Source organism: Shewanella sp. 10N.286.52.C2, from assembly GCF_002874545.1.
In the GTDB taxonomy this organism is placed as follows: domain Bacteria; phylum Pseudomonadota; class Gammaproteobacteria; order Enterobacterales; family Shewanellaceae; genus Shewanella.
The window spans coordinates 73,387-131,057 of record NZ_MCTV01000057.1 but is presented as its reverse complement, the minus strand read 5'-3'; the positions used below and the strand labels follow the sequence as shown (position 1 = coordinate 131,057).

Here is a 57,671-nt window from a genome sequence, read left to right as displayed (position 1 = left end):
CCTGACATATAAAAACCCTGATGCTTAAAGTCTTGGGCAATTTCATGCCACTCTACTTGGCTGCGATCAGTAATTTCACCCAGCCAGTGCCATAAGGTGTTTTCAATACCAATGACAGTTGGGCTAAAACTGAGGTTATCGGCATTTTCCTCTTTTATGTAGCTGGCGATGTCACGCTTTAAAAAATCTTCTGCTAAAGCAAGCTCCTCGGCATCGGCGGCTGACTTTAATTGCAAATAATCTTTACACTGGGTCACAGAAGCAAAAAGGCTCTTTGCCGTCAATGAGTTATCTTCATCATATTGTTTCTTAACTTGCTCAAAAAGCGTCTTATATAGTGCTAATAACGCTGAACTTCGTCCACTCATAGTAAATACTCCTTCATCTGAACCTTTTTAATGCATCACTTCTAGTTTATTCTATGCAGATCTTACTCGCGCTTTTTAGCGCTAGATCAAACAATGGGCGGCATTGGCCGGAATAGAGTGATGCAAGAGCAATATAATCCCTCAGAAATTGAAGCCTTGGTGCAAAAGCACTGGGAAGACAAAAAAACCTTCGAAGTAACTGAAGATGCAAACAAAGAGAAATTTTACTGTCTCTCTATGTTCCCTTATCCATCAGGCCGACTTCACATGGGACACGTGCGTAACTACACCATAGGTGATGTTGTTGCTCGTTACCAACGTTTGCAAGGTAAAAATGTGTTACAACCTATCGGTTGGGACTCATTTGGTCTACCTGCAGAGAATGCCGCAATCAATAATAAGACTGCGCCTGCGCCATGGACTTATGAAAATATCGACTACATGAAGAACCAACTTAAGCTATTAGGCTTTGGTTATGATTGGAGTCGTGAAATCGCGACTTGCACCCCTGAGTATTACCAGTGGGAACAATGGTTCTTCACCCAGTTATTTGAAAAAGGCTTAGTCTACAAAAAGACCGCCTCAGTTAACTGGTGTCCAAACGATGAAACAGTACTGGCTAACGAGCAAGTACAAGACGGTTGCTGTTGGCGTTGTGACACTGAGGTGGTTCAAAAAGAAATCCCTCAGTGGTTCATTAAAATCACCGATTACGCTGAAGAGCTATTAAACGATATCGATAAGTTAGATGAATGGCCTGAGCAAGTTAAGGCGATGCAACGTAACTGGATTGGCCGCAGTGAAGGGATTGAAATGACTTTCGGAGTTGCTGGCAGTGACGATAGCTTTGATATCTATACCACTCGTCCTGATACCGTGATGGGCGTAACCTATGTTGCAATTGCCAGTGGTCACCCTCTTGCTGAAGCTGCAGCAAAGAATAACCCTGAGCTTGCTGCATTCATTGAAGAATGTAAAAACGTTGATACTACCGAAGCGGCTATGGCTGCAATGGAAAAGAAAGGCGTTGCGACCGGTCTTAATGCAATCCACCCATTAACCGGCAAAGAAGTGCCTATTTGGGTCGGTAACTTTGTATTAATGAACTACGGTACTGGCGCAGTAATGTCAGTTCCAGCCCATGACCAACGTGATTATGAGTTTGCTAAAAAATACGGTTTAACCATTGAAGCTGTGATCAAGCCTGCTGATAGCGATGTGGATATCAGTGAAGCTGCCTTTACTGATAAAGGCGTGCTATTTAATTCAGGTGAGTTTGACGGTTTAGAGTTCCAAGCTGCATTCGATGCTATTGATGCCAAACTGACTGCTGAAGGTAAAGGTAAGCGTCAAGTGAACTTCCGTCTGCGTGACTGGGGGGTATCTCGTCAACGCTACTGGGGCGCTCCTATCCCTATGGTTACGCTTGAAGATGGCACCGTAATGCCAACACCAGCTGAGCAACTGCCGGTTGTATTACCTGAAGATGTGGTAATGGATGGTATTCAAAGCCCGATAAAAGCTGACAAAGAGTGGGCTAAAACCACGGTAAATGGCCAGCCAGCACTGCGTGAAACTGATACCTTTGATACCTTTATGGAATCATCTTGGTATTACGCCCGTTACTGTAGCCCCCATGCAGATCAAATGCTTGATCCTGCTAAAGCAAACTACTGGTTACCAGTGGATCAATATATTGGCGGTATCGAGCATGCTTGTATGCATTTGCTATACTTCCGCTTCTTCCACAAGTTGCTACGTGATATTGGTTTAGTTGACTCTGATGAGCCAGCCAAACGCTTACTGACTCAAGGTATGGTATTGGCTGATGCTTATTACTATAACAACGAGAAAGGCGCCCGCGTTTGGGTTTCACCATCTGACGTTACAGTACAAGAAACTGACGATAAAGGCCGTGTAGTGAAAGCGGTAGACAGTGAAGGTCATGAACTGGTTTATACCGGCATGAGCAAGATGTCTAAGTCTAAGAATAACGGTATCGACCCACAAGAAATGGTTGATAAATACGGTGCTGACACCGTGCGTTTATTCATGATGTTTGCAGCCCCACCTGAGTTAACCCTTGAGTGGCAAGAATCAAGCGTTGAAGGCGCACATCGATTCATTAAGCGTTTCTGGAAAACAGCTCATGATCATATCGCTCAAGGTGATGTGGTTGAACTTGACCCTAAAGCACTTGATAACAATCAAAAAGCACTTCGTCGTGAATTACATAAAACCATTGCTAAAGTCAGTGATGATGTTGAACGCCGTCAAATGTTCAATACCGCCATTGCCGCTATCATGGAACTGATGAACAAGTTGCAAAAAGCCCCGTCTGCTAATGAGCAAGACAGAGCCCTGATGCAAGAAGCATTATCAGCAGTAACACGTTTGCTTTACCCAATCATCCCACATACTTGTTTCAGCATGTGGACAGCCTTAGGTAACCAAACTGATATCGAAGATAGCCTATGGCCAACAGTTGATGAGTCAGCACTAGTTGAAGACAGCAAACTGATTATCGTGCAAGTTAACGGTAAGCTGCGTGCTAAAATCACAGTAGCTGCAGATGCTGCTAAAGAAGAAGTAGAAGCCCTAGGTTTAGCTGATGAAAACGTACAAAAATTCACTGATGGCGTCACCGTACGCAAAGTGATTTATGTACCAGGCAAACTGCTAAACATCGTTGCTAATTAATCATTTATAAGTAACGATAGCTTGAAGGTGACAAATGACAAGCAATTAGCCTCGTCATTCGTCGCCTTCATAAAGTTAAAGATGTAACCTAATACCCATCTTATGCATGTACAGTTAAAGGATGCCAAAAACAGTGATGCTAATTAAACGCATTAACTTGGCCTTGTTGGCGCTCGTCATTATGACCAGTGCTGGTTGCGGCTTTAAATTACAACGTAGCTATTCAATTCCTGCCGAACTTGAAGAATTGCACCTGCGTTCCAATGACCAATACAGTGAACTGACCCGTCTAGTTAATGAACGCTTACGTATTCACCGTGTGGCAACCGTACCCGCATCAGATGAAACACCCACTTTAAGCCTCATCAATGACTCACTAGAGCGTGCTACCCTGTCTTTATATCCTACGGGTAACGTAGCTGAGTATGAGCTTATTTATGTGGTTAATTACACTGTTATGTTCCCAGGCAGCGAGCCACAGCGATTCGTATCTGAAATTCGCCGTGATTATCAAGACGATCCGCGTACAGCACTAGCAAAAAGCCGAGAAATGGAAATGTTAGTCAAAGAAATGCGTATTCAAGCGGCTGATAATATTATCCAAACTCTGGCCTCAATCGAGGTGAATTGATGCGGGTTTACCCAGATCAATTAAATCAGCATCTCAAAACACTCCATGGTTGTTATTTACTCTTTGGTGACGACCCATGGTTAATTGAAAACTGCAAAGCGCAAATTCTCAGCGCGGCTAAAAAACAAGGTTTTGAAGAGCGGGTACATTTAACTCAAGACAACAGCTTTAGCTGGAATGATTTGCAACAAGAGTGGCAATCAATGAGTTTATTTGCCAGTCGCCGCATCATCGAGTTGACGCTTCCCCAAGCAAAACCTGGCACCGAAGGTTCGGCAGCGTTAACAGCCATGATGCAAAATCCTAATCCGGATATTATTCTGATTATCCATGGGCCAAAGATATCTGCTGAAACCAAAAGCAAATGGTTTAAATCCCTTGATAACGACGGTATTTATTTACCTTGCGCTACCCCTGAAGGGAAACAGTTCCAGCGCTGGTTAGATAATCGCATTCATTTTTACAAGTTACAGGTGCAGATGGACGCCAAAGCCATGCTGTTTAACTTGTTTGAAGGTAATTTGTTGGCTGCTGAGCAAGCCTTGCAATTATTGCAATTACTCAGCCCTGATAAGCCAATCCACAGCGATCATTTAAACGATTATTTTGAAGATCAGTCGCGCTTTACTGTGTTTCAGTTAACCGATGCGCTACTAGGAAACCACCAAAAACATGCCCAGCATATGTTGGTACAGCTTAATGCTGAAGGCACTGCGATGCCAATTCTAATGTGGGCATTGTTTAAAGAGTTAAATGTATTACTCAGTTTAAAATCTGCAGTAGAGCAAGGCGAGCAACTGAATAGTTTATGGTCTAAACATCGTATTTGGGATAAGCGTAAACCCTTTTATCAAGCGGCATTAACCCGACTGAGCCTCAGTCAAATCGAACACATGCTAGCCTTTGCCTCAAAAATTGAGCGCAACCTCAAGCAGCATGGGGTAGAAGATTGGACCGCTATCAGCCATTTAAGTCTGTTATTTGATCCTAATGCCCACAGACGATTAGCCCATATAGAACTGCAAACATGAAGATTGGGATTTTAGGCGGCACCTTTGATCCCATTCATTATGGTCATATCAAACCTGCCATTGAAGTAAAACAACAGCTCAATTTAGACAAAATTTGGCTAATGCCTAATCATATCCCGCCTCACAAACAAACCACTAAAGTTAGCAGTGAGCAACGCTTAGCTATGGCTGAGTTAGTTTGTCAGCAATATGATGAGCTTGAAGTGTGTGATATCGAAATTAATCGTGATAGTCCATCTTACACTGTGACCACTCTTGAGTTATTAACCCAGCGTTATCCCCAGCATCAATTTTATTTCATAATGGGCACAGACTCTTTTATTCAGCTAGCGTCATGGTATCAATGGCAGCAATTATTTGCCCTGTGCCATTTGGTGGTTTGTCGCCGCCCTGGTTGGTCAGCGAGCCATGACCATCCGATGATGCAACTGCTTAAACAAAAGCAAGTAGATTGTCAGCAAGCTGAGTCGATTGAGGCTAAAGTTGGCAATATATTCCCAGTTGAAGTGACCTTGCAAGATATCTCCTCTACTGAAATAAGGGCGCAGCTGACTCAGTTAATGGCTAACGAAACTCACTTACCCACCCAAAGCACTAAACTACTCGCACAAAGCACTCATTTTTCCGCTGATGGCTCTTTGAAATTAGCAAAAGGCTCATTAAATAAAAAACTCCCAGCGTGCATCCAAGCCTATATTTTACAACATCAACTTTACCGTTAACCCCTCGTAATTCCCGCCTCAAAAATCGCTGCTGTTAAAATCAATTTCAGCTTCAATTGCGCTCGCATAGGTATTTTGCGTATAATGCCCCGTTATTTTTATATATCGAGGTAAGTGACGTGCAGAGCACGGAATTAAAAGATTTTGTTATCGATAAAATCGATGACCTGAAAGCCAAAGACGTTGTGGTATTAGACGTTGCAGAACAATCACAAATCACTGATTTTATGGTTATTTGCTCTGGCACATCAAAAACACACGTTCGCGCAATTGCGGAAAATATGATCGTTGAATCTAAAACTGCAGGCTTACAACCATTAGGTGTTGAAGGTCGTGAGAGCAGTGAATGGGTACTGGTTGATCTAGGTGGCGTAATCTTACATGTAATGCAAGACCAAACACGTGAGTTTTATGATCTAGAAAAACTATGGTCTGAAAACAACGCATAATGAAGTTACAACTGATTGCTGTTGGCACCAAGATGCCAGATTGGGTAACCCGCGGATTTGAAGAATACCAACGTCGTTTTCCTCGTGATATGGCGTTAGAGTTGATTGAGATCCCCGCAGGAAAGCGCGGTAAAAATGCTGATATAGCACGCATTCTTCAAAAAGAAGGCGAACTAATGCTAGCAGCAGTACCCAAAGGCAATCACATTGTAAGCCTAGACTTGCCTGGTAAGAACTGGGAAACCCCACAACTTGCCGAGCAACTCAGCAAATGGCAGCTTGATGGCCGTGATGTCAGTTTATTGATTGGCGGTCCTGAAGGTCTTGCGCCAGCATGCAAAGCTGCTGCAAGCCAAAGCTGGTGTTTATCCGCCCTCACTTTGCCCCATCCATTAGTTCGAGTACTGGTTGCCGAAAGCCTTTATCGAGCATGGAGTATAAATAACAACCACCCCTACCATAGAGAGTAAACCTTATTGGTCAAGGCTCTGGTAAAAGCAAAGCTAATTCAGCTAATATAACAAATCTGAATTTATTAGCCTGAATCTCATCGGAGAAAGCTTAAGTGTCGCCAAAAAAGCGCATTGCCATGCACGACCACGCTGCCGAGGCGTCGCTATTCAAACGTCGTGCTTTGTTCACTTTCCTGTGCGTGTTTATTCTCATCAGTGTTTTACTGTCTAACCTTTATCAACTGCAAGTTGTCTCATACACTGATTATGAAACCCGCTCTAATGACAACCGTATCCGCGTTGTGCCCGTAGCCCCGAGTCGCGGCTTAATCTACGACCGTAACGGCCAACTGCTTGCTGAAAACCAGCCGTTTTATACCCTAGAAGTCATCCCAGAAAAGTCTAAAGATATTACTGCGACCCTAGATAAACTCAATGAGGTTATTGCCCTTACTGAAGAAGAGCGTGAAAGTATCACTGAAAGATTACGTTATCATCGCCGCTTTAAACCATTAACCATCAAAAGCCGATTAACTGAAGAGCAAGTTGCCGCATTCAGTGTTAACCAACATCAATTCCCCGGTTTTAGAGTCGAAGCAGGCCTTAAACGCCATTACCCTTATGAAGATTTGATGACTCACGTATTGGGTTATGTGGGTAAAATTAACACCCGTGATCGCGCATCTCTTGAAAAATCGGGTACCTGGAAAAATTACGCCGCCACTAATGATATTGGCAAACAGGGGATTGAAAAGTTCTATGAGAGCCTATTATTAGGCACCCCTGGTCACCTTGAAGAAGAAGTGAATAACCGTGGCCGCGTGATCCGCACCTTGAAGGTGACCCCGCCAACGCCTGGGCAAGATATTTACCTCACCTTAGATTTAAAACTACAGCAAAAAGCTATGGAACTATTAGATGGTCGCCGCGGCTCAGTGGTTGCAATCGATCCACAAGATGGCGGCGTACTTGCGATGGTATCAAGCCCAAGTTATGACCCTAATTTATTTGTTCACGGTATTAGCAGCAAGGCGTATAACGCACTACTAAACGATAAATCACGCCCTCTTATCAACCGTGCAACCCAAGGCCAATACTCACCAGCATCAACAGTAAAACCGCATATTGCACTACTGGGCTTAGAACAAAAAGCCATTAGCGAAAAAACCCGCATCTGGGATCCAGGCTTTTGGCAAATCCCCAATGTCGAACGTAAATACCGCGACTGGAAACGCTGGGGCCACGGCTGGGTTGATGTATACAGTGCCATCATGGACTCCTGTGATACCTTCTTTTATGACTTAGCCTATAAAGTCGGTGTCGATAAGATTGCTGATTTCATGAACCAATTTGGTTTTGGCGAATCAAGTGGCATTGATATCTACGAAGAAGCTAACGGCATCATGCCATCAAAAGATTGGAAGCGCATGCGTTACAATCAGCCTTGGTATATTGGTGATACGATTTCGGTGGGTATTGGTCAAGGCTACTGGACCTCAACACCATTACAGCTTGCTAATGCCGCCACCATTTTAGCCAATCACGGCACCCGTTATACGCCGCATTTATTAAAATCATTTAAAGATGACACAGCTAAAATCGATACCCCGATTGATGAGCGTGAACCAATAAAATTAAACGATGATAATAACTGGGAAATCATTAACGAAGCGATGCGAAAAACGGCTGATAAGTCTCGCTTTACTGATGCCAAATATACCGCAGCAATGAAAACCGGTACTGCGCAGGTATTTAGTGTTGCCCAAGATGAAAAATACGATGCTGATACCGTGTCAGAGTTTTTACGAGATAACGCCTTAATTATTGCCTACGCGCCTTATGAAAACCCTAAGATTGTTCTCGCGGTGGTTATTGAAAATGCTGGCTGGGGCGGAGTCAATGCTGGACCTGTCGCCCGGGCGCTATTGGATGAATACATGTTACGAGATCAATGGATGGTGGAACAATGAATACCTCACACCACCCACACAAACAGACTATTTGGCAAAAACTACACATAGACTTACCGTTATTGTTGGGCCTACTCGCGCTAATGATTTTTGGCTTGTTTGTGATTTATTCTGCCAGCGGTGAAGACTTTGCCATGATGGAAAGGCAATTAACCCGCTTTGGCTTGTCATTATTTGTCATGTTTATCTTTGCCCAAATAAACCCTGAAATTCTCAGGCGCTGGGCTTTACCTATTTACGTGGCAGGTATCATCCTACTGCTTGGGGTACACTTTTTTGGCACCATTAATAAGGGCGCACAGCGCTGGCTAAACTTAGGCTTTATGGAGTTTCAGCCATCAGAACTTATCAAACTCGCCTTCCCTATTACTATGGCGTGGTACATCAGTAAATTTCCGCTACCACCGAAAAAACGTTATTTAGCCGGTGGTTTGGTTATTCTGCTAATTCCTACGTTACTGATTGCTAAGCAACCTGATTTAGGCACCTCAATTTTGGTCGCCGCTTCGGGGATTTTTGTGCTGTTTTTATCAGGCATGAGCTGGGTAATTGTCGGCAGTTGTGTGACCGCGGTTTTAGCCTTTTTACCGGTACTGTGGTACTTCTTAATGCACGACTATCAGCGCACTAGGGTGATGACCTTGTTTGATCCTGAGCGCGACCCTCTCGGCGCGGGTTATCATATTATTCAATCGAAAATCGCCATTGGCTCAGGTGGTCTATGGGGTAAAGGCTGGCTGCAAGGCTCACAATCACAACTTGAGTTTTTACCAGAGCGCCATACCGACTTTATCTTTGCTGTTATCGGTGAAGAGTTTGGCCTGATCGGCAGTTTACTGTTACTTGCCCTGTATATGTATATCATCGGCCGCGGCTTGGTTATCGCATCGCGAGCGCAAACCTCCTTTGCTCGCTTACTGGCAGGCAGTATTACCTTAACCTTCTTTGTTTATATTTTCGTCAATATTGGTATGGTATCTGGCATCTTACCTGTTGTGGGAGTGCCCTTACCTTTAATCAGTTATGGCGGCACCTCGATGATGACATTGATGATAGGTTTTGGCATTCTGATGAGTATTCAAACCCATAGACGCTTTGTGGATAGGTAATCCCAGCCAAATCTAATGAAATAACTTAATAAGGAAAACTGCCGCACAGCTGAATTGACATCACTTAGCGGTAGTCCAATTACACAGGACCTTAAATGCAAATAACAACTAAAATCGCAACAGCGCTGGCATTACTTCTCAGTTCAACAACACTTTTTGCGGCGCCAACGCCGCCAACAGAGCAAGAAGTCAGCGCACTAAAACAGGCTTTTATCACTGAACAAGTGAGCAAGGGCTTTACCGAACAAGAAGTTCAGCAATTCTTATCATCTGCTAATCATAATCAAGCCGTACTTGATGCTATTTCCAAACCTTGGGAAGCCAAACCTTGGCACCAATACTATCCCATCTTTTTAACTGACTCCCGTTTAGAAAAAGGCTTAGCCTTTTGGCAACAAAATGCTGAAACCATCAAGCAGGCCTCAGAAAAATTCCAAGTTGACCCGCAAATCATTGTTGCCATTATCGGTATCGAAACCTACTACGGCGGCTACATGGGTAACTATAAAGTACAAGATGCGCTGTATACATTAGGCTTTTACTATCCTCCTAGAGCCACCTTTTTCAGGAAAGAATTTGGCAACCTGATGTCATTAATTAAAGAAGAGCAATTAGATAATGACAACCTTAAAGGCTCTTACGCTGGCGCTATGGGTTATGGCCAGTTTATTCCTTCAAGCTATCGTCACTACGCGGTTGATTTCAGCGGTGATGGCCGCCGAGATCTATTGAATAGTAAGCCGGATGCTATTGGTAGTGTTGCTAATTATTTCCACCAACACGGCTGGAAAAAAGGCGCACCTGTTGCCCTTAAATTAAATCACACCGTTGAAACCGCGCCTAAAGCCAAGGTATGGCTTAAAGGTAAGCCGACACAAACTGTGGCTGATATCTTGACCCCAAGTTTATCCCTAGCGGCTGCCAAAGATATTGATGCTTCGCAATCTGCATTACTGATCAAACTTGAGCAACCCAAAGCAACAGACTACTGGTTAGGGTTTAATAACTTTTATGTGATTACCCGCTACAATCGCAGCCCACTATATGCCATGGCGGTATATCAATTTAGCCAGCAATTAGCAGCTGCGTACCACTCAGGTGCAGCCCCTGCACATGACAACAAATAAGATGCGCACTCACATGAACGGTCAAATAAACTGTCACATTAAATATGACATGCTAAAAAAGTCACTCATTAGTCTCGCCGTGGTTGGGTTGTGCGGTGCATTGGCTGCGTGTTCAAGTTCACCGACGCCAACTAGCCAAGATGACCGCTATCAGCTCAAAGATGATCGCGCCCCTAAAAGTGCCCCCGATGTCAGTAAGGTTGAAGATGCCCACCCAAAGTATGAGCCCTATAGTCGCCAAGGAAACCAGCAAAACTATACTGTGCGCGGCAAGTCATATCAGGTGATGTCGAGCGCGAAAGGTTTTAAACAAACGGGCGGCGCATCTTGGTATGGGTCAAAGTTTCATGGCCACCTAACATCAAACGGCGAAACCTATGATATGTACTCCATGTCAGCAGCCCATAAAACCTTGCCATTACCAAGTTATGTGCGAGTCACTAATGAGGCTAATAACAAACAAGTGATTGTCAGAGTCAATGATCGTGGCCCATTCCATGAAGGGCGCATCATTGATTTATCCTACGCAGCGGCCTACAAAATTGGTATGTTGCAGCAAGGCACCGCTAAAGTCAGCATTGAAGCCATTCATATTGAGTCACCAGAATCAATGGCACTAGATGAACTAAAAGACTCCAGCGTGCATTTTATTCAAGTGGTGGCCTCTAAAGATCTGCTGCGGATTAATGTGCTGGCAAAAGAGCTTGAACAAAAGTACCAAGTGCCGGCAAAAGTTGAAGCGGCTAATGGCTTTTATCGCCTTCAACTCGGGCCAATTGGACAGCGTTATTTAGCGAATAAAGTATTAGTGCAGCTAAAACAAGATGGCCACCCTAATAGCTATATGATGTACCCTAAAAAATAACCAGTTTTTGAAAAATAATAAATTAGCCTGCCTGACAGTTTATTTATGTTAATGAAGCTTAATGTCAAATTGTCAGCGACTAATGATATAATGTTTTTAATTATGTCGTTTATTCATTTAAACCTACTAAAGATGCTTTAAAGTAATAATCTTGCTTGGTTTTTATGCTATTTTTGATAAATGCGTTTGTTGGTGCTTTCACTAGCACATCAAACACGGTAAGTTAAAAATAAACCCTAAACGACGTCACCTTCTACATTGACCAGAGATGTGCCAATTTAATGATGAATATTGTTAACACTCCCCTAAAATCTTTGCTGTTGCTTTCTGCGGTATCTTTTTCATCTCAAGCAGCCAACGCAGCTAATGCACCTATGGTTATGCCTAATGCGCCGACTGTCGCCGCTAAAGCTTATGTTCTAATGGATTACAATTCAGGGCGCGTGATTGCTGAAAGCAATGCCTATGAATCACTTAACCCTGCTAGCTTAACTAAAATGATGACCAGTTATGTTATTGGTCATGAAGTTAAAGTCGGTAATATTTCTTTAGATGATGAAGTAACCATCAGTAAAAAAGCTTGGTCTAAAAACTTCCCAGATTCGTCAAAAATGTTTATTGAAGTGGGTAAAACTGTCACGGTCGAAGATTTAAACCGCGGCATTATTATTCAATCAGGTAACGATGCCTGTGTGGCAATGGCAGAACATATCGCCGGCACCGAAGATGGCTTTGTTGACTTAATGAACTCATGGTCAAAGCAACTGGGCATGACCCAAAGTTACTTTGAAAACTCACATGGTTTAGATTCTGATAATCACAAAACCACCGCCTATGATATGGCATTGCTAGGCGCAGCGTTAATTCGTGATGTGCCAGATGAATACCGTGTTTATTCAGAAAAATCTTTCACCTTTAACGGCATTAAACAATATAACCGTAACGGCCTATTGTGGGATAACAGCCTTAATGTTGACGGCATCAAAACTGGCCATACATCAGGTGCGGGTTACAACTTAGTGTCTTCAGCAACCAATGACGGTATGCGTCTCATTACCGTGGTGATGGGTACTAACAGCGAGTCAGCCCGTAAAGCTGAAAGCAAAAAGCTGCTTAACTACGGTTTCCGTTTCTTTGAAACCATTACCCCATATAAAGCTGGCGACACCTTTGTTACCCAAAAAATCTGGTATGGTGATCGTGAAACGGTTGATTTAGGTGTCGTTACCGACACGCCTATTACCATTAATCGCGGTCAAGCTAAAAACTTACAAGCAAACTTTGAGCTAACTAAGCCACTAACGGCGCCGTTAGCGAAAGGCGAAACTGTTGGCCGTGTTTTCTTCCAATTAGATGGCAAAGACATAGCTCAATTCCCATTAGTCACTTTAAATGAAGTCAATGAAGGCAGCTGGTTTAGCAAATTGATGGATTACTTCAAGCAAATGTTTGAAGGCTGGTTTGGTGAATAATAAGCTAAGCTATTTTCTAAATAATTAGCAAAATGGTCAGTTAAACAAACTGATATCTACAATAAAGCCACCTTCGGGTGGCTTTATTGTTATCGAAGCAGCAGCGCAAAACTAACGCCTTAGGTAATAAATTACAATGGCGCAGTAAAAATGACCATCAAACGCTGCTCGCAGACTTGTATTACAGTATAATTACCCCATATAGAAGTGATAACAGCTTCAACTGTACCTGCTGTAATATCTACAAACAGGCGCATTCAACCGTAGAGAGCAAACACATGTTAGAAACAAACTTTGGCGAACTAATGGATTTTCCAAATTCATGCCCATTCAAAGTCATCGGTAATGCTGACGATACCTTAGCTGATCGCATCGTTGCTGTAGCGCAAAAACTCGCACCTGGCGATTATGCGCCAACAGTCAAAGCATCAAGCAAAGGCACCTACTACGCAGTATCAATTCGTATTACTGTTACCAGTAAAGAACATATTGAGCAAGTTTATACAGATCTTGCTGCAATTGAAGGTGTAAACCGCGTACTTTAACACCGCTCAAAATGGTATAAAACGTGATCCACCTATCACTTTGATGTTATTTCAGTGATAGGTGCGTATAATAAGCCAACTTTTTTGAGGGAGAGCTTGCCCTTGCAAACTCAGACGTTACATATCAGGCATCTTGGCCGCCAAGATTACGAGTCGGTCTGGCATGCCATGCAAAGTTACACTGACAATCGCGACAGTGACAGCAACGACGAGCTATGGATAGTTGAACATTCACCGGTATTCACCCAAGGCCAAGCAGGCAAAAGTGAACACATTCTCAATCCTGGCGATATCCCAGTGATCCAAGTGGATCGCGGCGGACAAGTCACTTATCACGGCCCCGGCCAACTGGTTGTCTATCCACTCATTGACATAAAAAGAAGTAAACTCGGTGTGAGACAATTAGTGAATAATATCGAGCAAAGCATCGTTGATATGCTCGCCATGTACGATGTCAATGCTTACGCCAAAGCAGATGCACCCGGTGTCTATGTTGACGAGCGAAAACTCGCGTCATTAGGGTTACGCATTCGTAAAGGCTGCTCTTTTCATGGCCTTGCCCTCAACGTCGATATGGATTTAGCACCATTTCTGCGCATTAATCCTTGTGGTTATGCCGGACTTGAAATGGTGCAATGCAAAGCCTTAGGCGGCCCACAAACCGTGACTGAAGCTGGCGATAAACTGATTCAAACATTAAGCCAAGTATTAGGCTACCAAGAACTTGTACATCATCAAGGATTAGCAGAATAAAATGAATAGGCCTGAAAGATTACAACCCGGTGTTAAATTGCGTGATGCTGAAAAAGTCGCGCGTATCCCTGTTAAAGTGGTTCCATCTGAACGTGAAACCATGTTGCGTAAACCAGATTGGTTAAGAGTAAAACTCCCTGCATCAAACCAGCGAATTACTGATATAAAATCAGCACTGCGTAAAAACGGTTTGCACTCAGTATGTGAAGAAGCCTCATGCCCTAACCTTGCTGAATGCTTTAACCACGGTACTGCCACCTTTATGATCTTAGGGGCGATTTGTACTCGTCGTTGCCCTTTTTGTGATGTTGCCCACGGCCGTCCACTAAAGCCTGATGCAGCTGAGCCTAAGAAACTCGCGCAAACCATTCAAGATATGAAGCTTAAATATGTGGTGATCACCTCTGTAGATCGTGATGATTTACGTGACGGCGGCGCACAGCACTTTGCTGATTGTATTCGTGAAATCCGCATCTTAAATCCTGAAATTAAAATTGAAATTTTAGTGCCTGATTTCCGTGGCCGTATTGACGCCGCTTTAGATATTTTAGCCACTGAGCCACCAGATGTGTTCAACCACAACCTTGAAACAGCGCCAATGCATTACCGTAAAGCGCGTCCAGGGGCAAATTACCAGTGGTCATTGGATTTACTAAAACGCTTTAAAGACCGTCACCCTGATGTTCCAACTAAGTCAGGTTTAATGATGGGCTTAGGGGAGTCAAACGAAGAAATCGCCGATGTATTACGTGATTTACGTGCTCATAACGTCGAGATGTTAACCTTAGGTCAATACTTACAACCAAGTAAGTTCCACTTACCGGTTGAGCGTTACGTGCCACCAGCAGAGTTTGATGAGCTAAAAGCATTAGCTGACGAGATTGGCTTTACCCATGCAGCCTGTGGCCCGCTTGTACGTTCAAGCTACCATGCGGATTTACAAGCGCAAGGTAAAGAAGTGAAGTAAGCTTTATTTGCTTCCTAAGAGACTAAAACGGCGCCTAGAGCGCCGTTTTTAATGTCTGTTATTAATAGTATTACTTACCAGCTTGAACCATTGCTTTAATCACATGGGCTTTAACGAAATGATCAAGTTGATGAGTTTCAATCCACCAAGTCGCAGCTTCCATCAATAATATCGGGTCATCGTTCTTATTGGCAAAAAAGGCATAAAATGATAAACCAACATTATCGCCTTTGGCGGCAATTTTTTTATCGCACACTTGGATTATTTTGGCTCTTAACGACACTCTCATTTAACGCTCTTTATTGGTTTAACAATATTAATTTACTCAGCATATGATTCATTCAGTCATTTATTCTGGCAATAACCTGTAATCCATCAAGATAGCATCTTCACGGCCAGTTACGCTTGGGTAATAACCCGTGCGGCGACCTGCTTCAACAAAACCTAATGTATTATACAAGCCAATTGCAGCAAGATTAGACTGTCGAACCTCCAACATCACCACCACTGCCTGTTTCACTTTAGCATCATAGATAACATGATTAAGTAGCTGCTTTCCTAGACCCTTTCCTTGTTGATTCGGCGCAATACAAATATCTAATAACGTCAGCTCATCGACAATTTGCTGCACAATGGCAAAACCAATAAGCTCATCTTTATCAAAGACTCCATAAACGCGATATAAGCGGCCAAAACAGTCTTCTAAGCTTGCTAAACTCCAAGGGTGAGAATGTGCAGCAAACTCAATTTCAAACATTGCAGCTGTGTTTTCAGGAGATAATAACGAAATTGTTAAACTTGTTTGAGGAGAAGCTGAAGTCATAAGGTTTCTTCAATAGTGGAAGTTTGAATAATCGAAGCTTTAAATAATCGAAGCTTTAAATAATCACTGTTTTATATCGTCAATGTCAGTAACTAAATTCTAAGCTGACTTATCTGTATCAATCGAAGCCGTTTTATCAAGCTGCAAACCAAGCTGTTGCCACAGGTCTCTCTTACCTTGATGGCCTTGCAATAACGCCTCAATAGGATCGGTAATAATCCAAGCCACTCGTGGACGGACGCGCATTTTGCGCATATCCCAAATCACCTGCATGCCTTTGACCATTTCAGTATCAAACTCACATTGTGACTCATCAATATGTAATAGCGACAACACGCTTTTAACCAAACTATGCTGGCTAATATCATCACCGTCATCATGAATAATTAAATACGGCTTGCCTTGGCTATCAGCGCTGCGCCAACGGGTTACGCCCATGGCATCTAAAAAAGCTGATTTTTCCATAGTAATTCTCTATCAATGATCTCGTCACTAGAATAGCAGTTCATTAACCACAATGTGAGAGCAAATCAGCTTGAGCGGGTAGATTTAATCCAATTAAAGCCTTAACAACAAAAAACCGCAATAATTTAAAAACCTTGGTAAATACATATCTGGTTAATAGGAGCCCTAGGTTCTTCAGAATGAGCGATATTCACCACTCGCGATTCTAGTTTTAAGAATAATGATCCCTTAACTCTTTTCAACATCTAAAACAGATTCAGGTAGTGTGGTTGTCGGTAGATGAGATTGATAATACTGATGGGGCATTTCATTCTTTTTTGCGTGATACATGGCGATATCGGCATGCTTAATTAAGGTTTTGCTATCTTGCCCATCTTCTGGATACTGAGAAATTCCAATACTGGCGGCAATGACAATCAAATGTCCAGCACAAGGAATGTCAATTAATAGTGCAGTTTCAATATCTTTCGCCACATCAGAAATATTCAGATTGGCGGTATCAGGAATAATAATCGCAAATTCATCACCGCCAATACGGGCCGTTAAGCTATTTTCAGGTACGACTTGCAAGATCCGCTGGGCAATCACTGTTAAAATTCGGTCCCCTTCTGGGTGCCCAAACGTGTCATTAATCATTTTAAAATTGTTAATGTCTAACATTAAGCAATAAAAACCTTCACTTTTTAGCGCTAACATTTGATCCATATGGCGATAAAAGTGCTGACGATTGGCTAATGTGGTTAACAAATCATGGTTCGCTTGATGGTGCTTTTGCTGCAATAACACATCAATATCCATAATTGTTTGCTTACTTAGGTTCGTCACCAAGTACACAAAACCGCCGCCAGCGAAGAAAATACCAGCCACCACTAATTGTATAAAATCAATCTCACTGGTAGAGCTAAATAATAAAGATAAATAACTGAGGTAACTGACAATAAATAATCCAATTAACAATAACAGCGTCAACCAGCCTTTATTACTAAACTGAGAATAAGCACAGATGGCATAAGCTGGGCGTAACGATAACACCAGCCCGATGCTTCCAACCAGCACCAAAAATAAAGCAACATAATCCATAGCACACCCAAACAGTTGTCAAAATCACATTCGATTCATTTTATTCAGTTCTCGAAGCTCTTTGCCATAAAAGACATTGGCGTTGGAATTCACTGAAACCGATAAGGTTAATTAATATAAATATTGTTATATATTAACCTATTACATAATTTAAAGTATACCAGTTCATCGCAACCATCGATATTCAAGGTTTAGCCAACTGCCTACTAAATAAAGAGGGAGCATTGCGCTTTCGAGATGAATATTAACCACCAAAGTGCTACAGCCCTAGAGTCAAAGGTCTCTTTTCAAAACAAAGCAGTTAACATTTTGGTAACAGTGTGGCATTTTGTATTTAAGATACGCTAAAAACACAAATAATAAGAACATGGACCGGTTTAATCATGCTTAAGAACTATAAATTACTATTACTTACTTGCCTTTGCCTTCCCCCGTTAACAAGCCTTGCCCAAAGTAAACTTATCAATAATATCAATGGCTACACTGTCAGTAATGGTAAATTAGTTGAGTTTAAGGCATTACAATTTAACGGCGATGTCATTGAAAAAATCTACCTTGAAAATGAACATCTTCCCTACAGTACTAACACCAGTATTGTAAGAATTGATGGACAAGGCAAAACCTTACTACCAGGCCTTATCGATGCGCATGGTCATGTTTTAAGCTATGGATTAAGCCTGATGCGAGCCCAGTTACGTGGCAGCGTGACTGAACAACAAGCCGTTGAAACTGTTGTAGCATTTAGGCAATTACAACCAACAATGCAATGGATACAAGGACGCGGCTGGAACCAAGTGTTATGGCCACAACAAAACTTTCCCGTGGCTGCATCACTGGATAAAGTCTTTCCCGATACCCCAGTATGGTTAATCCGCATTGATGGCCATGCTGGCTGGGCAAATAGCGCTGCGATGAAAATCGCTGGTATTAGCTCTGCCACCATCAGCCCTGAAGGTGGTGAAATTATCAAATATGCTGATGGCCAGCCGACAGGGGTATTTATTGATAATGCCATGAGTCTTATTACCGCTAAAATCCCACAACCTTCTATCGACGAGCAACAAGAAGTACTGCTAACAGCCCTTACTTCGCTGGCTAAGCAGGGGTTAACAAGTGTCCATGATGCTGGTATTGGCAGTGACACTATCGCAGCTTATAAAGCGCTTAATGATGCCAATAAACTGCCAATTCGCGTTTACGCCATGATAGATGCTGAAGATCCTGAATTTAACAAGATGATGCAAGCAGGTCCGATGGCATTAGGCTCAGATAAGTTACACATCAGCAGTGTGAAAATTTCTGCCGACGGCGCCCTTGGTAGTCGCGGCGCTGCGTTAATTGAAGACTATAGCGATTTAGCTGGCCACAAAGGTTTATTACTTTATTCAAAAAAAGATCTCGGCGATACCATACAACAGGCGATGGATGCAGGCTTTCAGGTCAATACTCACGCCATTGGCGATCATGCCAATAAAATAGTATTGGATCATTACCAAGCGAATATTGCCACAAGTAACAGCCGTCATTTACGCCATCGCATAGAACATGCCCAAGTTTTACAACTCAGTGATATCCCGCGTTTTGCTCAACTCAATGTCATTGCATCAATGCAAGCAACTCATGCAACCAGTGATAAAAATATGGCATTAGACCGAATTGGTAATGCCCGCATAAAAGGTGCATATGCTTGGCGTAAGTTACTATCAGCCGATGCGATTATCGCCGCAGGTTCTGACTTCCCTATTGAGTCACCAAATCCTTTTTATGGCTTACATGCCTCGGTAACTCGTCAAGATCACGACAACCAACCTGTTGATGGCTGGTATCGCCGCGAAAGTATGAATTTAACCGAAGCCCTAGCCACATTTACCACCCACGCCGCTTTTGCCGCCCATCAAGAGCAAATGATTGGCCAACTTGCCCCTAAGCACAAAGCAGATTTTATTCTGATTGATAAAGATATTTTCGCTATTAACCCTGAAGATATTTGGAAAACTAAGGTGCTGGAAACTTGGGTTGATGGTGAGCGAGTAGAATAACGCCGCAATCATTGTCGATATGCCTAACCTAAAAGCCTAGCGATTAATTTAACTAGGCTTTTTTACGCCCATATTTTGCATTAAACGCCTAAAAAGTGCTTAGTAAAAACTGACTTTTCATAATTAGGTTTTATCGCGTCAAAAATAAAATTCAATAAATTAACCCTTTTCAAATTTGCTCTCGTTTATAGCTATAACAAGGTTACTACCAACCTCATTTATTGTTTGGAGCACGACATGACAACATCAACACATCGCATTATAAAAACAACCTTAATGAATGGTTTGCTAGCAACAGGATTACTATTTGGCTCACTGTCTCAAAATGCTATTGCTGCTGACTATAATTTCCCACATCTTGAAACGGTTGGTACGAGCCATTTAAAAATAGCCCCTGATATGGCGGTAATTTCAGTTCAAGTCAGCCTAACTAAAGATGATGCCAAGCAAGCTAAAGTCGCTGTTGATCAAGCCGTCGCTAAATTCATCAAGCGACTCAAGGATGCTGGAGTCGATAAAAATGCGATATCTAGCGCTAATTTGAGCATCCAACCGCAATACCATTACCCTTCGAAACAACCTAAAGAGTTAGTGGGTTACCGCGCTAACAGACAAGTGATTGTTACCATCAAGCAGCTGCCTAAGCTTAATGACATTTTAGATTCCGCATTAGAAGAAGGCATTAATCAAGTGCAAAATATCAGTTTGAAATCATCAAACGAAACTGCAGCGGTCGAAAAAGCAAGACAAGCAGCCATTAAAGATGCCAAGCAAAAAGCTAAATCACTGGCCCAAGGTTTTGAACGTGAGCTCGATGGTGTTTGGAAAATCAGCTACTTAACTCAGCAGTCGGTACAACCTGTGATGATGCGTATGGCGGCAATGCAAAGTGACACGGCCGAAAGCTATCAATACGGTCAAGTCAGTGTCGAGGAGCGTGTTGAGGTCATTTACAAATTAAAATAGCTATAAACGTAAGTGGCGATTAACAGCAACAGTTCATCGCCGCCTTACTCGGTGGTATAAAGAACAGCGCATAAAGAACAGCAGCATTTATGCGCTCTAGTTAACACTCTTAAAAAATAATCACACATTTGTCATATTTATTGTTTTTAATCAATACCTCTATTGTCCCGCTGCATAAACTACCTCGCAATTTACACATGCTTTTTTATTGTTTATTCCACCAAGAGGACGCTTCATGAACATCGATTTATCCACTGAAATTGCTGGTATTAGCTTAGACAGTTACTTAATGAATGCCTCTGGCCCCAAGTGCACCACTTGGGATGAACTGCACACGATTGCCCAATCTCATTCGGCTGCTGTGGTCACTAAATCTTGTACCATGGAAGCGCGCGAAGGCAATCCTGAGCCACGCTATAAAGATTTACCATTAGGTTCGATTCAATCGATGGGCTTACCCAATTTAGGTTATAAAGCTTATTTAGCAATGGTGCCTCAATTAAAAGCATTAGGTAAACCTGTTGTTGTAAGCATTTCAGGCTTTAGCATTGAAGATAATATTGAAATGGTCAGCGCCTTTCAAAACAGTGATGTTGACCTAATTGAAGTTAACTTCTCTTGCCCTAATATCCCCGGTAAAGCGCAGGTCGCCTATGACTTTGAACAAACTGACAAAGCACTCGCTGCCCTAACAGCGCTAGGCAATAAACCAATTGGGATTAAACTGGCGCCTTATTTTGATATGTCACATTTTGTGGCAGCAGCCAATGTCATCAAAAAATATCCAGTAAAATTTATCACCTGCATTAACTCAATCGGCAACACTTTAGTTATCGACCCGTACACTGAGCACCCCATAATCAAGCCTAAAGGCGGCTTTGGTGGTTTGTGTGGTGATTATATTAAACCTGTCGGTTTAGCCAATGTGCGCGCCTTTCGTGAACTGCTGGATGATGACGTACAAATCATTGGCGTTGGCGGGATAAAAACCGGAATCGATGCCTTTGAATACCTACTCGCCGGTGCTGATGCGGTACAAATCGCGACCTGTTTTGAAAAAGAAGGTGAAGCTTGCTTTGAGCGTATTGAAACAGAACTCGCTGACTTCATGCGCGGTAAAGGTTACCAGTGTATTAATGACGCTAAAGGCAAATTAAAACCGCTTTAATGATACCAGTGGCACATTAAGCCTCTGAATATCTGTATTGAAACTCCCCCCCCTTCCCCTTTAAAGCCACTGTATTTACAGTGGCTTTTTAGCCGTTTCAAAAACACTGCATATAAATAAATTCAGTAAGATATTTATTGTACAAATTATCCCTAATCCAAACTAACACTGTTAATATTAAACTTGAGCAACAACTTTGTAGCATTATCAAAACATTAGCCTGCTAACGGTTAATGTGAGTTTACCCTCAAGCCCAGATAATAAATGGAACATAACTGTGTTTAAAAAATTACTTGCGATGACCAGTTCAACCCAAATGCTAGTGGCTATGTTTGTCGGCTTTGCTGTGGGGATATTCTTTGGCGAGTCCGTAGGCTGGCTTAGCGCTATCGGTAATGGCGTTATTTTATTAATGCAAATGACCGTATTGCCTTACATAGTGGTATCGCTTATTGGCGGTATAGGCAAACTGCAAAAAAGCACGGCCATATTAATTTTTAGCCGCGCTGGCGCCATTATGTTATTGCTGTGGTTAGTCGGTTTAGTTCTCACTGCGTTAATGCCATTGTCTTTTCCGTTTATTGAATCAGCATCGTTTTTCAGCACCAGTATTATCGAACCTGCCCAGCCGATTAATTATTTTAAGCTCTATATTCCTTCAAACCCGTTTGAGTCGATGGCGGAAGGCTATGTTCCTGCCATGGTGGTATTCAGTATTGCCTTGGGTCTCGCGTTAATTAGTATGGAGGGCGACAATAAAAAGCTGGTGTTAACCTTCATGCATACCATCACAGAAGCCTTTTCTCGGATCACCCAAGGCTTGGTTAAAGTGTTGCCTATTGGTATTTTTGCCATGTCAGCATCGGCAGCAGGCACTATGGGAGTGGATGAGTTTGCCAGTATGCAGGTTTACCTTATTAGTTACTTTGCTTTGTGCTTATTGCTCACATTTGCAGTGCTACCTTGGATAGTTTCGTCATTAACGCCAATCACTTATAGGCAGACGGTTAACATAAGTAAAGCCAGTTTAGTTACCGCCTTTGCCACAGGTAATATCTTTATTGTTATTCCGGTAATTATTGCTGAGTGTAAGCAAATTATGCGTGAGCATAATAACTTAACTGAAGATGGCGTCACCCTGATTGAGATTTTGGTGCCTATTGCATTTACCTTCCCCAATATCGGTAAATTAACCGTTATCTTGTTTGTCTACTTTGCTGGCTGGTTTAATGGCACCCCTGTTGATATCAGCGCTATGCCATCATTGTCTGTTAGTGGCTTATTATCTTTATTTGGTAGTGTGTATGTCGCCATTCCTTTTATGTTGGACTTAGTGCAACTACCTTCAGACTTATTCCAACTATTTGTCATGTCAGGCTTTATCACAGGCAAGTTCAACTCTATTGCCGCAGTAATGAACCTATTCGCCCTCACCCTATTAACCGTGTGCTTATTCCAAGGGACACTGAAAATTCGTCCGCCGCAATTAATTAAAATGTCGGTTGGGCTTTTAGCCAGTACCGCGGTCACCATTGTTGTTTGCCGCATAGGTATGGGATTATTTATACATAGCCCTGATATCACCAGTGAGGTGATCGCCAACATGAAAGTGGCTGACAAAGTGCCCACGAAAGTGACTCGCCAATACCCTGAAATCGGTAAAACGCCCACTCAAGCAATCGCCAGCGTCCATTCCATTCGCCAACGTGGCTTACTAAGAGTCGGTTACATTCCCAGTAATGTGCCTTTTAGTTACTACAATAATGCCGGCCAGTTAGTGGGCTTTGATATTGCAATGGCCACTAAGTTGGCGGAGGACTTGAAAGTCGAGGTAGAGTTTATCCCGTTCAAAAAAGATAAGCTCGCAGCGTCATTACAGGCTGGCTATTTTGATGTCGCCATGTCGGGGCTGTCAATGGATATCAAACAAATGGACAGGCTTAGTTATGGCGAACCAGTGCTAGAGCTTAACATCGCCATTGCCACTCAAGATCATCGGGTTAATAGCTTCAAAACTGATGAGTCCATTCTCGAAATGGAAAATACCACCATCGCCTATGTTGAACATGATGATAAAATTGCCGATGCCAAGAAAAAACTGCCTCATATTAATTTTGTTAAAATTGACGGTTATAAAGATTTCTTTAGGCAAAAAGCGCCCAAATACGATGCGGTGGTGATCAGCGCTGAAGCAGGTTCAGCTTGGACATTATTCTTCCCAGGCTACGGCATTGCTATTTTAGAAGGTAAAAATCGCTACCCTGTGGCTTATGCCGTGGCCCAACCTAATCAGTCACTATTAAACTACATTAATAACTGGCAAAAACTGCGCCGAGTCGATGGCCACCAGCAACAATTTTATGATTATTGGATGCTAGGAAAAGGCGCAACCACACCAGTGCCGCGATGGTCGATTATTCGTGATGTACTGCATTGGGTTGACTAAATTAACCATCCATTAAAAAGGCTCCTTCGGGAGCCTTGGTGATAATGATTAGCCAAGGTTATTGCTTATGTACTTTACCTGATTTCATGACAAAATGAATATCAAGTAAGGCATCAATACTTTCAAGGGGGCTCGCTTTCATTGCAATAATGTCAGCATGCTTACCTTGTGCTAGCGTGCCTAGAGTATCGCTCATATCAATAAGGTCAGCAGCGTTAATGGTCGCACTGACTAAGATATCTTGATTGCTCATCCCCGCCTGACTCATCAGCACAGCCTCTTTCGCGTTATCGCCGTGGCGTGATACGCCGCTATCTGTTCCAAAAGCAATGTTAACCCCCGCTTTATAGGCATTACCAAAGTTGTTTTGCATATCATGACCAACCCTAATCGCTTTGGCTTTAATTGCTTCAGACATAAAGTTGCCATCACCTTTAGCCATTTGAACCACAGTGTCACCCGCTAACAGGGTTGGCACTAAGTAAGCCCCTGACTTTTTAAATAGCTTAATCGATTCTTTATTGGCGTAACTGCCATGTTCAATGCTATCAACACCTGCTCTCAGAGCCGCATTAATCCCTTCAGCCGCATGGGCATGGCTGGCGACTTTACGCCCTAATGCATGCGCTGCATCAATGACTTCTTTTAACTCGTCATTGGCCATCTGCTGGCCTGTGCCGGTATTGGTATCTGACAACACGCCACCTGTAGAGGTAATCTTAATCACATCCGCGCCATATTTTATCGCTCGGCGCGTGGCACGGCGGCAATCAAAGGGACCATCACAAATGGTTTTAGAGGTTAGCATATCCAGTAAGTCAGGGCTTTTCCCATCCACATCACCATGACCACCAGTGACAGAGACGCCGCCTGAGGCAATAATTCGAGGGCCTGCCAACCAGCCTTTGTTAACCGCATCACGAAGCGCATAAATCTGCTCAGGCTTGGCGCCTAAATCTCTTACTGTGGTAAAACCAGCTAACAGTGTTTTATTTGCAAAATAAGCACTTTTCATTGCCACATCGGCATCTGACATGCGTAATGCTTCGCTGTCATTATTGGGCCCTAACTCCCCTTGTAAATGCACGTGCATATCCATTAAACCCGCCATGACAAAGCTGTCTTTGAGGTCAATATATTCAAGGGTATCTGCTTCAGTTATTTGGCTGGATGGAAGCTCAATATAGCCACTGTTGATGGCGCTGATTTGACCATCTTTAATCAATATTGATTGTTGTTTAGTGGTTTTTTTACCTGCAATGGAAAGTAATTCGCCAGCGTGGATGACTTTAAAATCGGCTGATTGTATTGAAGGTATTACGCTACATAAACCGACTATAATCGCTAGGTTAAACGATTTTTTATGACTCAAATAATATTGAATTCGTCTAGTTGCTGCTATTGCTAGATATGACATATAACCCTTCTTATATTTTTAATTTTACCCGAAGGTTAACATGCCTAACTTAATCATAATTTACAACTTTTTCACATTAGCGTTAACAGAAACATTATCGAAAAACCATTCATGTATAGCCTGCAGCTCGGATATAAGCTCTCATTGATTTAACCTATCGTTATTCAAATTTCTTATTAAACCTAGATTTGTGACACAAATTAACTTATTTATTAACAACTTTAGATTGATAAAGGTAAGCCTTTGCTATATAAAACTTTAAGATTTTCATCAAGGAGGTTGAAAGTGACTGATTCTGTCAAATCAGAAAAAAACTACGCTGTAGCAGTTATCCTCTCCGGTATTTTCGGAGTGCTAGGAATTCATCATTTTTACTGCGGCCGTATTAGCCATGGTGTATTTGATTTATCTTTAGCCATTGTAGGGCTAACACTCATGCAGTTTGAAGACGTCACCCTCGCGCTACTTGGTTTAGGTCTCATCGTTATCGATGTTATTCACACTATAGTGGTCACTTTTATGCTTCTAGTTGGAAGCTATAGGGACGGGAAAGGTAAGTTGATTACCTATCCAGGACAAAAATTATAATTAAGGGATTTATTTATGTCAGAAGTACAAACAGCAACTGCAGATGTCCAAGTAAGCGACAAAGGATTCGTACCAACGCTACTATTATGTTTTTTCCTAGGTATGTTCGGTGCGCACCGTTTTTATGCAGGTAAAATTGGTACTGGTATCCTAATGCTATTAACTTTAGGTGGTTTTGGTATTTGGACACTAATCGACTTTATTATCATAGCCGTTGGTAGTTTTAAAGATTCTGAAGGCAAGTTTATCAAAGCAAGTTAATTGATGACTAAATTAAAAGTGGGCTAAAAAAGTTAACCCGCTTAGTTTTAAAGCCGTATCAATTCATTTTGATATGGCTTTTTTATTACAAGCGATTAAAAGGTAAAATCAATGCCGAAGTAAATTTGCTCAGCATCATTAACTGATAACGCAGCACTGTTATATTCCATCGAAGAAGTGACATTATGCCTTAAATAACGAAAACCTATCTCAGATGTAAAATCATGTCCCAAATCAAATAGAAAACCCACTTGTCCGCCATAAACATAGCTGCTGCCAGAGTCTTGATAACTTCGATCTAAATCGGTTAATTGAATTTCATTACCGCTAAACCCTGCAGAAGCACCAATAAACCATTTTATATCATGTACATCATCAACCGAAAACAGTCGGTCATAGGAGACTAATAGTCCTTCATGCTGAGTCATATCATCAGAATTATAGGAATAAGCACCGTATAAACGGTTACTTGGGTTTAACGTTATCGCTGTTCTATATTGATAATTAATGCCACTTTCTTGAGTATCAGAAAGCCCCACAGAAGAAGCGCTATAATCAGCATAACCCACAACGCCGCCCACAATGGCCTCAGCACCATGACCAACACTGGGCAGCAAGCAAATAAAAGTCACCTTGAGTATTAACGCCAATTTGCTGTTATAAGCACGAGTCATTATTCCTCCACAAAGTTAGTGACCATCATTAATTTATACGCCCTAGCGCTGAGCAAAAAACGAACTAAGATCAAACTTTGATGATTAAGACGCGCTTAAAATACAGCTTTAATACAAAATTGTGAGCCGGTTACAATTTAATCGACAATTAATCAAACATTAATCTTGCCAACATAAGCCCTAAACGCAAAAAAGCCGCTTAAAAGCGGCTTTTAACATCCTAAACAAGGCTGATTTTAGCGATATTAGTTAGCGATTTTTAAATCCGCTTTATCGGTAATTATGTTCATATCAAAATCAAACTCATCAACTCGGATCGCACGTTCACGCTTTAAGTTGTAATCTTGCAGCTGCTTATGCTCATCGGCTGTAATAACCTTAGCTTCAAGCGCGGCATCCAGTGTTAACGAGAAACGAACCCCAGCTTTAAATACACGCTGTTTAAGGGCCTTTTTCACTTTAGCTAGCATAGGTAAACATGCCATTTTAGCTAAGTAAGCTTGCTCATTAATGTAGTTACCATCACCAGCAACAGGCTTAATTAAATGAGTTAACTGCTTTTTAAATGTGGTATCAAGCTGGGCTTGATGGGCAAGCTCTCTGACTAAATCATCATTCACTTTTGGCATTTTAGCTGAGTAAGTCATGGTGATTAAACGCATGAACTGACGAGTCGGCTTAGATGGGAAGTTCTCTAGGAAGCCTAGTAGTGCTTCTTCAGCTTTACATAGCGCCCAACGAGTTGCGTAATCAAAGTATGGCTTAGCTTGCGTGCGCTCATCTGCTGACACTTTTTGCTCGTAAAAACGAATCGATGCCATCGCCGCATAAAGGTAACTCATTACATCACCTAAACGTGCTGAGATCATTTCAGCCTGTTTAAGCTTGCCGCCTAATACAAGCAACGAGAAGTCAGCATAAACAGCCAGTTTAGATGCAAGCTTGTGTACTGATTTTTCGTAACCAATAACTTCAGGCAATGCAGATGAAGCAGGAGCAGTAAATGGCAATACGCCTAATTTGAATGCTCGTAAACTATTACCAACACTGTAACCTACGGTTTGTCTGAAAATACGGTTAAAGGTTTTATCAGCATCACTTGCATCACTATGAATTGATTCAACCATACTTTGTAAGTGAGGATGACAACGCATCACCCCTTGACCAAAAATCATCAAGTTACGGGTTAGAATGTTGGCACCTTCAACGGTAATTGCAATAGGTTGCGCCACATAACCTGATGCTAAGGTATTTTGTGGTCCACGTTGAATCGCTTTACCAGCTTGAATATCCATAGCAGAATCAAGAACATCACGTCCAAGCTCTGTCATGTGATACTTAGCAATAGCTGTTACTACAGAAGGTTTTAAGCCTAAACCTAATCCTTCAGTGGTTAGCACTCGCATCGCCTCTTGCAAGTAAGTTTTACCGGCAATATCTGCAAGCTTTTCTTGAATACCTTCAAACTTACCAATTGATAAACCAAACTGTTCACGCACAGCGGCATATTCAGCAGAAGACTTAAATGAACATTGGCTAACTGAAACACCTAAAGCCGGCAGAGAAATACCCCGACCTGCGCCTAAACAGCTAACCAGCATTTGCCAGCCGCGACCTATGTTGCTTTGACCACCAATAATAAAGTCCATTGGAATAAACACATTCTCACCACGGGTAGTACCGTTATAAAAACGACAGCCCATAGGATCATGACGGTTACCTAATTGCACACCAGGGTGCGCCTTAGGAATAAGCGCACAAGTAATACCAAGCTGTTCTTTGCCACCTAATAAACCTTGTGGATCTTCAACTTTAAACGCTAAACCGAGTACCGTAGCGATTGGCGCTAAGGTGATATAACGCTTATCCCAAGTTACTGATAAACCCAGTACTTGCTCGCCTTGATACTCACCCATGGTGACGGTACCAATATCAGGAATACCACCAGCATCAGAACCCGCTTCAGGGCTTGTTAACGCAAAACATGGAATTTCTTGGCCGTTAGCTAAACGAGGCAACCAAAAGTCACGTTGGCTATCTAAACCGTAGTGCATTAATAACTCGCCAGGACCTAAAGAGTTAGGCACCATGACCGTAACAGCAACCGCAGAACTTTTAGCAGCAATGGTCGCTACGATAGTTGAGTTAGCATAAGGGCTAAACTCAAGTCCACCGTAAGACTTAGGAATAATTAAAGAGAAGAATTTGTTCTCTTTTAAGTAAGTAAGAATATTGTCTGGTAAGTGTTTACCATTTTGAATCTCAAAATCATCAACCATTTCGATTAATGTTTGCACCGGGCCATCGAGGAAAGCTTGCTCATCAGCTGACAGCGTTGCCCCAGGAATGTCACGTAAGGCGGCAAAATCAGGAATGCCCTGATAAATAGACCCTTCTAACCAAACATCTCCGGCATCTAACGCTTCTTGTTCTGTCGTCGAAATACTTGGCAATACTTTTTTAAATGTTGTTCTTAAGCTCATAGTTTTACACTCATCAGACCAGACTAATAGTGTGCATTACGTCACAAAAATTAAATTAGATCAAACATTCTAATTAAAAATAAACCCAACAATTACAACAACAAAGTAACATTTAAAAAATAATACCAGCATTTCATAAACTTACACGTGTGCGCTGAAGCAAAAAATTTTTAAAAAATTTATACGCTCGTTTGAATTTTTAAAGTCGAGAATGCTATTTAAGCAAATTTTCAAAGCTACTCGACACAAATCATTAGTCAAACTCATGGGAAAAAATGCTACTTTAAGTGAATGGAAATAAAAAGGGGCCGAAATGATGTGTGGCAGAATTGAAATGCTATTTGATGGCATGAAGCAAACACTTGATGACTTGTTTGATATGCCACTGTCGATACAAACAAACCTTGATTTACGCCCAACAGATACTGTTACCTGCATCACTCGTACTTGCCCTGAAACAACCCCATCAATAAATGCCGCAGACCCTAGTAGCACTGCAATTGCAACAATAAGTCACTCGGCAAATATTCCGCCTTTAACTGTCATAAATAGCCTTTGGGGGATAAAACCTAATTGGTCTAAAAAAATCATTATTAATGCCCAAGGAGAAACCGCGGCCCACAAAGCAACCTTTGCCAATGCCTTTAAACAGCAGCGCTGTATCATCCCTTGTAGTGCTTGGTTTGAGTGGCGCGATGAACGCCAGACTAAAAAACAAAAGTATCGTTTCAGTCACGCAGTTAATAAGCCATTGTTTATGGCTGGCATACTGTACCCTGAAGAAAATCAAATGGTTACACTTACCATTAACCCTAATGATAAATGCGCTCAGTATCACCACCGCATGCCATTGTTTATTCCGTCTACCGAGATTAACAACTGGCTTTATCACGATGTTTCGCAGCTCCAGCCATTACTTAATCCACTACCAGATAAATGGATTAAGATCTGTCGCGCCTAAATGATTAAGCCGCTTTCTCCAAAAAATTCCCCCTGTTAATTCTGAACTCGGATAGGGTTAACACATTTTAATTTTCTAGAATTTTATTAAGCAGATCACAACCTTGAGAATTAACTAAGCTAGAAAATGCAAAACTGTAGCTTTAAGGGCAATTTTAAGTTTCAATTAACATAAATCGATAAGATAGTCTTCGAGTAAGGCAGTTTAGGCTGTATTACAAAGACTAATTTAAAAAATGTGCTATCCAATTTTCAGTGTTCTTAGTTTTAAAGTAACGGATTTATTTTCATTAAGATATTGGTTCATTGAGTATGCGCAGTTTGTTAAGGCCAACTTAGGTTCTTAGCATGGGCGATTAAGCCCCTTAACTGATGATGGAGTTACTATGAAATATTTATCTATGATTGCTGCACTTATGTTTGCAGGTTCTGCTTTTGCTGTTGATTGTGTTGATTGTCACAATGCTATCAATGTTGAAGAGCATGCTGAAATGGAAGCAAACATCGAAACTTGTAATGATTGTCACAGCCTAACTGACGCTCACGAGTTAGATACTGATCTACATACACCAGATCTTACTATTACTGAATGTGCTGATTGCCACACAGTAAAATAAGCTCCTTAACCTTGATGTAGCTTGACCATAATCCAGATTTGGCCAAACTCACAAAATCAAGTGTTAAACGCTCAGTAAGAGCACTTAAAAACCAGTTGCCTTGCAACTGGTTTTTTTGTGCCTGTCATTAACCAAAAATAACTGATAGTTACTCAGCTAACAGCTTGTTAATCGCTTTTAGACTGACATTAACATCTTTATAATCCAATGGAACACAATAGCTTTGCTGATCAATCGCCAATACCAGTGACGGAAAACCCTCATTAGGTAAAGACTGAGCAACATTAAGCTCAGACAGTAATTGCTGCTGCGTGGCACTGGAGGTTAATTTCGCCCTAAAGTCTGCTTCATCAATACCCAGTTGGCTTGCGAATGCAATGAGTGTGCTGTCATCTGAGGGGTTTTGCGCCTGCAAATAATAGCCTTGTTGAATGGCAAACAGCATTTGCTGCTCTAAACCATAGTGCCTTGCCACAAGGCAAGCCCGACAGGCGGGATAAGTCGAACGCCTTGGCTTGCATTGACGCCAAAAATCAAAATTAAATTGGGTTCCTAGCTGCGTCGCTATTTTTTGCCAGGTGTTAGCTAAAAATTGCTGCATTTCTAGTGGCATTGGCACATCGGAGTCTGGGGCTAAGCCGCCTAACAGGTATGTCAGTTGCACCTGAGGCAACTGCAGCTTGATTTGCTCAGCTAATGCCAGCCAAGTGGGGCGATATCCCCAGCACCAACTGCACATAGGGTCGTAAACGTAAAACAATTGCACTTGCTTACGGGCTAATGGCTGATCCACTAACGGGCTGCTGAGTCGTTGAGGCATGTATCACTCATCTGTTTTAAAGGGACTAAGCTAGCTGTTATACCATCAATTCAACTAAAAATCAGAGTCAAACTCGGGCGATTAAATTCGATTCAAATTTTGCCATTAAACAAGGTATAATCTGGCCATTATTGATTGGAGAGTCCCCATGGCCAGAACCGCTGCAGCACTGCACATATTAGTTAAACACAAAACCCAAGCAGAAGACTTAATCAAGCAACTTGATAATGGCGCTAAATTTGATGTGCTAGCAAGAAAACATTCATCGTGCCCTTCAGGAAAAAGTGGCGGTAACTTAGGTGAATTTAAAAAAGGTCAAATGGTACCACAATTCGATAGAGTCTGTTTTACTGGTGAGCTTATTACCCCCCATTTAGTTAAAACCAAGTTCGGTTGGCATGTGATAAAAATTTTGTACCGCACCTAAGGAGCCACCTTAGTTTATTGCGTTTTCGGCGCACATTTAACTCACCATACCCAAGCCTAACATCATTGTTTCTTGAGTATTAATCGAGAGCAATCATGTCCAAAGTGTTTATCATTGGTTTGCCCAGAACTGGCACCACCAGCGTGAGTGCTGCCTTACTTGAACAGGGATTAAAAGTCGCCCATATCGGTTTAACCAAACGCGCTTTTGAAGTGGCCGATGTGGTTTCAGATGTGCCCTGTTTTTGTGATTACCCACAGTTAGATCAGTTATTTCCCGATGCCAAATTTGTCTACATCGACCGACCTATCGACACTTGGGTTGCGTCAATACAAATGCTGCTCACAAAAATGAGGCCAAACCTTGCCGATAAAACCGGCACCTTCCATCCGATCCTTAAGCGCTGTTTCAAACAAACTTTTGGCCCGTTAGACGCTGATAATCTGCTAGATGAAGCGCGTTTAAAAGCTTGCTACCTTGCGCATCAACAAGCTGTTTACCATTACTTTAAGCATCGAGATGACTTTCTATCGATAAAACTTAGCGATAACAATAGCCTGCAAACTTTACTCAACTTCATTGGTATACATGACAGCCCCACTGCTGAGTTTCCACAGCTTAATGTTGGCACCCATGTGGCAAGCTGGGGCGAATATAAGCACCCTAATAAAGTGAACACCAACTTAGCAGGCCCTGAACATCGCAAGTTTTTTGATTATCGAATTCCTAAAAGTTAGTTATGCCTAAGTTGTAACTCAGGCGAGCTTTGCTATAACTTAATGGAACGATTAAGCATTGTTTTGAACAAATAGTCACTGCTCGCTCAGCATCATTCAATGCCAATAGTGACCATACCCACTTCTAGCCATAATGAGAACACCATGAAATTACATCCACTTATCATCGGACTCCTCGTCGTCATCACCAGCCCTGCAAGCTTTGCCGCTAGTGTATTAGATATTCCTAGTAGTGTTGATGTATTGCTATTGAATGGCCAACAATTGGATACTGATGAAGTGACTTTGGTTGAAGGTGACAATCAGCTGCTATTTCGCTATCAGGTTAATTACCGTGATAGCGGCATGCAAACGCAATTTAAATCTGAAGCGGTGATCGTAAAGTTTAGCGCCAGTAATGATACCTATCGCCTTAAACTGCCAAGCATACGCAATCGAAATGCCGCCAATAGCTTTAATAAATCGCCCCAATTAACCCTTACCAATAGCCAAGGTCTACCTGTGGAGTTTATACAAGATTTACTCCTAAAAGATGGGCTGCAATTAGGCCGCGATTTTGAGCTTGAGCTCAGCCAGTACAACCTTAGCAATAAACCTGCCGCCATGAGCTTTACGCCGCTAAGTGTCGATAACGCCAATCTCGCGACTAAGCCAGCGTTAACTGCTGCACCAACAATAACCTCGACAGCAACGATAACTCCTGCGTCAACGACCACAGCAGCACCTGCCACTGTCGCGGCTGCGCCAGCATTAGCTCCGACAGCGATGACACCTAAGACAATTGCTCAAGATCAGGCAGAAATCACTGAAATGCTCGATTATTGGTACAGTAAAGCCAATCAAGAAACTCGCGCTAAATTTAAAGCCAAAATTAATCAGCAATGATTAACTAACCCTAATTTATAAACGCTATTTTATAACGTTAAGTTATTTTGCTATAAGCAACAAAATGCTGTTAACAAACTAGTAACCTTGGTTATCATAGACTCGAATATTCTTTAGGGTCATAACCATGTCTATTAGCTTTACCAAGGTGCTGCAATCTAACGTCACCAAATACACGCTCACCAGCCTAGTCGTACTGTTCATGCTGGTGTTATTAGCCATTTATAGTGTATTGCGCCTAAGTATGCCCAGCTTAAATACAAGCTTTAATAGCCAAGATATAACAGCGCCTGTCACCATTGAACGTGATGAACTCGGCACGGCGATTATCAGCGCCAGCAACCGCCTTGATGCCTCTTATGCCCTTGGCTATGCCCACAGCCAAGACCGCTTTTTTCAAATGGACTTATTACGACGCAATGCCGCAGGTGAACTGGCTGAAATATTTGGTGAAAAGGCACTTGAGCGCGATAAAAACCGCCGCTTTCATCAGCTACGCAAACGGGCACAAATGATATTTGATGGCTTAACCACAAAAGAAAAGCAAACCCTTAGGGTTTACACTAAAGGGGTAAATGCCGCACTGAAGGCGCAAACTCTGTCCTCATTTGAATACCTACTCACCCAATCAAGTCCTCAACCATGGCATGAAACCGACAGCTTATTGGTCATATTTAGTATGTATCTTGATTTACAAGGCAATACCATTAAGCGAGATATGGCCTTAACCCAAATAAAACAGACCTTTGGCCCCGATATGCTGGCATTTTTAACCCAAACAAGCCACCATCAGGCAGCTCTTGATGATAGCCAAATCCCCTACTTTGACGGCGATATCCCAACACTTGAGCCCCAGCTTTTGGCTCAAGCAAACAGCAGCACAATCACCGCCCCATTAGAGGTCGGCAGCAATAACTGGGCAGTGACCGGAGAGCTTACCAAGTCTGGCCGGGCAATGTTATCTGATGATATGCACTTATCGTTTGCCGTACCTATTATCTGGTATCGAGCGCAATTAAATTACCCCAGCATTAGCGATGCTAAAACCAATAATGTCCCAAATAATACCTATCCATCGGCGCAAATAACTGGCGTCTCATTACCCGGCGCGCCAGCCATTGTTGTGGGCTCTAATGGCAAGCTCGCTTGGGGATTTACCAACAGTTATGTGGACACCGCTGACTGGGTTGAAATTGACGCCAACACTGAAATAGCGCTTGAATATGAGCCGATTAAACTGCCCAGCTCAGAAGTGATGCATACAGTACAAGTCAGTGAATATGGCCCGGTAAAAACCGTTAATGATAAAAACTACGCACTATCATGGGTCGCCCATCAAGACTATGCGGTTAATATGGGCTTAATTGAACTAGAGCAAACAACCACAGTCGATCAAGCCATGGCATTAGCCAGCAGTATCGGTATTCCAGCACAAAATATGTTGTTAGCAGACAGCCAAGGTAACGCGGGCTGGAAGATAGCTGGCGCGCTACCAAGTCGTAGTAATCCTGCCAATGTCGCTCAAACAGCAACTGAAGTGCAAACCCAAGCTTGGCAGCAACCCCAACCCAATGTCCCAAGTGTCATTAACCCACTCAGCCATCGTATTTGGACCGCTAATTCACGGGTGCTCTCCACCCAAGATTTAGCCCAATTCGGTGATGGCGGCTATGCTCTTGGGGCCCGCGCTACGCAAATTCGGGACAGATTACATGAGCAAGAGCAATTTACTGAAACTGATTTTTTTAATTTGCAGCTAGATAATCAAGCACGATTTTTACAGCCTTGGCAGCAATACCTACTTAATCTGCTAAGCCAACAACCCAAACGGTTCGCTGAAGATGTTAAGTTCATCAATCAATGGGGCGATTGTGCCTGTGCAGACTCGGTGGGCTATAGCTTAGTAAAACATTTTCGCGCCGCCATGATAGATCAAAGCTTTGCGCCGATTGAAACTAATCTAACAAGCCAAGGCAGCAGCTTAGCTGTGATTAAGCGCTATTTAGAAACGCCTATGTGGCAACTGATCAATCAGCAGCCTAAAAGCTGGCTACCTAAGCAATTCCAAAGTTGGGATGAATTTGCCATCAGCGCCTACAAACAGGCTAAAACCGCCTTACTTAAACAGCACAGTCAAGATAATCAGCTAGCTGATTTACGCTGGGGTGAGGTAAATAAGCTCGACATTAAGCACCCATTTTCAAAACAGATGCCCTTACTGAGCCATTGGTTAGATATGCCTGCTGCACAAGGTTATGGCGACAGCTTTATGCCAGCGGTGCAAGGTGCCTCATTTGGCGCCTCACAGCGATTTATTGTACAACCGGGCAATGAGCAAGATGCCATCATGAGCATTCCTGGTGGGCAATCTGGCCACCCGTTATCGCCTTATTATCGTAGTGGCTATCAGCAATATGTTAATAATCAAGCTACGCCATTATTGCCACAAACTATTGAGCACACATTAACCATTAAGCCGCGCTAAACTTGCGCGGATTTTGCCCTTCGGGGTTGGTAAAAGTGTAAATAGCACGCGGCCACATACACCACTACCACGGTGGCTATCGATAATTCTATAATAGCCAGTATCCGCACTTGCTGAATGTATTGCTCAGCCATATTAATGCTTTGCATCCAGCTGATCATTTTAAATAATGCTGTCGCGCCTATGACCATAGGGAAAGTAAACGCGGCATAGCCAGGGCTAAAAGGGAGGGTTAGTAACTTAAAGAAGGCTAAATAAATAATACTGGTCATCAGCACTGCAATGCCAAATAGTAAGGCAATGATAATGGGTGATGGCGTAGCCGTTACCGTTAAATAACCCGCTAGTGATAAGCTTGCTGGCGCCGCTAAAATTGCCATGGTCGGTTTAGCCGCATCAGGCACTTCATGGGTAAATATCAAACGATAAATCATCACCGGCAGCATCAAGGCATAGGCAAGCATGCCAAATACCAAGGCGATATGGGCGATTAATGTCAATTGCGGGTTACCTGAAAAAGACACATCGGCCACGATAATCCCCACCGGCGGCACAAACCAACTTGGCACCATATGATGTAGCTCAAATGCTTTAGCGCGGTGATATAAAAAGCTAATCAAAAATACGATATGAAGCCCTACTGCAAATAACCATAAAGCATCACCGACTTGAGGGTAAAAATGCCCAACTGAGTTAGATACTACCATGGTGGCCATGGCAAAGGTCGGTACTACACTGCCAACCACAGGGTGCGCTAAATCTGCCTTTAAGGTATGAGACAGCAATAAAAACTTCAGCGTTAACACCAGTAATAATAGGCTCGCAATAGCAGCGCTGCCCCATTGACCATAACCCTGAAAATCGGCGAGATTCTCCCAGCACCAACCTAAGCTAGCAATCGCCAATGCTAAGCCTGCCATAGGGGTTGGAGCGGTCATTAATTTAGCTTTAGCGATGTTTATCATGGTGGCCTCAACTTAACTCTCGGATAAACCCCTTTGTTAGCAATCAAAGAGATTGCAATAAAAGAGTTTCAACTTTTTAGCTTGAGTTGATATTACTCTTGCTAATTGTTCAGATATATCCAATTATTTAAAACATGCGTTAAGTTTAATTGAACGTATAATTAGGCCATCAACAAAACAACTGACAATAAAAGCAAACTGGCGTTAAACCTAAGTCAGCGCTAATGATAACCATGAAAAGCGGGGATGATAACACCATGGCGATACTGATATCTTTGCGGCAGCTCAATGTATTTAACGCTATTACTCAGCACAACACCTTAACTGCAGCAGCTGAAAAACTATACTTATCAAAAGCGGCGGTAAGCATGGCGCTAGCAGAGCTTGAAAAACACTTAGGACAGCCACTATTTGATCGCGTAAATAATCGACTTATCCTTAATCAAGAAGGTCAAAAACTGCTGCCTTTGGCCGATGAATTACTGGATCGCGCCCAGCAAATCAATACCCTCTTTGATGATGAGCACGCCAATAGCGGTAAACTCAGGCTTGGTAGTAGTGACACCATAGGCAACCATGTTAGCCCTTATTTACTGAGCCAGTTTCGCCAGCAACAGCAACACTTCAGCCAAAGTTTATTCATTTCAAACTCCGCCACTATTTGCCAAAAACTGCTTGATTTTGAACTAGATGTCGCCTTAATTGAACGAGATAATTACCACCCAGCTCTCCTCTCTGTGCCCTTCAGTGCCGATAACATGTGTGTTATTAGTGCTTCTGAGCACCCTCTAGCTAAGCTTGAAAAGGTAACTATTAACGATTTAGACAATCATGATTGGGTGTTAAGAGAGCCAGGTTCCGGATCGCGAGAATGCTTTATCAATACGCTGGCACCACAACTTAAACACTGGCAACTGGCCTTTGAGCTTAATACCACAGAGGCGTTAATTAGCAGTGTCTCAGCAGGGCTGGGCTTAGGTTGCTTATCCACCTTAGCCGCGCAATATGCTATAGAAAGTGGTCGAGTTAGTTTACTCAAACAACCAATTGAAATGCCGCGCAGCTTTTGGCTGCTGGTACATAAAGACAAATACCAAAGCCCACTACTCAAAAGATTTATGACGTTTTGTTTGCAATGGCAATCAAGTGTTCAGCTTTGATATCAATAAGGTATTGCAGCGGCAGTAATGCCGCCCATTTGTTTCTGATTGCTAGTACATAAAGACAAATACCAAAATCCACTACTCAAACGCTTTATGAGGTTTTATTTGCAATGGCAATCAAGTGTTCAGCTTTGATATCAATAAGGTATTGCAGCGGCAGTAATGCCGCCCATTTGTTTCTGATTGCTAGTACATAAAGACAAATACCAAAATCCACTACTCAAACGCTTTATGAGGTTTTGTTTGCAATGGCAATCAAGTGTTCAGCTTTGATATCAATAAAGTATTGCAGCGGCAGTAATGCCGCCCATTTGTTTCTGATTGCTAGTACATAAAGACAAATACCAAATCCCACTACTCAAATGCTTTATGAGGTTTTGTTTGCAATGGCAAACGAAAAACTAAATAACTTGTTCATCGAGTCGAGCTGAAAATCACTTCGTAGTAGGTGCCGCTACCGTTATACGCTCTTGGTTAGATAAGCGAATTTGAATGCCATCCACAGTGGTAATACGCTGCGCTTCAATGTCTTTTTTGCGCACATAATAAGTTGCCGACATCGCTTCAACAGGCGATGAAATGGTCACTTGCACAATTTTATTATCGTCATACCATGACCAGCCCCAAAAGGCTGCAGTTACTAGCATCGAAACGGCGATCATCGGATAAATAATCAATTTTGAAAATAGCGGTGAAGAATCACTGCCCATTGACACTAAAGCCGGCTTTTTCTTTGTGCCACGACCGCTGCGTATGTACAGCACACAAGCGACGATCACTAACAAGGTTACCAGTATTTTTGTAAGCACAGCGTGTTCCACAGTTAATTAGCTTAAGTATAATTATACTGATTTTAAAGATATAAACCGTTATATAAAACACAGCCCGTTAAATTAACTATTGCTAATGGATAATGTTTTAACCCCAAAGCCAATAAGCCAGTCACAGCCGCTATTTCGATCTATTTAAGTGCGTTAATTATTCGCACTGCACCATTACGTAACAAAGCAAACGACCAACTGAGCGCCATCACAGACTTTCATTGGTTTAACTTAGTTACCGCTAGGCAATAGTAATGCTGCAACGCTATAACTTGTTAGCCTTTTGACTGAGTTAACATTGCGCACTGGCCACGTTTTGGAATGTTAGTTGCACTTAAAAGCAAGTATTTATGATTGGCGCTGATGAGCCATTACTTTTAGCTTAATAAGAAAATATATGACTCGAAAGCTCACCGTTTCAATAGGCCAATATTCCAACAAAGGCATTAAGGAAATCAATCAAGATTTTCATGGCGCCACGATCCCAAAGCAACCACTATTGACCTCTAAGGGCATTGCTATTGCCATTGCTGATGGGATCAGTAGTAGTGATGTGAGCCAAATTGCCAGTGAAGCTAGCGTAAGGGGCTTTTTAGATGACTATAGTTGCACGCCAGAATCTTGGTCGGTTAAAAAGTCCGCCGCTCAGGTGCTAACCGCCACAAACTCTTGGCTCTATTCCCAATCCCAAAAAAGTGAACATCGATTTGATAACGATCGTGGTTATGTATGCACTTTAAGCGCGATGGTCTTCAAATCGACCACTGCCCATATATTTCATATTGGTGATAGCCGCATTTATCGGTTGCGGGATAATGAAATAACTCAGCTTACTGAAGATCACCGCCTGTGGATAAACGCTCATAAAAGCTACCTTAACCGCGGCCTAGGTATCAGCCCCTTCTTAGAAATCGATTATGATGCTAAGGCACTAGAAGTCGGTGATACTTTTATCTTAACAACCGATGGCATTTATGAATTTATTTCCGAAGACGAAATTAACTCATTAATAAAATTACATCATCAAGCCTTAGATATTGCCGCCCAAGTCATTGCAGAGGTTGCACTGGCCAATGGCAGCCAAGACAATTTAACCATTCAAATTATCCGCATTGATGACTTGCCGCTGCAAAGCGCTGATGAAGCTTTACAAAAACTCACCGAACAACCTTTTCCACCTATTCTTGATGCCAGAATGAATTTTGACGGCTATCAAATCCTCAGGGCTTTGCACCATAGCAGTCGCAGCCATGTGTACTTGGCCATGGATATCGACAACCTAGAAAAAGTTGTCATTAAAACACCATCAATAGATTTACAAGGTGATCCTGCTTATCTTGAACGATTTTTAATGGAAGAGTGGATTGCCAGAAAGCTAAATAATGCCCATATCCTTAAGCCTTGTCCGCCCACTAAACAGCGTAATTATCTCTATGTAGCCATGGAATACATCGAAGGCATTACCCTGAGCCAGTGGATGTTAGATAATCCACAACCCGCTATTGAAACCGTGCGTGATATTGTCGAGCAAATAGCTAAAGGCTTGCGGGCTTTTCATCGGCAAGAAATGATCCATCAAGATTTACGCCCTGAAAACATCATGATTGACATTAATGGCATGGTAAAAATCATAGATTTTGGCGCCACCAAAGTAGCTGGTCTTGCTGAAATATCATCCCCAATCGTACATGCCGATATTCTCGGCACAGTGCAGTATACCGCCCCCGAATACTTTGTAGGTGAAGTTATCACCCATATGGCTGATAACTTTTCACTGGCGGTGATCACCTATCAAATGCTCAGCGGCAAATTACCCTTCGACGGTAAGATGTCCCAAGCAAGGACCAAAGCGGCGCAAAACCGCTTGGTATATCAATCAGTACTGGATGATGAGCGCGACATCCCGGCCTGGATTGATGATGCGTTAAAAAAAGCGCTCCATCCTAATCCTTATAAACGCTACAGTGAATTATCAGAATACTTATACGACTTGCGTCATCCCACTCAAGCTTTTTTAAATAAAACCCGTGCCCCACTTATCGAGCGCGAGCCTGTTAAGTTCTGGCAAGGGATTTGTGCAATCTTAAGTCTCATCATCTTGCTATTAATATTTCGCTGATGTGCTAATTAACTTTACCTTAACTATGTCACTTAAACTGGAGCTGCACTATGGAAATCAACACCCTAAGTAAAACAATTTTAGCTGCCAAAAAAGCACAAAAACTCACCTTCAATGATATAGGTCAGATGGTGGGCCGAGATGAGGTCTGGGTGGCGGCATTATGCTACGGCCAAGCCTGTGCATCTGAAGCTGAAGCAATTCAAATTGCACAAGCCTTAGGTATCGAAGCAGAGCAAATGATGCCACTAACCAACTCCCAACTTAAAGGCTTAGGCCCGACAGTGCCTACCGATCCATTGGTGTATCGCTTTTACGAGATCATGCAGGTGTATGGTATGCCGATGAAAGCTGTGATCCATGAAAAATTTGGTGACGGGATAATGAGCGCAATCGATTTTAGTTTAAACATTGATAAAATTGAAGATCCCAAAGGCGATCGAGTATTAGTGACCATGAATGGTAAATTTTTACCTTATAAGAAATGGTAACTGGCAATTACAACTGAGCTAGACAAGGTGTAACTACCTAGACCATGCCTCGCCGATTAATAAATCCTATCGCCATTAATGGGCGGTGGGATTTTTGTAACAGTGACGCGATAAAGTTAACCGAAGCAGTGCTATTACCTTAATACTTTTGTGCCATCTATGTTGGGCAAATAACTGACGGGTCAAAGCCAATTGGCTATAGTGCCGAATATAATGCTAATTCATATTATTACTTCACCTTATTGCACTGTAAAAAAAGCCAATTAAAAGCCAGTTACAAATCTGGTTAAAACGCTCCCCTCGTCCACAGAAAAAGCTTTGTTACATTCGTAACACATTATATTTATTGCACTTTTTAACAATTCGATAACCCAAAAAATCTTGTATCCCCGTATTAATGAGCTTATAATTCAGCCGCTACATCATTGAAACAAAATTGCCAACTACCGTAAACAAAATGCGAACATCATACGATTTTCAATCGGCACACTTTACTAAGACTCTTTATGACTAAAATTTCAAAGTTCGTATTCATGTTAATTAGCTTTTTGATGATGATGAACGTATTACTGGTGTTAAGTTTTAGCCAGGGTATCGATGCTATTCATACTGAAAATTTTCACCACAACGTAATTAAGATTGCACCTGCCAATGTCATAGATACTAATTCCAATTGGGAAAAGTGGCTGTTTTTAGAAAATGATATCGTGAAATCTGGGCAGCATTACTTTGCGGTACTGGCTCGGGATGACAATGAACTCACCGTAGTCAAGGTCACAGACGTGTTTGGCGCTATGATGATGTTCAGTAATGTGCCATTACTACTCATGTTTCTATTTGCCTGCTTTATCCCTTTTTATATCAAAGCCAGTTCTGATAAGAAGAACAGTGCATCACTTGAATTTATCAGTAATGAAACCGATAAATTGTTAGCGACCTTCAAAATAAAGCAGCCAAACAATCACACTAACAATACTCTGTCACACATTAGCGTGGCATTAAATGAGTTAAATAGGCATGTAAAACAACAAAATATTGATACCCAGTTAACTATATTTCAAGACAAGCTCACCGGTCTTGTCGATCGCCATGCCTACCTTGAACACTTAGAAAAACAGTTACAACGCGCCCAAAAAGATGGCACCAAACAAGCCTTACTATTCATAGACTTAGATGGATTTAAACAGGTTAATGACTCCTTTGGCCACAGCTTTGGCGATGAAGTGCTCATTCAAGTTGCCAATCGATTATCCACAGTGATCAGAAACCATGACCTTAGCTATATCGGCTCTGGGGTAAATTTAGAGCTAAATCTATCCCGCTTAGGCGGTGATGAATTCTCTATTTTTATTGATCACATTGACGATGACAACCGTGCAGTGGAAGTCGCTAAAAACGTGTTACAAGAAGTTGAACGAGATTTCGTACTTGGTAATAAAATCATAAAAATTGGTGCTAGCATTGGCATTGCTAGCTACCCTGACAGCGCATCAAACCCCAATACACTATTACAAATGGCCGATGTGGCCATGTACCGCGCCAAAGCCGATGGTCGCGGTATTTTTCGTGTCTATTCGCCAGAAATGGGTAATAAAATTCGCCGCTATCACTACCTACTCGAAGAAATGCGTTTAGCCATTGCCAGCCAAAATTTCAGCTTATCATTTCAACCGATTGTCAGCGTTGATGACTGCAGTATCGATTACTTCGAATGCTTAGTCCGTTGGAATCACCCTATTGAAGGCCCAATCACCCCAACTGAATTTATCCCAATCGCAGAAGACTCAAACTTGATCATTGAACTGGGTAACTGGATTTTATTTGAAGCCTGTCGCCAAATGTCAGCTTGGCACAATGCCGGCATGAATAAAGTCCGAATTTCAGTGAATATCTCAGGGGTGCAATTAAAGCATGTGCCGTTATACGACTGGATTATGGACACCTTAGCGAAAACAGGCTTACCAGCTAGAGCATTATTATTGGAAATAACAGAATCATGTTTAATCCATGCATCTGACACTATTATTAATGATTTACAAAAACTACGCCGCCAAGGGGTATTAATTGCCATCGATGATTTTGGCACTGGCTTTAGCTCCCTTTCAACATTGGCTAATTTACCCGTTGATGTGATCAAAATTGATAAGCTGTTTATTGACCAAGCTACTATTAACCCTAAATACGAAAAGATTTTAGATTCGATTAGTAACTTGGGGAAAACCCTTGATTTAAAAGTGGTTGCTGAAGGCGTTGAAGTGGCCTCTCAATTTGAATTAATCAAAAAACTGGGCATTCATTGTGTGCAAGGTTACCTCATCAGTCGACCTGAAACCTCATTCAATGTTGGCTCTAAAGTGATTAAAAACAACCTCAACCATATTGCATTAACGGGCACAGGTGTGTGTAATCCGATTATCAATAAAGATGAATAAACCTAACCGCAGCTAGCCTTAATAAAGGGCATGATAGCAGCATCTACCTTGCCCTTCATTTTTTGGGATACGTCAAATTGACCACACTCAGTGAATAGAATGGCTAATCGCTATTACTGATCATCAACTGACTTCTAAGCTGGCTTTTTAACTTGCTGTACGACCCAATTTAGGCATAAAAAAACCGATGCATACATCGGTTTTTGGGGCTTAAATAACATCTTTTATGTGATTGCTTAACTGCGATCACCTAATTGTTATCATCTATCGTTTAAATCATTGCAGAATTAGCCGATATCAGAGCCTATTAAGCGTGCGCGACTTTACGTTTACTGTGGGCAATAATCAGCCCTACTAAACATATAATCCCAACAGCGATACCCACTGGCTGGCTTAACTCTTGTGGTAAACCAAGGCCAACACCCGCAGTCATAATATAAGAGACTGTGATAGAAGTACCGACGATTGCAGGTAAACTCACAATCCAATGGAAAGTACCACGGTTAAATAAGTACTTAGTTGCCAACCACAGTACACTGGTTGAAAGTAACATGTTGGAGAAGGCAAAATAGCGCCAGATTAATGAGAAATCAATCTTAGTCATAAAGTATGCAATCACCAGAATTGGAATGGCTAATAGCAAACGGTTACGCATACTTTGCGGGATTTTAAACGCATCAATGATGGTCAAACGTAATGAACGGAACGCGGTATCCCCTGAGGTTATCGGGAAAATTGCTACAGCAATAATCGCCATAATACCACCAGCAACGCCAAGATAAGTGCTCGCAACTTGGTTCACTACAAGGCCAGGCCCACCCGCATCAAGAATACTCTTAAGCTCAACATATCCACCAGGGAAAGCCGCAATACCTGCTGTTGCCCATACGCAAGCAACAATACCTTCAGACATCATTGCGCCATAATAAACTGGGCGAACATATTTTTCATTGGTTAAACAGCGAGCCATAATAGGGGCTTGAGTAGAATGGAAACCACTAATGGCACCACAAGTTATGGTGACAAATAATAACGGCCATACTGGTAAACCATCAGGATTTGGCTCCAGTAAATCATTGTTGTAATGGCTATGGTCAAAATAAGCAAAAATATCTGCAACCTCGGGCAATTGCGGCGCACTGATAAGCAGTGCCACTGCAATTGATACTGTCATCACAATCATGAGTAGACCAAATAATGGGTACAATTTAGTGATAATTTTATCAATGGGTAACAGTGTCGCTAAGAAGTAATAGCCTAAAATAACCAATACCCAAAAGGTATTGTTAGCCAAGATGGTACCTTCAAATAACTCTAAGTTACTTAACAGTCCCGCAGGACTCATAATGAACACCACACCAACGAAGAACAATAACATCGCAGTGAATACCAACATCACCCCTTTAAAGTACACATTAAAATAGTGACCGGCGATTTCAGGTAAGCTTTTACCGTCTTCTTTGATGCTCATAACTCCAGAGAAGTAATCATGCACCGCGCCGCCAATAATATTACCCAATACAATCCACACTAAGGCGATTGGACCGTATAATGCCCCCAGGATAGGACCAAAGATTGGCCCGACACCAGCAACGTTTAAAAATTGAATAAGGTACGCTCTAACGGGATGAACTTTGACGTAATCAACCCCATCGTCAAAACGTGTTTGAGGTGTTTTTGCATTTGGGTCAATGCCCGCTTGGCGCTCAACAAAAGGGCTGTAGAATTTATAAGCGAGGACTAACATCGCAATACAAATAAAGAAAATTAGCATTTTTTATTATCCATACTTGGTAGGGGATTTGGTTAGCATAGAGTGTCAGGTAGTTACTAACATTGGTCAAGCTATCCAGAGTTATACCAAGGTCGGGGTTGCGTTACTCAAATCATTAAACTGTAGATATATTACCAACCAAAAGAAATAATCATTCGCGTGACATCAAATCGCCCCTATCAATAAAGCTTAAGCCACTAATAAAACAGCTATTTCAATAATTTAGTCAGTCTCTATGAAAACTGTATTTCAAAACTGTTGCTTAATTACTAATTAATAAACCTGCAAGCAAAAGCCATTTTTGTGATCGCCGTCCATACTTGGGAATTCAAAAGAACGTTCACATCTCAAAAAGTAGCAAGGTAGCTATTTATTAAAGAGCTTAGCAATTAAGCACTAAGCAGTTATAACCATACTCGCCGCAATGACGACGCCCCTACGTTATTTGCTGGGCGTTAAAGGAATATGTTGAGTAACCATTATTAGCTCAACACTAACTCTACGACCCCAAGTATCCTCTTAGCTCAAAGCTAGCTATTGATAAGCTCAGCTTTAATTAGCTTAAGTAAAAAGGTTTCACGTTCAATGGATAAACCTTTTTTAGCGCTATTGGCAATGGTATTAAGGTTGTGCTGAATCGCTTCATCAATATCAATCCATACAGGCTGCATGCCGTTGCTAATTTCGTGGGCTTCAAATCGGGTCTCACCCAGCTCACTATCTATCTCACAGCTAAAACAGTAGCTCAGCATGTTTATCACTTTATAGCCATCACGATCCCAAGGGCGATACTCTTCATAAACCCCAAATGCGGTAATATTGCTAATAGATTTCGCACCGGTTTCTTCTTGTAACTCGCGGATCAACCCTTGCTCAATATCTTCATGGGCATCAACACCGCCACCTGGCAAGCTGTAATCGTGATAACGCTCGGTATATAACATCAAAATAGTATTACCTTTTAATACAATTGCTCTAGCAGCAATTCGCGTCAGCATATATGGTTGATTAGCAGCAACAAACTCGATAGGTGTGTCAGAGTGATGACAGGTTTTTAAGTGGCGCATAATATTCAATATGATGAAAAAGCGCATGATACGTGGCAAATAACTTGATTTCAATCTAAGAGGTTAGCGGCAACTACTGATTAATCGTTAATCATCGACTCGCATTCAAAACCTTGCCTCATTGAATCAAAGCGGCATTTAGACCCACATTGCCAAGGGGCATTCTGATAAGTGGCAGACATATCTTGGGAGTACACTTTGCAAGAAGCATAGTCATCAAAGCCATCTTGCCTAAGATAACTTGCCGATTCATAACCATTTTTATACACGAATGAGGTCCACGTTTCTGGAGTATGGCTTTCGTTAGCTTTATTGATATAGCTAACAGCTGAAACCGTTGCTAACAATAAGCTTAAAATAATGATAATCGATTGTTTATTCGCAGTTTGTATTTTTGACATCGTTAGCCTAAAACGCTGAAAGTGAATAGCATAAGCTAGTTATACACAAACTACGCGCTGATTAATATGTGCCACTTAACTGTAGTGAAAAAATCACGGCCTAAGCAAGTTGCAAACCATTGTCTTACCACTCCAGCTAAATCCATTGACTCCCAAAAATGCTTTAATCAAACTTGCTAACAATTACGAGGTTGACATTTTCCCTTGGCTTAACAATATTGTTAGCTAATTTTTATCTGCAACGACTTTATTTGCAGAGACTTTTATGTGCAAATACTTTATCTGCATATACAGACCAACAAGGAAGAGATAATAATGAAAAAGTCCTTAATCGCCCTCGCCCTCGCCTCCAGTTTTTTAAGCGCATGCGGTACATCTGATGTCAAAGTCACTAATGAAGCAGCAGAAGTCACTGCCCAAGCCAAAGGCGCAGCTGAGCTTGGTAGCTTTGGGGTTGATTTAAGCGCCCGCAATGAAGCAGTTAAACCCGGTGATGACTTCTTTATGTATGCCAGTGGTACTTGGTATGACAACTTTGACATGCCAGCAGATAAAACTCGTTATGGCGCATTTACAGCATTAGCTGAGCGCAGTGAAACCCAAGTTAAAGAAATCATTGATGATATAACCAGCCGCAATGACTTAAATGCTGAAGAGCAACTTATCGCTGATTTTTATAATGCTTACATGGACACTAACACCATTAATAAGCTGGGTGTCAGCCCAATTCAAGCAACCCTTGATAGCATCAACAACATTAACAACACCGACGACTTAACCAAAGTCTTCGGTCAAACTTGGTTAACCGATGCTGCATCGCCAATTTATGGTGGCATGTGGTTTAATCGCATCAATCCAGATCAATATGAAATGTCTATTGGCGCAGGTGGTCTAGGTTTACCCGACCGTTCTTATTATCTAGAAGACAGTGAAAGATTCATTAACATCCGCAAAGCCTATGTTGAGCACATTACAGCCATGCTGGCTTTCACTGGTATCAAAGATGGCAGCGCTCGCGCTGAAGCCATACTGGCATTAGAAACAAAAATTGCTGAAGGTCAATGGCCAAGAGAAAAGCGCCGTAACCGCGACCTGACCCTCAACCAAGTTAAACGTGCTGATTTAGCAGCGCAATACCCAGGCTTTAATTGGGATTTATTTATCGAACAAACGGGCTATCAAGTTCCACAATTAAATATCTCACAGCCTGAGCCAGTTAAAGCAATGATTGCCTTAATTAATCAGCAGCCACTTAATGTTTGGCAGGATTACCTTAAGTTCCACACCATCAGTAATAATGCAGAATTATTATCTGAAGACATCTACAACACCAGCTTTGCTTTTTACGGTAAAGAGTTAAGCGGGCAAGAAGAGCCTAAACCACGCTGGAAACGCGCAGTCGCTGAAATGTCGGGCACGCAATCATTAGGTTTTGCGATTGGTAAAGTGTATGTGGCACGTTATTTCCCTGAATCATCAAAACAGCAAATGGCGGAATTAGTTGAGAACTTACGTACTTCTCTCGGTCAACGTATTGATGGCCTAGATTGGATGGGTGCTGAAACTAAAGTCAATGCACACGCTAAACTTGCCGCATTTAAACCAAAGATTGGTTACCCAGATGTATGGCAACAGTTTGATGGTTTATCACTGACAAGCAAAGATTTAGTGGCGAACATCCACAACCTACGTCAATATTTTCATGCTGACAGCGTCGCTAAAGAGCTACAAAAAACCGACCGTAACCGTTGGGGCATGACGCCACAATTTGTCAATGCCTATTACAATAGTTCATTCAACGAGATTGTATTCCCAGCCGCAATTTTACAGCCACCATTCTTTGACCCTAACGCAGATGCCGCAGTGAACTACGGCGGCATTGGCGCCGTTATTGGCCACGAAATGGGCCATGGTTTTGATGACCAGGGCTCAAAATCGGACGCCAACGGTATTCAGCGTAATTGGTGGACCGACTCAGATAGAGCGGCATTTGATGCTAAAGCTGACCAGCTAGCAGCGCAATACAGTTTATATGAGCCAATCCCAGAAAACTTCGTTAATGGCCGTAATAGCCTTGGTGAAAATATCGGTGATGTTGGCGGCTTAGCCATGGCGTATAACGCTTATCAACTGAGTTTAAACGGCAAAGAAGCGCCGATTATTGATGGCCTTACAGGCGATCAACGCTTCTTTTTAGCATGGGCGCAAGTGTGGAAAGAAAAACGTACTGAGCAAAGTATGTTAAGTCAGCTTCGTGCAGGTACTCACGCGCCAGGGCGTTACCGCGCATTAGCGCCACGTAACCATGATGCATGGTACAAAGCCTTTGATGTTAAACCTGGTGACAAGCTGTACCTACCAGAAGATCAACGTGTGCGTATTTGGTAGTTAAGCAATAATCAGAGCTAATCAAACTTGATTAAAAAACCAAAATGCCAGTTCAATTGACTGGCATTTTTTATCTTTAAGTTATGTAATGAACCCACTTTAAAGTAACAGTCAATCCATATGATATTCGCAGCTGAACAATAACCAATGGTTATGAGCTTTATCATTGTTAATTTCGTATTAGTCCCAATATCTGATTTATACCCGCGCATATAACAACGCACGCTTTTAAAACACATGCTTTTAAAACAGAATAGTGACACAGATAAGGAAACATCATGAGCAACGAATATGTACCACCAAAAGTCTGGACCATGAATCAAGAAAATGGTGGTCAATGGGCAAGTATTAACCGACCAGACTCAGGCGCTCGTCACCAAAAAGAATTAGCTATTGGCAGCAACCCAATTCAGCTGCATTCATTAGCCACACCAAATGGCCAGAAAGTCACCATCATGCTAGAAGAGCTACTAGCCAAAGGGGTAAAAGAGGCAGAATACGATGCTTACTTGATTAATATTGGCGAAGGTGAGCAGTTCTCATCAGGCTTTGTTGATATCAATCCAAACTCTAAAATTCCAGCATTATCCGATAACTCAGGTGCTAAAGCGGTGCGAGTATTTGAGTCTGGCGCGATTTTAGTTTATTTAGCAGATAAGTTCGGTCACTTCATACCAAAAGACTTTGCTCTGCGCACAGAAACGCTAAATTGGTTATTTTGGCTTCAAGGAGCAGCGCCTTATCTGGGGGGCGGCTTTGGTCACTTTTATGCATATGCCCCAGAAAAATTTGAATACCCGATTAATCGCTTCGCTATGGAAACCAAACGTCAACTTGATGTGCTTGATAAGCAATTAGCGAAACATGCCTTTATTGCCGGTGATGAATACACCATTGCCGATATGGCAATTTGGCCATGGTACGGCAGTTTGGTGCTGGGCCATCTTTATGATGCTGCAGAGTTTTTAGATGTCGCAAGCTATCCGAACTTAGTTCGTTGGGCCAATATTATTGCCCAGCGCCAAGCAGTAAAGCGTGGTCGTATCGTCAATCGCTCATGGGGCGAAGAATGGGAGCAACTGCCTAATCGCCACAGTGCAGCTGATATTGATGAGGTACTGAATAAACAGCCGTAAATTAAGCGTCTTAAAACTCTTAATTCAGATAATAGCTATGCCATTTAAACAAAAAACCACGCTTAATCTAATTAGCGTGGTTTTTATTTAGCTCTGATTTATTCAGTTAGGTCAAAGGCCTTATAACTAAACATTGCGATACTTATTTATTAAAGCCAAATCATTAAAGCTCAACCTATAAACCTAAACCACTAAACTTTAATCGCTTTAAAGTGCTCTGAAGGTGTGACCAGCTCTTGCTGGGCAGCAATAGTTTGTAGCTCCCACTGGCGCTGATGGGCGGTCTCTTTTAACACGCCATAACAAGCATCTGTTGCATGTTCAAATGCCTCAACAGCAGATAAGCCTTGCACTAAACTTGCGGTAAATAACGCCGAAATTAAATCACCAACACCAACTGGCTGTTTTACGAACTCAAGTTGTGGACGCTGACTGATATAACAACCCTCTTGGGTTGCCAGCATCATGGTGAATGTCTCATCAGCGATGCTGTGTAAATGCTTAACCAACACAATATCAGGCCCTAAAGACAATGCTTTTTGGCAAGCTGCTTTAGCTTGCTCAAGATTGGTAATATCCATTTGAGTGAACTGACTCAGCTCAAATTGATTAGGTACAATCACATCAGCCAGAGGCATAACTTGTTTAATTAATTGCTCAGTAATACCATCAGCCAAAATACAGCCCTTTTCAGGGTCACCCATTACAGGATCACACACATAAATAGCCTGAGGATTGATCTCTTTAACCGTTTGAATGGTTTGGATCACTGCTTGGCACTGCTCAGCACTACCTTGGTAACCTGATAGCACCGCCTGACAATCTGCAAGCTTACCTATGTTACCAATACCCGCCACCAGCTCATTAATATCATCGGCAGAAAAAGCCCGCCCAGTCCAGCCCTGTTGGTACTGAGTATGATTTGAAAACTGCACTGTATGAATAGGCCAAACTTCTAAACCCATACGCTGCATAGGAAATACTGCTGAACTATTTCCTGCATGCCCGTAAACAACATGCGACTGGATCGAAATGACACCTTTCATAACACTCTCTTTTATTTATGTTTTAAGAATAATTAACTATCTACATTTAAAGAATATCAGTTAACGACAACCAATATAAACAACATCTAATGTAAGTCATAGACTAAAATAACGATATTAAAATGCTTCCCCGACAGAAAGATAAAGCGCATCATTATTATTGGATGAGCGAGCATAATCTAAGCGTAAATTGATTCGCTCTGCTGGTTGTAGCATAAAGCGCACGCCAATACCGTATGAAGGAATGATATCATCAGATTTATCCGCATGATTCACATCATCCAATTTACCTGCGCCAATAAAACCCACTAATCCCCAGCGCTTATGAAAACGCCAACGGGCTTCAGCTTCTGTTTCAATGGCACCTAAGGCCATATATTCAGTGGATGAAAAACCACGTAACCCTAAACGACAAGCTGCCCATAGCGGCACGTTACCCTCTTTCAAACAGCCTTTTAATTTATAAGCCACGGTTATCGACTCATGCACAGGAAAATAACCATCAAACTCTAATGAATAAGATTCAAAGTTGGTATCACTGCCAATGGCATCATCAAAAAAAGTGCCGTTGAGCTTAAAGTAATAACCATCATAAGGGTTAGTAGGCACATCACGAGAATCATAAATAATCCCAGCACCAAGTCCTGCGGAGACAATTTCATTTCGTAAATCGAAATCGATGGAGCTAATGTTAACATTAAAGTCTTGTTCAAAATCAATGAATACCCCATTAACTCCGACAAACCAATTACCACTAATGCGTCGCTCCAATTCAAGCAGTGCACCGTAGCCAGAAATATCCCAATCAACGTCGATAGGTAAACCAAGCAACTCGGTTGACACTAACGGCAGCTTTAAATCGGCATAGGCGACCCCACCTTTTAAATGCCAGTTATTATTATCCCAATAACTGGCATGACCAACTGCCGCGCCCCAGCTGTCATTACTGGAATAAAACCCTGCGATACCGGTAACAGAAGGAGGTTGTACCGCTTTTTGCTCTGCGGTTTGTGGATAAAAGTAGCCCACTAATCCGCCTAAACCTGAATCAATGGTCGGATTTGAAAACGGAATGGGCGCTGCCACAAAATTGCCTTTATTCACGGTTAAAGGTGCTTGGTTTTCTTTTAAATTTGGCACTAATGAGCTTGGCTCATTGGCAACGCTATCTTCAGCATTATCATTAGCAACAGCAGCCATAGGCGTCAGCAGCATACACAGCAATGGGCCAATAACAATAGAATTCAACCTGATCGTTCCCATAGATACTCCCTTAATTCATTTGCTCTAGTATCACGCAGCTAATACACCATGTCGCAATCTTGCCCAATTAAGCTTTGTTGCTGTTTTAATACTTTGTATAGCTGTGAAATATAGTACAAAATTTTTCAATCAAGCATAAAAAATGCCAATCAAAAGATTGGCATTTTCATTTCTCAATCATCAGTCAATATTTGACTGATTAACTGCGGTATTGATTAACTAGCTTGCTTGATACTCTGCATAGTAGCCATCAAGTACGACTCTTGTCGCACGACCAATTAACTCATAATCGTAGTGAGTTAGGTTAGCTAGTGATACACGCACTGAAGCATGAACAACATCAAATCCTTTACCTGGTAATAAAATTACCCCTGTTTTGTACGCTAACACAAAGAGGAAGTCTTGACCTTTATTGTTATCTTTAAACCATTGTACAAACTCATCGCCATAAAGTTTACCACCTAAAGCATCTAACTCTAGTAGGGTGTAGTAATCAACACGGTCTTCGTTTTCTTCAATTTCAACACCCATGTTTTTATACAATGTGATGTAACGTTCACGAATAATACGTTTACAAGCTGCTTTGTAATTATCTTCCAAGTCCATTAAACAACTTAATGAAAATAATGCCATTTGCACCTGTTGTGGTAATGCTAAACCAGCTGTGTGGTTTAGGGCTACAGCACGACTGTCGGCAACGATACGGTCAATAAACTTAATGTCTCTTGGTTCAGGTGTCAGTGTTTTATAACGGTTATCTAACTGTAATTGATGCGCTTCTGGTAACGCACGCATTGCATCATCAAATACGTTTTCATAATGAATACCGATAGTACCTAAACGCCAGCCGGTTGCACCAAAGTATTTTGAGAATGAATACACACATAAGGTGTTGTATGGCAGTTTGGCAAATAGCGAAATAAAGTTGTCTGCAAATGTGCCATATACGTCATCAGTGATGATAAACAAATCTTTGCGCTGTGTGTTAACAAAGTCAGTTAAACGGTCTAACGTATCGTTTGAAAACTTAACCGATGCAGGATTGGCAGGGTTAACCACACACAATAGTTTGATACCGGTATCAGCTAATTTTTCAATTTCTGATTGTGGTAACTGCCATGTATTTTCGTCTAAGCGTAATTCAACAATTTCTAACTCATATTCAGCAAGCTCTGGAATCTCTAAATAAGGGGTAAAGATAGGCGTCACTAACGCCACTTTGTCGCCTTTTTTAAGTAAACCATTGTTGAACATTGTCGCAAAAGTATAAGTCATAGACGCAGTGCCACCTTCAGTAGCGAACAGGTCAAAGTCAGTTGTCATTGGCATTGGGCCATACATTTCTTCACCTATGTACTGCTTAACCACTTTTTCAATGTTGGTTAACATACGTGAAGGCACAGGGTAGTTACAGGCTAAAAACGCGTTTACAAATTCGTGTAAAAAAGCTTGCTTATCAATACCTAAACGGTCATTAGCATAGCTAATTGCTTTTTGTAAAAACTTAACGCCATCTCTGTTTAGGTTTTCTTTAGCAAAGGTATCAAAACGCTCTACCACGCCAACACCATCCGGAATACCACCAAAACCTTCGTTTAAGTATGAGTAGCTGCGCTCTGATTCTTCGATAGCAAAATCGCCTAAACGTAAGAATGCTTTACGAGGTAAGGTGGCCAAGAAGTTGGGGTTACCGCGGCCCGCATCCAATAAAATACGATCTGGAACGGTTTTAGCCACTTCAATCAATTTATCTTTTAATTCAAATGGGCTTAAGTTGGCAAATTTAGTGAAATCGATTGTTGGTACAGTTTGAGTATTTGATGTAGTCATAATATTTTACCTATTTATCAATTTAAAAGGGTGAATTTGGGGTGATAGTCGATAAGAGGAGAGGTCACTCTCATCGACTATCTAGGGTAATTATTGGGTTGAAATAATGCCGACAATGATTGGACCCCAAAGGGTGAGTAATACATTGGCAATGGCGTAAGTGACCGTGAAAGCAAATACCGGTGTTGCATTACCTGCTTTTTCAAGTAGAGCTGCAAAGCCTGGATTAGCACTGCGGCCACCTGCAACACAAGCTAGTGCTTCAATCGGGTTCTTAATCTTCAATACGTAGTAAGAAATAAAGAAAGAGATAATTTGTGGAATAATGGTTACCGCGACACCTAGGAACAATAAGGTTAAACCGTTTTCTTTAACCATATCGATTGCCTGAGGCCCTGCTTGTAAACCGACAACCCCAACAAATACCGCTAAACCAAAGTCACGTAAGAAGTTTGAAGCGCCCAGTGGCAGTGATCCCATATTTGGTTTACGACTACGTAACCAGCCCACAAATAAACCTGAAATCAAACAACCTGCACCTGAACCAATTGTCACTGGAATACCGGCTATTTCGAAGTTAATCAGACCAATTAATAAGCCACCTACCATACCTAAACCAAACAGTACGTAGTCAGTTGAAAATAATGAAACTAAACGCTTACCGATGCCTTTTTCGATACGGTTAATATCTTTTGCAGAGCCAGTGACTTGAATAATGTCATTTTTATGGACGATAAAATCGGCTGAAATATTTTGCGAGTTACCACCACGGATCACGTCGGTAACATACACACCACGTAAGGTATCCACGTTAGTTTCAGCTTTAATCTGTGCAAGTGTTTTACCAATTAATTGCTTGTCATTAGCAACAAGTTGACGATTTTCTTCAATTAATACGGTGCCACGTGGTAATGCCACTTCATGCTTGGCAGACTCTATGTGTCCAGCGATAGCTTGGCGAAGACCGGTTACCACTAAGATGTCACCCGCTTTTATCACCACTGATTTATCAACTTCAATGTTTTGACCATCACGTGAAATCATTTCGATAGCGGTATCAAGCAGATCACCGTTTACAGTTTGAATATCTTGACCAATTAATCGACTGTCTGTAGGAATTTTATAAGCACGTGACACAAGATCTGTCATCGCATTAAATTCACCTGGCGCCAGCTCAGGCTTACCGTCAGACATTTTTTCAGCTAGCTTTAGTGCTTCTTCGCGGATATCCCATTTCATAAAGGTCGGAATTAACCATGACACCATTAAAATTGGGCCTAACGAACCAAAGATGTATGTTACGGCGTAACCCACAGCCACATTGGTTTGCATCAAGCTTTTAGCTTCTTCGGTCATACCACCTAATTGAGATATCGCATCACCAGCAGTACCAATAATGGCTGATTGCGTTAAGCCACCGGCAGCAAGACCTGCTGCAGTACCACTGTCTAAGCTAAATAACTTAGCTGCCACTAATACCGTAATTAAACCGGTTACCGTCATCACGACAGCGGAAAGTAAAATGTTGATAGTTTTGAAGTTAAGCGCGCCAAAGAATTGAGGCCCACCTTGATAACCTACCGCATAAATAAATAATGCGAAGAAGATGGTTTTGACTCCTGGGTCTATTTGCACACCAAATTGGCCAATTAATACTCCCATCAACAAGGTACCTGCAATACCACCAAGAACAAAACGTCCTATGGTAATTTTGCCGATCAGATAACCAAGTGCCAGAGTAATAAACAACGCAATATAGGGCGAAATAGCAAAAAGATTTTGGATGATATTCATAATCATTGCTGCCTTACAGGTTAAGTTTACATATTAAGAATTAGGTGGAGCGAACTGACTGGCATATTTGCTAGAATTAACACTGCTGAATCCAGATTGAACCTTTCAATCCGACCGTTTGACCAGTGATACCTTGTGTCTTTCGCTTCCTTGGAAAACATCATAGGGATAAACATACAATCCGATTAATACATTTTGATGGATCTAACCCTTCGTAAAAGACAAAATAAAGTCAAACCATCAAATACCAATAAAACCCCTTGATAACTATAACCTTAAGCCATACTCACTTAGGGGTAGTTGATTTCTAAGATTGCTAGACTTATTAAAATAAATTAAAAAGCTAAAAAATAGACGAATTAGATAGGAAATGGCGAACTATGCCTTCGCGTTCAGAATTGAGCGCCAAGTAAAGTTAGCTTAACTCACCGACTAAATGATTATGAAGTATCAGCAAGCTTAGCGGTTTAGCGGTTTAG

The 57,671-nt window shown here is 41.9% G+C and carries 50 protein-coding genes and 1 pseudogene (1 of these 51 running past the window's edge); 32 read left to right on the top strand and 19 right to left on the bottom strand.

The genetic code is table 11. The annotated features are described in order from the left end of the window. Window positions 1–368 carry the 5' portion of a zinc ribbon-containing protein gene (locus BCU94_RS17330; RefSeq protein ID WP_076543105.1) on the bottom strand. Its footprint begins 133 nt before the window's first position, so 368 of the gene's 501 nt are visible here — the first part of the coding sequence; its start codon is at window positions 366–368; its stop codon lies off the left edge, out of view. 120 nt (window positions 369–488) lie between these two features. Between BCU94_RS17330 and leuS the strand changes: the two genes are divergently transcribed. From leuS to lipA, 14 genes and pseudogenes are all read left to right on the top strand, one after another. Next, window positions 489–3,068: a leucine--tRNA ligase gene (gene leuS, locus BCU94_RS17325; RefSeq protein ID WP_102439165.1), complete on the top strand. Its 2,580-nt coding sequence runs from the start codon at window positions 489–491 to the stop codon at window positions 3,066–3,068. 136 nt (window positions 3,069–3,204) lie between these two features. Next, window positions 3,205–3,699, top strand: coding sequence for an LPS assembly lipoprotein LptE (gene lptE / locus BCU94_RS17320; RefSeq protein ID WP_102438991.1), 495 nt, complete (start codon window positions 3,205–3,207; stop codon window positions 3,697–3,699). Then, window positions 3,699–4,730: a DNA polymerase III subunit delta gene (gene holA / locus BCU94_RS17315; protein WP_102438993.1), complete on the top strand. Its 1,032-nt coding sequence runs from the start codon at window positions 3,699–3,701 to the stop codon at window positions 4,728–4,730. The genes lptE and holA overlap by 1 nt, the downstream gene beginning before the upstream one ends. Then, a pseudogene (gene nadD, locus BCU94_RS17310) lies at window positions 4,727–5,341 on the top strand (nicotinate-nucleotide adenylyltransferase); the annotation flags it as partial. The gene holA and the pseudogene nadD, both read left to right, overlap by 4 nt. 230 nt (window positions 5,342–5,571) lie before the next feature. Continuing rightward, entirely contained in the window at window positions 5,572–5,901 is a 330-nt protein-coding gene (gene rsfS, locus BCU94_RS17305) for a ribosome silencing factor (protein ID WP_076543101.1), read from the top strand. Continuing rightward, window positions 5,901–6,371: a 23S rRNA (pseudouridine(1915)-N(3))-methyltransferase RlmH gene (gene rlmH, locus BCU94_RS17300; RefSeq protein ID WP_076543100.1), complete on the top strand. Its 471-nt coding sequence runs from the start codon at window positions 5,901–5,903 to the stop codon at window positions 6,369–6,371. Before rsfS ends, rlmH begins: the two co-directional genes overlap by 1 nt. A gap of 95 nt (window positions 6,372–6,466) precedes the next feature. After that, window positions 6,467–8,323, top strand: coding sequence for a penicillin-binding protein 2 (mrdA, locus tag BCU94_RS17295; RefSeq protein ID WP_102477088.1), 1,857 nt, complete (start codon window positions 6,467–6,469; stop codon window positions 8,321–8,323). Further along, window positions 8,320–9,432: a rod shape-determining protein RodA gene (gene rodA / locus BCU94_RS17290; RefSeq protein WP_102477087.1), complete on the top strand. Its 1,113-nt coding sequence runs from the start codon at window positions 8,320–8,322 to the stop codon at window positions 9,430–9,432. The genes mrdA and rodA overlap by 4 nt, the downstream gene beginning before the upstream one ends. 95 nt (window positions 9,433–9,527) lie before the next feature. Further along, entirely contained in the window at window positions 9,528–10,559 is a 1,032-nt protein-coding gene (mltB, locus tag BCU94_RS17285) for a lytic murein transglycosylase B (RefSeq protein ID WP_102477086.1), read from the top strand. A 49-nt stretch (window positions 10,560–10,608) separates the two neighbouring features. Continuing rightward, window positions 10,609–11,424: a septal ring lytic transglycosylase RlpA family protein gene (locus tag BCU94_RS17280; RefSeq protein WP_102439167.1), complete on the top strand. Its 816-nt coding sequence runs from the start codon at window positions 10,609–10,611 to the stop codon at window positions 11,422–11,424. Between the two features lie 281 nt (window positions 11,425–11,705). Then, complete coding sequence (locus tag BCU94_RS17275; protein WP_076543096.1) at window positions 11,706–12,896, top strand: serine hydrolase; 1,191 nt, start codon at window positions 11,706–11,708, stop codon at window positions 12,894–12,896. 278 nt (window positions 12,897–13,174) lie between these two features. Then, window positions 13,175–13,441: a DUF493 family protein YbeD gene (ybeD, locus tag BCU94_RS17270; protein WP_076543127.1), complete on the top strand. Its 267-nt coding sequence runs from the start codon at window positions 13,175–13,177 to the stop codon at window positions 13,439–13,441. 102 nt (window positions 13,442–13,543) lie between these two features. Beyond that, on the top strand, window positions 13,544–14,194 hold the full coding sequence (lipB, locus tag BCU94_RS17265) for a lipoyl(octanoyl) transferase LipB (protein WP_076543095.1): 651 nt from the start codon (window positions 13,544–13,546) through the stop codon (window positions 14,192–14,194). A 1-nt stretch (window position 14,195) separates the two neighbouring features. After that, on the top strand, window positions 14,196–15,161 hold the full coding sequence (gene lipA / locus BCU94_RS17260) for a lipoyl synthase (RefSeq protein WP_076543094.1): 966 nt from the start codon (window positions 14,196–14,198) through the stop codon (window positions 15,159–15,161). A gap of 70 nt (window positions 15,162–15,231) precedes the next feature. On the opposite strand, the gene BCU94_RS17255 is transcribed toward lipA, so the two are convergent. From BCU94_RS17255 to BCU94_RS17240, 4 genes are all read right to left on the bottom strand, one after another. After that, window positions 15,232–15,450, bottom strand: coding sequence for a DUF6500 family protein (locus BCU94_RS17255; RefSeq protein ID WP_102477085.1), 219 nt, complete (start codon window positions 15,448–15,450; stop codon window positions 15,232–15,234). A gap of 60 nt (window positions 15,451–15,510) precedes the next feature. After that, entirely contained in the window at window positions 15,511–15,918 is a 408-nt protein-coding gene (rimI, locus tag BCU94_RS17250; RefSeq protein ID WP_241905024.1) for a ribosomal protein S18-alanine N-acetyltransferase, read from the bottom strand. 165 nt (window positions 15,919–16,083) lie between these two features. After that, window positions 16,084–16,449: a hypothetical protein gene (locus tag BCU94_RS17245; RefSeq protein ID WP_102439005.1), complete on the bottom strand. Its 366-nt coding sequence runs from the start codon at window positions 16,447–16,449 to the stop codon at window positions 16,084–16,086. 228 nt (window positions 16,450–16,677) lie between these two features. Beyond that, window positions 16,678–17,529 carry a GGDEF domain-containing protein gene (locus BCU94_RS17240; protein ID WP_102439007.1) on the bottom strand — a complete coding sequence of 284 codons (852 nt, stop codon included), beginning with the start codon at window positions 17,527–17,529 and terminating at the stop codon, window positions 16,678–16,680. Window positions 17,530–17,912: 383 nt separating this feature from the next. Between BCU94_RS17240 and BCU94_RS17235 the strand changes: the two genes are divergently transcribed. From BCU94_RS17235 to BCU94_RS17220, 4 genes are all read left to right on the top strand, one after another. Further along, window positions 17,913–19,568 carry an amidohydrolase gene (locus tag BCU94_RS17235; RefSeq protein ID WP_102477083.1) on the top strand — a complete coding sequence of 552 codons (1,656 nt, stop codon included), beginning with the start codon at window positions 17,913–17,915 and terminating at the stop codon, window positions 19,566–19,568. A 261-nt stretch (window positions 19,569–19,829) separates the two neighbouring features. Next, the gene (locus BCU94_RS17230; protein WP_102477109.1) at window positions 19,830–20,534 is read left to right on the top strand and encodes an oxidative stress defense protein; all 705 of its coding nucleotides are present in this window, start codon (window positions 19,830–19,832) and stop codon (window positions 20,532–20,534) included. A 235-nt stretch (window positions 20,535–20,769) separates the two neighbouring features. Further along, window positions 20,770–21,702, top strand: a complete 933-nt coding sequence (locus tag BCU94_RS17225) for a dihydroorotate oxidase (RefSeq protein WP_102477082.1) — start codon at window positions 20,770–20,772, stop codon at window positions 21,700–21,702. A gap of 277 nt (window positions 21,703–21,979) precedes the next feature. After that, window positions 21,980–24,148, top strand: coding sequence for a cation:dicarboxylase symporter family transporter (locus BCU94_RS17220; RefSeq protein ID WP_102477081.1), 2,169 nt, complete (start codon window positions 21,980–21,982; stop codon window positions 24,146–24,148). A gap of 58 nt (window positions 24,149–24,206) precedes the next feature. On the opposite strand, the gene BCU94_RS17215 is transcribed toward BCU94_RS17220, so the two are convergent. After that, window positions 24,207–25,565 (bottom strand): amidohydrolase family protein, encoded by a 1,359-nt coding sequence (locus BCU94_RS17215; RefSeq protein ID WP_102477080.1) that lies wholly within the window; start codon window positions 25,563–25,565, stop codon window positions 24,207–24,209. Window positions 25,566–25,850: 285 nt separating this feature from the next. On the opposite strand from BCU94_RS17215, the gene BCU94_RS17210 reads away from it, so the two are divergent. Further along, window positions 25,851–26,153 (top strand): NINE protein, encoded by a 303-nt coding sequence (locus BCU94_RS17210; RefSeq protein WP_157936144.1) that lies wholly within the window; start codon window positions 25,851–25,853, stop codon window positions 26,151–26,153. 15 nt (window positions 26,154–26,168) lie between these two features. Further along, window positions 26,169–26,414: a TM2 domain-containing protein gene (locus tag BCU94_RS17205; protein ID WP_102477078.1), complete on the top strand. Its 246-nt coding sequence runs from the start codon at window positions 26,169–26,171 to the stop codon at window positions 26,412–26,414. Window positions 26,415–26,509: 95 nt separating this feature from the next. Here the strand turns inward: BCU94_RS17205 and BCU94_RS17200 are convergent, their stop codons facing one another. Beyond that, window positions 26,510–27,088: a hypothetical protein gene (locus BCU94_RS17200; protein ID WP_102477077.1), complete on the bottom strand. Its 579-nt coding sequence runs from the start codon at window positions 27,086–27,088 to the stop codon at window positions 26,510–26,512. A gap of 245 nt (window positions 27,089–27,333) precedes the next feature. Next, on the bottom strand, window positions 27,334–29,571 hold the full coding sequence (locus BCU94_RS17195) for an acyl-CoA dehydrogenase (RefSeq protein ID WP_102439019.1): 2,238 nt from the start codon (window positions 29,569–29,571) through the stop codon (window positions 27,334–27,336). A 313-nt stretch (window positions 29,572–29,884) separates the two neighbouring features. Between BCU94_RS17195 and BCU94_RS17190 the strand changes: the two genes are divergently transcribed. Together BCU94_RS17190 and BCU94_RS17185 are read left to right on the top strand one after the other, a co-directional pair. Further along, window positions 29,885–30,532 carry an SOS response-associated peptidase family protein gene (locus BCU94_RS17190; RefSeq protein ID WP_102477076.1) on the top strand — a complete coding sequence of 216 codons (648 nt, stop codon included), beginning with the start codon at window positions 29,885–29,887 and terminating at the stop codon, window positions 30,530–30,532. 385 nt (window positions 30,533–30,917) lie between these two features. Further along, a complete protein-coding gene (locus BCU94_RS17185) occupies window positions 30,918–31,148 on the top strand; it encodes a cytochrome c3 family protein (RefSeq protein ID WP_102439023.1) in 231 nt (76 codons plus the stop codon). Between the two features lie 148 nt (window positions 31,149–31,296). Here BCU94_RS17185 and BCU94_RS17180 read toward each other — a convergent pair whose 3' ends face one another. Further along, complete coding sequence (locus BCU94_RS17180) at window positions 31,297–31,968, bottom strand: DsbA family protein (RefSeq protein WP_102477075.1); 672 nt, start codon at window positions 31,966–31,968, stop codon at window positions 31,297–31,299. Window positions 31,969–32,116: 148 nt separating this feature from the next. Here BCU94_RS17180 and BCU94_RS17175 point away from each other — a divergent pair, with 148 nt between their 5' ends. From BCU94_RS17175 to BCU94_RS17160, 4 genes are all read left to right on the top strand, one after another. After that, a complete protein-coding gene (locus tag BCU94_RS17175) occupies window positions 32,117–32,395 on the top strand; it encodes a peptidylprolyl isomerase (protein WP_102439027.1) in 279 nt (92 codons plus the stop codon). A gap of 95 nt (window positions 32,396–32,490) precedes the next feature. Beyond that, window positions 32,491–33,132, top strand: a complete 642-nt coding sequence (locus tag BCU94_RS17170) for a sulfotransferase family protein (RefSeq protein ID WP_102477074.1) — start codon at window positions 32,491–32,493, stop codon at window positions 33,130–33,132. A gap of 144 nt (window positions 33,133–33,276) precedes the next feature. Further along, the gene (locus BCU94_RS17165; protein ID WP_157937405.1) at window positions 33,277–34,017 is read left to right on the top strand and encodes a DUF2057 domain-containing protein; all 741 of its coding nucleotides are present in this window, start codon (window positions 33,277–33,279) and stop codon (window positions 34,015–34,017) included. A 127-nt stretch (window positions 34,018–34,144) separates the two neighbouring features. Next, the gene (locus BCU94_RS17160) at window positions 34,145–36,502 is read left to right on the top strand and encodes a penicillin acylase family protein (protein ID WP_241905023.1); all 2,358 of its coding nucleotides are present in this window, start codon (window positions 34,145–34,147) and stop codon (window positions 36,500–36,502) included. On the opposite strand, the gene BCU94_RS17155 is transcribed toward BCU94_RS17160, so the two are convergent. Further along, window positions 36,499–37,467 carry a TDT family transporter gene (locus BCU94_RS17155; RefSeq protein WP_102477072.1) on the bottom strand — a complete coding sequence of 323 codons (969 nt, stop codon included), beginning with the start codon at window positions 37,465–37,467 and terminating at the stop codon, window positions 36,499–36,501. The genes BCU94_RS17160 and BCU94_RS17155 overlap by 4 nt on opposite strands. A gap of 263 nt (window positions 37,468–37,730) precedes the next feature. On the opposite strand from BCU94_RS17155, the gene BCU94_RS17150 reads away from it, so the two are divergent. Then, the gene (locus BCU94_RS17150; RefSeq protein WP_198590906.1) at window positions 37,731–38,627 is read left to right on the top strand and encodes a LysR substrate-binding domain-containing protein; all 897 of its coding nucleotides are present in this window, start codon (window positions 37,731–37,733) and stop codon (window positions 38,625–38,627) included. A gap of 94 nt (window positions 38,628–38,721) precedes the next feature. Here the strand turns inward: BCU94_RS17150 and BCU94_RS19900 are convergent, their stop codons facing one another. Beyond that, window positions 38,722–38,847 carry a hypothetical protein gene (locus BCU94_RS19900; RefSeq protein ID WP_277869675.1) on the bottom strand — a complete coding sequence of 42 codons (126 nt, stop codon included), beginning with the start codon at window positions 38,845–38,847 and terminating at the stop codon, window positions 38,722–38,724. 217 nt (window positions 38,848–39,064) lie between these two features. After that, window positions 39,065–39,439, bottom strand: coding sequence for a hypothetical protein (locus tag BCU94_RS17140; RefSeq protein WP_102520808.1), 375 nt, complete (start codon window positions 39,437–39,439; stop codon window positions 39,065–39,067). 409 nt (window positions 39,440–39,848) lie between these two features. Between BCU94_RS17140 and BCU94_RS17135 the strand changes: the two genes are divergently transcribed. From BCU94_RS17135 to BCU94_RS17125, 3 genes are all read left to right on the top strand, one after another. Next, window positions 39,849–41,570 carry a bifunctional protein-serine/threonine kinase/phosphatase gene (locus tag BCU94_RS17135; protein ID WP_102477071.1) on the top strand — a complete coding sequence of 574 codons (1,722 nt, stop codon included), beginning with the start codon at window positions 39,849–39,851 and terminating at the stop codon, window positions 41,568–41,570. 50 nt (window positions 41,571–41,620) lie between these two features. Further along, window positions 41,621–42,061, top strand: coding sequence for a cyanase (gene cynS / locus BCU94_RS17130; protein ID WP_102439039.1), 441 nt, complete (start codon window positions 41,621–41,623; stop codon window positions 42,059–42,061). A 506-nt stretch (window positions 42,062–42,567) separates the two neighbouring features. After that, window positions 42,568–44,493: an EAL domain-containing protein gene (locus BCU94_RS17125; protein WP_241901124.1), complete on the top strand. Its 1,926-nt coding sequence runs from the start codon at window positions 42,568–42,570 to the stop codon at window positions 44,491–44,493. 307 nt (window positions 44,494–44,800) lie between these two features. Here BCU94_RS17125 and BCU94_RS17120 read toward each other — a convergent pair whose 3' ends face one another. The 3 genes from BCU94_RS17120 to BCU94_RS17110 all read right to left on the bottom strand — a co-directional run bounded on the left by BCU94_RS17120 (window position 44,801) and on the right by BCU94_RS17110 (window position 47,735). After that, window positions 44,801–46,267 (bottom strand): carbon starvation CstA family protein, encoded by a 1,467-nt coding sequence (locus BCU94_RS17120; protein ID WP_102439041.1) that lies wholly within the window; start codon window positions 46,265–46,267, stop codon window positions 44,801–44,803. Window positions 46,268–46,797: 530 nt separating this feature from the next. Then, complete coding sequence (locus BCU94_RS17115) at window positions 46,798–47,334, bottom strand: NUDIX hydrolase (protein WP_102477106.1); 537 nt, start codon at window positions 47,332–47,334, stop codon at window positions 46,798–46,800. A gap of 80 nt (window positions 47,335–47,414) precedes the next feature. After that, window positions 47,415–47,735 carry a hypothetical protein gene (locus tag BCU94_RS17110; protein ID WP_102439043.1) on the bottom strand — a complete coding sequence of 107 codons (321 nt, stop codon included), beginning with the start codon at window positions 47,733–47,735 and terminating at the stop codon, window positions 47,415–47,417. A 315-nt stretch (window positions 47,736–48,050) separates the two neighbouring features. Here BCU94_RS17110 and BCU94_RS17105 point away from each other — a divergent pair, with 315 nt between their 5' ends. Beyond that, entirely contained in the window at window positions 48,051–50,123 is a 2,073-nt protein-coding gene (locus tag BCU94_RS17105; protein ID WP_102477070.1) for a M13 family metallopeptidase, read from the top strand. A gap of 278 nt (window positions 50,124–50,401) precedes the next feature. Continuing rightward, a complete protein-coding gene (gene yghU / locus BCU94_RS17095) occupies window positions 50,402–51,259 on the top strand; it encodes a glutathione-dependent disulfide-bond oxidoreductase (protein ID WP_102477068.1) in 858 nt (285 codons plus the stop codon). Window positions 51,260–51,450: 191 nt separating this feature from the next. On the opposite strand, the gene pdxY is transcribed toward yghU, so the two are convergent. From pdxY to aspT, 4 genes are all read right to left on the bottom strand, one after another. Further along, window positions 51,451–52,305, bottom strand: a complete 855-nt coding sequence (gene pdxY, locus BCU94_RS17090) for a pyridoxal kinase PdxY (RefSeq protein ID WP_102439051.1) — start codon at window positions 52,303–52,305, stop codon at window positions 51,451–51,453. A gap of 117 nt (window positions 52,306–52,422) precedes the next feature. Further along, window positions 52,423–53,568 (bottom strand): BamA/TamA family outer membrane protein, encoded by a 1,146-nt coding sequence (locus tag BCU94_RS17085; RefSeq protein ID WP_102439053.1) that lies wholly within the window; start codon window positions 53,566–53,568, stop codon window positions 52,423–52,425. Window positions 53,569–53,787: 219 nt separating this feature from the next. Further along, entirely contained in the window at window positions 53,788–55,398 is a 1,611-nt protein-coding gene (locus BCU94_RS17080) for a bifunctional aspartate transaminase/aspartate 4-decarboxylase (RefSeq protein WP_102439055.1), read from the bottom strand. Between the two features lie 90 nt (window positions 55,399–55,488). Then, a complete protein-coding gene (gene aspT / locus BCU94_RS17075; RefSeq protein WP_102439057.1) occupies window positions 55,489–57,192 on the bottom strand; it encodes an aspartate-alanine antiporter in 1,704 nt (567 codons plus the stop codon). Window positions 57,193–57,671: the final 479 nt, after the last annotated feature.

Coding starts and splice junctions, on each gene's coding strand:
- BCU94_RS17160 (WP_241905023.1), top strand. CDS start 34,145: ATGTCTATTAGCTTTACCAAGGTGCTGCAATCTAACGTCACCAAATAC.
- BCU94_RS17115 (WP_102477106.1), bottom strand. CDS start 47,334: ATGCGCCACTTAAAAACCTGTCATCACTCTGACACACCTATCGAGTTT.
- BCU94_RS17225 (WP_102477082.1), top strand. CDS start 20,770: ATGAACATCGATTTATCCACTGAAATTGCTGGTATTAGCTTAGACAGT.
- cynS (WP_102439039.1), top strand. CDS start 41,621: ATGGAAATCAACACCCTAAGTAAAACAATTTTAGCTGCCAAAAAAGCA.
- yghU (WP_102477068.1), top strand. CDS start 50,402: ATGAGCAACGAATATGTACCACCAAAAGTCTGGACCATGAATCAAGAA.
- BCU94_RS17255 (WP_102477085.1), bottom strand. CDS start 15,450: ATGAGAGTGTCGTTAAGAGCCAAAATAATCCAAGTGTGCGATAAAAAA.
- BCU94_RS17105 (WP_102477070.1), top strand. CDS start 48,051: ATGAAAAAGTCCTTAATCGCCCTCGCCCTCGCCTCCAGTTTTTTAAGC.
- BCU94_RS17110 (WP_102439043.1), bottom strand. CDS start 47,735: ATGTCAAAAATACAAACTGCGAATAAACAATCGATTATCATTATTTTA.
- BCU94_RS17170 (WP_102477074.1), top strand. CDS start 32,491: ATGTCCAAAGTGTTTATCATTGGTTTGCCCAGAACTGGCACCACCAGC.
- ybeD (WP_076543127.1), top strand. CDS start 13,175: ATGTTAGAAACAAACTTTGGCGAACTAATGGATTTTCCAAATTCATGC.
- BCU94_RS17200 (WP_102477077.1), bottom strand. CDS start 27,088: ATGACTCGTGCTTATAACAGCAAATTGGCGTTAATACTCAAGGTGACT.
- rlmH (WP_076543100.1), top strand. CDS start 5,901: ATGAAGTTACAACTGATTGCTGTTGGCACCAAGATGCCAGATTGGGTA.
- BCU94_RS17280 (WP_102439167.1), top strand. CDS start 10,609: ATGCTAAAAAAGTCACTCATTAGTCTCGCCGTGGTTGGGTTGTGCGGT.
- BCU94_RS17180 (WP_102477075.1), bottom strand. CDS start 31,968: ATGCCTCAACGACTCAGCAGCCCGTTAGTGGATCAGCCATTAGCCCGT.
- BCU94_RS17275 (WP_076543096.1), top strand. CDS start 11,706: ATGATGAATATTGTTAACACTCCCCTAAAATCTTTGCTGTTGCTTTCT.
- BCU94_RS17085 (WP_102439053.1), bottom strand. CDS start 53,568: ATGGGAACGATCAGGTTGAATTCTATTGTTATTGGCCCATTGCTGTGT.
- BCU94_RS17240 (WP_102439007.1), bottom strand. CDS start 17,529: ATGGATTATGTTGCTTTATTTTTGGTGCTGGTTGGAAGCATCGGGCTG.
- lptE (WP_102438991.1), top strand. CDS start 3,205: ATGCTAATTAAACGCATTAACTTGGCCTTGTTGGCGCTCGTCATTATG.
- BCU94_RS17245 (WP_102439005.1), bottom strand. CDS start 16,449: ATGGAAAAATCAGCTTTTTTAGATGCCATGGGCGTAACCCGTTGGCGC.
- pdxY (WP_102439051.1), bottom strand. CDS start 52,305: ATGAAAGGTGTCATTTCGATCCAGTCGCATGTTGTTTACGGGCATGCA.
- BCU94_RS17215 (WP_102477080.1), bottom strand. CDS start 25,565: ATGTCATATCTAGCAATAGCAGCAACTAGACGAATTCAATATTATTTG.
- rimI (WP_241905024.1), bottom strand. CDS start 15,918: ATGTTTGAAATTGAGTTTGCTGCACATTCTCACCCTTGGAGTTTAGCA.
- BCU94_RS17155 (WP_102477072.1), bottom strand. CDS start 37,467: ATGATAAACATCGCTAAAGCTAAATTAATGACCGCTCCAACCCCTATG.
- holA (WP_102438993.1), top strand. CDS start 3,699: ATGCGGGTTTACCCAGATCAATTAAATCAGCATCTCAAAACACTCCAT.
- BCU94_RS17135 (WP_102477071.1), top strand. CDS start 39,849: ATGACTCGAAAGCTCACCGTTTCAATAGGCCAATATTCCAACAAAGGC.
- rodA (WP_102477087.1), top strand. CDS start 8,320: ATGAATACCTCACACCACCCACACAAACAGACTATTTGGCAAAAACTA.
- BCU94_RS17125 (WP_241901124.1), top strand. CDS start 42,568: ATGACTAAAATTTCAAAGTTCGTATTCATGTTAATTAGCTTTTTGATG.
- aspT (WP_102439057.1), bottom strand. CDS start 57,192: ATGAATATCATCCAAAATCTTTTTGCTATTTCGCCCTATATTGCGTTG.
- BCU94_RS17190 (WP_102477076.1), top strand. CDS start 29,885: ATGATGTGTGGCAGAATTGAAATGCTATTTGATGGCATGAAGCAAACA.
- BCU94_RS17195 (WP_102439019.1), bottom strand. CDS start 29,571: ATGAGCTTAAGAACAACATTTAAAAAAGTATTGCCAAGTATTTCGACG.
- BCU94_RS17205 (WP_102477078.1), top strand. CDS start 26,169: ATGTCAGAAGTACAAACAGCAACTGCAGATGTCCAAGTAAGCGACAAA.
- BCU94_RS17165 (WP_157937405.1), top strand. CDS start 33,277: ATGAAATTACATCCACTTATCATCGGACTCCTCGTCGTCATCACCAGC.
- BCU94_RS17175 (WP_102439027.1), top strand. CDS start 32,117: ATGGCCAGAACCGCTGCAGCACTGCACATATTAGTTAAACACAAAACC.
- BCU94_RS17185 (WP_102439023.1), top strand. CDS start 30,918: ATGAAATATTTATCTATGATTGCTGCACTTATGTTTGCAGGTTCTGCT.
- leuS (WP_102439165.1), top strand. CDS start 489: ATGCAAGAGCAATATAATCCCTCAGAAATTGAAGCCTTGGTGCAAAAG.
- mltB (WP_102477086.1), top strand. CDS start 9,528: ATGCAAATAACAACTAAAATCGCAACAGCGCTGGCATTACTTCTCAGT.
- BCU94_RS17120 (WP_102439041.1), bottom strand. CDS start 46,267: ATGCTAATTTTCTTTATTTGTATTGCGATGTTAGTCCTCGCTTATAAA.
- lipA (WP_076543094.1), top strand. CDS start 14,196: ATGAATAGGCCTGAAAGATTACAACCCGGTGTTAAATTGCGTGATGCT.
- BCU94_RS17080 (WP_102439055.1), bottom strand. CDS start 55,398: ATGACTACATCAAATACTCAAACTGTACCAACAATCGATTTCACTAAA.
- BCU94_RS17235 (WP_102477083.1), top strand. CDS start 17,913: ATGCTTAAGAACTATAAATTACTATTACTTACTTGCCTTTGCCTTCCC.